Source organism: Saccharopolyspora sp. 7B, assembly GCF_020177435.1.
GTDB classification, from domain to species: domain Bacteria; phylum Actinomycetota; class Actinomycetes; order Mycobacteriales; family Pseudonocardiaceae; genus Saccharopolyspora_C; species Saccharopolyspora_C gregorii.
The window spans coordinates 1-50,672 of record NZ_JAIUKC010000087.1 but is presented as its reverse complement, the minus strand read 5'-3'; the positions used below and the strand labels follow the sequence as shown (position 1 = coordinate 50,672).

Here is a 50,672-nt window from a genome sequence, read left to right as displayed (position 1 = left end):
GCGACGGTGGGGGCGGTGGGGGGAACGGCTGAGCGCGGCGTTCCGGGCAGGTTTCCCGGAAACGGCCCCGCCGCCGGTGCGCGCTGGTAACTTCCGGTCGGTCCGCTCGAACCGGAGAAGCGGACCGGAGTGGGAACGAGGAGGCGGCGGTCGTGGCCGTGGCGTTGGTCGTGCTGGTCTCAGCGGTCGTGGTGGTCCTCGTGGTGGTCTCCACCAGGCGGGGTTCCGGCAGGCGGGTCTCCCGCGGACGCGGCACCGGCGGTGACGGTGGAAGCGGCGGGGACCAGGGCTGGGTGGTCCACAGCGCGGACGCGAGCGGGCACGGTGCGCACCACCACGACTCGGGGTCCGGCAGCGGTGACAGCGGCGGTGGCGACAGCGGCGGCGGTGGCGGCGACAGCGGTGGTGGCGGCGGCGACTGATCCGCGTCCGTCCTAACCGGACAGCAGCAGGAGTAGCCCGACGCCGGTCAGGAACACCATCGCCAGCACCACCGGCAGCTGGCCGACCCGCGCGCCGCGCGCGTCGAACAACCGCAGCGCCTGGTCGTGCGCGGCGGCGGTGCTCGCGATGTGGCCGAGCACGATCGCGTTGATCTGTACCATCGCCACCACTCCGGGTGAGAGCACCGAGTAGTCCGGCACGTTCCCGGCCGAGCCGAACAGGTCCAGCCCGGTCCCGAACGGATCACCGGCCAGGATGAACGGCTGCTGCCCCTCGATCACGAAGAACGAGAAGTAGTGCGCCACGCCGTAGCCCACGGCGATCGGCAGCAGCGTCGCGGCGAACCGGGCGGCCGGCGGCTCGGCGCTGCCGGACAGCCGCGCGCTCCACCGCATCGAACCGAAGTACAGCGCCGACACCCCGGTGACGCACACCAGCAGCCCACCGCTGCCCACCAGCACGTCCGGCAGCCCGGACGCGTTGCGCAGCGCCTGCCACCAGCTGGTGCGGGTGAACCCGTCGAACGCGGTGGAGCCGATCAGCACGCACGCCAGCCCGGCGAGCCCGGGGACCGGGTCGGCGCGCACCAGCCCGGCCAGCGGGTTGCGCAGCACCACCGTCCCGTCGGCCCGCCTGCCCAGCGGGGAGAACCGGGCCAGCAGCGTCGAGTACACCTCGAAGCCGTCGCCGCGCTCGAACCACACCGGACCGTAGCGGGCGGCCGCCGCCAGGTTCACCACCGCGTAGCCGACGATCAACGCGGTCACCAGCCGCGGATCGGCGCGGTCCGGCGCGACCAGCTCCAGCCACACGAACCCGAGCAGCCACGCGGCGGCGACCCGGTAACCGAGCCGCGGGGGCAGCGGGCGCGGCGCGCGTCCCAGCCGCAGCAGCCGCAGCAGGGTGCGCAGCGGGTTCACCGCCCGCCACACCGGCCCGAACAGCACGCTCACCGGGATGAGCCCCACCCAGAACGTCACGAACAGCACCCACGGGGCCAGGTTCCGGTTCGTCTCCGCCGGGCCGAAGGCGCCGACGGCGACCACGAACACCGCCAGCAGCAGCACGGCGATCCGCACGGTGCCGAGCAACCGGTCGTGGCGCACGGGCAACCGCACGGGCCGACCCGCCTCGGGGTCCAGCCACGGCTTCGACCACAGCGCGACGAGCGCGAGGAACGAGACGGCGACGGCGAGCGCGCCGCCGACGACGGCCGCAGCGCCGTTGAGCGGCAGGTCGGTGCGGCCGCCGAGGCCGTGCGCGAGGACCGCGGTGCTCACCGGACTGCCAGGCTGGGCAGCGACAACCCGGAGTGGTGCAGCTCGACCTCGAACACGCCGGGCATGTCGGCGGTGAACTCGATGACCCCGGCCCGCCCGGGGGTGAGCTGGACGGCCTCGTCGAAGCCGTGCACGTGCGCCTCGTCCGGCTGGTCGCTGCGCACCTGGTAGCGAACCTGCGAGCCCAGCGGCACCGGGACGCGCGCGGTGCCGGTGCGTACCTGCCCGCCCGCGACTTCGGCGTCGATCACGACGGGGGCGGCGTTCTCCGCGGCGGGCCGGTCCGCGGGCCGCGGGGCGGGCGCGCCGCAGCCGGAGAGCAGCAGGGCCGCCGCCGTCGACGCGCATCCGATGAGCCGCCAGGTCGTTGTCATGGCGTTGGTCCTTCCGAGGTCACTCCGGCCGTTGACAACAATCAATGTCACATTCGGGGATGACATTGTCCAGCTTCTGGTGTTCCATGACCCGCATGAACTCGACCCCGGCAGAGCAGCCCTGGACGACGCTGCTGGCGCAAGAGGTGCGGCCCGCGGGAGGTGCCGCGCTCGACCAGATCTTCATCGCCTCCGGCGGCGCCACCGCGCTCACCCTGCTGCTGCTCCTGCTCGGCTACGGGCACCGCACCGGGCGCACCGAGGTGCTCGCCCGGCTCGCCGAGCGCTCCCAGCGGGTGCTGCCCGGCGGGTTGCCCGGCTGGGTCGCGCTGCCACAGATCCTCGCGATGATCTCGCTGCTCACCGCGCTGCTCGGGATGTACTGGGACATCTCCCTGCACATCACCCACGGCCGCGACGAAGGCCCGCTCGCCAACGTCGCGCACTACCCGATCCTCATCGGGCTGTTCGGGCTGTTCGCCGCGGGCATGCTCGCCGTGGTGCTGCCCAAGGGCGAACCCGTCGGCCGCGCCGCCGTGCGCATCACCCGCGACTGGCACGCCCCGATCAGCGGCGTGCTGCTGGCCGGCGCCGGGTTCTACGCGCTGCTCGGCTTCCCCCTCGACGACGTGTGGCACCGCATCTTCGGCCAGGACGTGACCCTGTGGGGGCCGACGCACCTGATGCTCATCGGCGGCGCCGGGCTGTCCCTGGTCGCCGTGGTGCTGCTGGAGCGCGAAGGCAGGCTGGCCCGCGCCGACCTCGGCGAACCGCGTGCGCTGTCCCGGTTCGTGCACCGCGGCATGGCCGTCGGCGGGCTCCTGGTCGGGCTCTCCGTGTTCCAGGCGGAGTTCGACTACGGCGTGCAGCAGTTCCGCATGGTGCACCAGCCGTTCATGATCGCAGTCGCGACCGGGTGCGCGCTCGTCGTGGGGGGGCTGTGGGCCGGGCGCGGGGCGGCGTTGTTCGCCGTCGGGTTCTACGTGCTGGTGCGCGGCGGCGTCGCCGTGTTCGTCGGGCCGATCATCGGCGAGGAGTTCGCCGCGATCCCGCTGCACCTCGTCGAAGCGCTCTGCGTCGAACTGGCCGCGGTGTTCCTCGTCCGGCGCCCGCTGGTGCTCGGCGCGGTGGCCGGCCTGCTCATCGGCACCGTCGGCTACGCGTCCGAGTACGCCTGGACCCAGGTCGCTTTCCCGCTGCCGTGGAGCGCGGACATGGCCGTCGAAGGCGCCGTCATGGCCGTCGCGGGCGGCGTCCCCGGTGGCGTGCTCGGCGCGCTGCTGGCGCTGGCGCTGCGCGGCGCGCCGCCGAAGCCGAAGGTCTCGGCACCGCTGTTCGGCGGCGCCCTCGTGGTGATCGCGCTCGCCGTGACGAACGCGCTGATCGGCACCGCGCCGCCGGTGCGCGCCGACGTCACCCTCACCGACGTGCGCGGCGGACAGCAGGACCGCACCGCGCAGGCCGTGATCCGGATGAGCCCGCCAGGCACCGGGCAGGACGCCACCTGGCTCACCACCACCGGCTGGCAGGGCGGCGGCCTGCACGTTGACCGGCTGGTGCCGATCGGCCCGGACACCTACCGCACCACCCGGCCGATGCCGCTGCACGGCACCTGGAAGACCATGATCCGGTTCCACCAGGGCCGGGCGCAGGTCGCGATCCCCGTCTACATGCCCTCCGACACGGCCATCGGCCTGCCCGCCGTGCCCGCCGACGCGCAGTTCAGCCGCGACTCCCAGCCCGAGTGGCAGGTGCTGCAGCGCGAGACGAAGCAGGACGTGCCGTCCTGGCTGTGGGTGGTGGCCTCGCTGGTCGTGCTGGCCTGCTCGCTGGCCCTCGTGCTGTCGCTCGGCTGGGGCGCGCACCGCATCGGGCGCGTCGGCGCCGACCGGCCCGAGGCGATCGAGCCGGAAGCGGTCGAGCCCGGAGCGACCGAGAGCGGAGCCGCGGCGGAGAGGGCTGCGCGGTGATCCTCGCGGGCACGCAGATCCTGGCCAGCCATCCGATCATCACGGCCGTGCCGTTCTTCGTGCCCACCTTCGCGGTGCTCGCCGTCGTCGGCGTCATCGTCTACCGGGACCGCTGCCGGTCCGAGGACGGGGACGCGGTCGGCGGCGCGAGCGCGGACACCACCAGCGGCCCGGACATCGAGGACGGCGCCGACCCGGCCGGAGCCGGGGACGGCACCACCGCTCGGACCGGGGACGACGGCGCAGTCTGAGCCGGGGACGGCACCACGGCCCGAGCCGGTGCGGGCGCCGCGCGCGGAACCGCCGTCGCGGGCACCACCGGCCACCGCGACACCACCGCTCCCGGCGGCACCGCCACCACCCGCGACCCCGCCGACGGCTGAGGCCGTCCCGGTCACCGCGGGTTCCCCGCGGAGCCCGGATCCGGTCCGCCGCGGAGCTCGGTCGAGGGAAATCCCCGAAGTCGACCATGTGGCCCTTGTCACATTCGGCGCCCGAGGGCACTCTCGGAGACGTCGATGCGACGACCCGTACGAGAGGTGCTCGCCCATGGCTTCGACGACCGAACTGACCGATGTGCAGCGAGTGCTGGGGCAGCTGCGCAGCAGCGTGGGCATGCTCCGTTCGCGCTACGGCGACGCTGCGGCCGTGCGCCGCCTGAGCAACGATGTGGAACGACTCGAGATCGACCTTGCCGAGCTGTCCGCCCTGCCCGCCCCGCGCCGCGAGATGGCCGGCGGCGAAACGGTGATGGTGCCGGACACGCCCTACGACCCGGCGTTGTGGCGCGACGCGGACGACGAAGGGGTCGGCGGGCGCCAACCGCACTGAACCGGCCGCCCCGGGGCCCGCCCGGAACGACCCGGCACGACACGAGATCGAGGCGCACCAGGCCGCACCGGACACCGACGACGAGGTCAGCCATGTCCGCACTCCCCGGTATCGATCCGTTCGGCGCCGAACCCGCGCACCCGCCGGGGCCACCGGACCCGCGGACCCGGCGCACCGACCGGTGGTGGCTGGCCCCGCTGCTGACCGCCACCGGGCTGGGGCTGTTCCTGGTCTACGGCCTGATCCGCACCTTCATGAACACCGCCTACTGGGTGCCCGAGCACCACTACCTGGCGCCGTTCTACTCGCCGTGCCTGAGCGCGGCCTGCGTCCCCGGTTCGAGCCACTGGGGGCAGCCGTTCCCCGCGCTGGGCCCGCTGCTGCCGCCGCCGGTGTTCGTGCTGCCGTTCGTGTTCGGGTTCCGGCTGACCTGCTACTACTACCGCAAGGCCTACTACCGCTCGTTCTGGCTGTCGCCGCCCGCGTGCGCGGTCGCCGAACCGCACCGCACCTACACCGGGGAGACCCGGCTGCCGCTGGTGCTGCAGAACTTCCACCGGTACTTCTTCTACGCGGCGCTGCTCGTCGCGGGCGTGCTCACCTACGACACGGCCATCGCGTTCCGCGGTGCCGACGGCGGGTTCGGCGTCGGGCTCGGCACTCTGCTCATGGTGGTGAACGTGCTGCTGCTGTGGGCGTACACGCTGTCCTGCCACTCGTGCAGGCACCTCGTCGGCGGCCGCATCAACCACTTCTCCCAGCACCCGGTGCGGTACTGGCTGTGGACGAAGGTGACCGCGATGAACGCGCGGCACATGCAGCTGGCGTGGGCCTCGCTGATCTCGGTGGCGCTGGTGGACCTGTACGTGCTGCTGCTCGCCTCGGGAGCGTTCCCCGACCCCCGACTGTTCAACTGAAGGGCCCGCGATGCGGATCGAGCAGCACGACTACGACGTGATCGTGATCGGCGCGGGCGGCGCGGGGCTCCGCGCGGCCATCGAAACCCGGGAGCGCGGGCTGCGCACGGCGGTGGTGTGCAAATCGCTGTTCGGCAAGGCGCACACCGTGATGGCCGAAGGCGGCATCGCCGCGTCCATGGGCAACGCCAACCCGCACGACGACTGGCAGGTGCACTTCCGGGACACCATGCGAGGCGGGAAGTTCCTCAACAACTGGCGGATGGCGGAGCTGCACGCGCGGGAAGCGCCGGAACGCGTGTGGGAGCTGGAGACCTACGGCGCGCTGTTCGACCGCACCGCCGACGGCAAGATCAGCCAGCGCAACTTCGGCGGCCACCAGTACCCGCGGCTCGCCCACGTCGGCGACCGCACCGGGCTGGAACTCATCCGCACCCTGCAGCAGAAGGTCGTGTCCCTGCAGCAGGCCGACTTCGCCGAGCACGGCGACCACGAGGCGCGGCTGAAGGTGTTCCCCGAGTGCACCATCACCGACCTGCTCAAGGACGCCCCGGACGGGCGCATCGCCGGGGCGTTCGGCTACTGGCGGGAGAGCGGCCGGTACCTGCTGTTCCGGGCACCCGCCGTGGTGCTCGCGACCGGCGGGATCGGCAAGTCCTTCAAGGTCACCTCGAACTCCTGGGAGTACACCGGCGACGGCCACGCGCTGGCGCTGCGCGCCGGAGCCGCGCTGATCAACATGGAGTTCGTGCAGTTCCACCCCACCGGCATGGTGTGGCCGCCGAGCGTGAAGGGCATCCTCGTCACCGAATCCGTGCGCGGCGACGGGGGAGTGCTGCGCGACGCGGCGGGCCGCCGGTTCATGTTCGACCACGTCCCCGAGGTGTTCAAGGACGCCTACGCCGACACCGAGGACGAGGCCGACCGCTGGTACGAGGACCCCGAGAACAACCGCAGGCCGCCGGAACTGCTGCCGCGCGACGAGGTGGCGCGGGCCATCAACACCGAGATCGGAGAGGGGCGTGGCAGCGAGCACGGCGGGGTGTTCCTGGACATCGCGACCCGGCTGAGCCCCGACGAGATCCGGCGCAGGCTGCCGTCGATGCACCACCAGTTCCGCGAGCTCGCCGACGTCGACATCACCGCCGAGATGATGGAGGTCGGGCCCACCTGCCACTACGTGATGGGTGGCGTCGAGGTCGACCCGGACACCGCGGCTTCCGGGGTGCCGGGGCTGTTCGCGGCCGGTGAGGTCGCGGGCGGCATGCACGGCTCGAACCGGCTCGGCGGCAACTCGCTGTCCGACCTGCTGGTGTTCGGCAGACGCGCCGGCATCGGCGCCGCCGACTACCTGGCCGGCGCGGGACGGCCCGCACCGCGCGAGTCCGATGTGGACGATGCGGCGCGGCGGGCGGAGCGGCCCTTCGAACCCGCCGCGGGCGACGCGGAGAACCCGTACGCGCTGCACGCCGAACTCCAGCAGGTGATGAACGACCTCGTCGGCATCATCCGCACCGGCGAGCAGGTGCGGGACGCGCTGCGGCGGCTGCGCGAGCTCGACGGGCGGGCCCGGCACCTGGCCGTCGAGGGCAACCGGCAGTTCAACCCCGGCTGGCACCTCGCCCTCGACCTGCGGAACATGCTGCTGGTCAGCGAATGCGTGGCCCGCGCCGCCGTGCAGCGCACCGAGAGCCGCGGCGGGCACACCCGCGACGACCACCCCGGCATGGTCGCCGAATGGCGCCGCACCCTGCTGGCCTGCTCCCTCGGCAGGGACGGGGTGCGGGTCGACGAGCAGCGCCAGCCCCCGGTGCGCCCCGACCTGCTGGAGCTGTTCGCCGCCGACGAACTGCGCAAGTACTTCACCGACGAGGAACTCGCGGGCTGAGGAGGCCGAATGAGCTACCTGGCGCACCTTCGCGTGTGGCACGGCGACGCCGACGGCGGCGAGCTGCGCGACCACGTCGTCGAAGCCGAGGAGGGCGAAGTCGTGCTCGACCTCGTGCACCGGCTGCAAGCCACCGAATGCCCGGACCTGGCGGTGCGCTGGAACTGCAAGGCGGGCAAGTGCGGCTCCTGCTCCGCCGAGGTCAACGGCAAGCCGAAGCTGATGTGCATGACGCGGATGTCCACGTTCGCCACCGACGAGATCGTCACGGTGACGCCGCTGCACACCTTCCCGGTGATCAAGGACCTGGTGTGCGACGTCTCGTTCAACTACGTCAAGGCCCGCGAGGTCCCCGCGTTCGAACCGCCCCCCGGCCTCGCGCCCGGCGAGTACCGGATGCAGCAGGTGGACGTGCAGCGCTCGCAGGAGTTCCGCAAGTGCATCGAATGCTTCCTGTGCCAGGACGTCTGCCACGTGATCCGCGACCACGAGGACAACCAGGAGGCGTTCTCCGGGCCGCGGTTCCTGATGCGGCAGGCCGAGCTGGACATGCACCCGCTGGACGCCCGCAGCACCGACCGCGCCGGGGAGGCGCGCACCGAGCACGGGCTCGGCATGTGCAACATCACCCGCTGCTGCACCGACGTGTGCCCCGAGCACATCCAGATCACCGACAACGCGCTCATCCCGTTGAAGGAGCGCGCCGCGGACCGCTACTACGACCCGCTGCTGCGGCTGTTCCGCAAACGTCGTTGAAAGCCGCGCGCGCATTGCGCTCGGCGATGTGATCGGATGCAATGCGCGGGGGCGACGATCGGATGTCCGATCTGTTTCGCGGTGAACGACCTCGTTTCACCTGACGGGAATCGTGCACTTACGGTGGCTCGGATGAACGCGCACGGTGATCAGGCTCTTCGAATCGGTCTTTTCGGGCTCCGGATGGGCGCGCTGGGCGGGCTGCGCCTCGGCGGGCTCGAAATCGGCCGCGCGGGCGGTGTTTCAGCAGGCGAGGCAGCGGGGGCTGGCGGAAGTGGTCGCTGAGCTGCGGCATCGCCACCGTCCTCCACGTTTTTCCCGCGCTTTCCCAGCTTGAACAGTAAAGCCGCCGCACGCGGCGTGGGAATGATGGCAAAGTCCCGGTACGTGTCCCTCGGCACTTTCGCCCGAATCGCTCCCAGCATTCAGGAAAACGCCAGATGAGGACTGTCAAGATGGAGATCTTGAACGTCATCTCCGCACGTCGAGAAGGGGTGGCGGGTTCTAGCCACGTCTTTGTTCGAGCTCGATCCGCTGGTTACGTTCCTGGCATCCGAGTCAATTAGAGCAATCGACTCCAGTGCCTCGGGCGGTGCGTCCGCCGGGAAACTTGTCGGTTCGTGACGGAGGGAATCCCGTGAAGAAAATGCTGTTCGGTGCCGGAGCCGGTCTGTCGGCCGCGGCGCTCGTGGTCGCAGCGGTCCCCGCACTCGCCGCCGCCCCGCAGGAAGACCTGGCCCCGCTGACCATGCACACGGCCAACGCGGCCGGTGCCGGCGACTCCTTCGTCGTCAACCTCAAGGACGGCGCCAACGCCGCCGAGGTCGCCAAGGAGCTCGGCGTGCAGACCAAGCACGTCTACAACAACACCCTCAACGGGTTCTCGGCGACCCTGAGCCCGCAGCAGCTGCACGACGTCCGCGCCAACCCGGCCGTCGACGGCGTCTCGCAGTCCTTCCGCATCCAGGTGGAGAACCCGCACGCCGCGGCCACCGGGTCCTGGGGCCTCGACCGGATCGACCAGCCCGACCTGCCGCTGGACGACAGCTACACCCCGGCCCAGACCGGACAGGGCGTCACCGCCTACGTCATCGACACCGGCCTCGCCGTCGACCACCCCGACTTCGAAGGCCGCGCCTCCATCGGCTTCGACGCCACCGGTGGCGACGGTGCCGACGTCCAGGGCCACGGCACCCACACCGCGGGCACCATCGGCTCCAAGACCTACGGCGTCGCGCCCGGCACCGAGCTGGTCGGCGTGAAGGTCCTCGGCGACGACGGCAGCGGCACCACCGACGACATCATCGCCGGCCTCGACTGGGTCGCGGAGAACGCGAACGGCCCGTCCGTGGCGAACATGTCGCTCGGCGGCAGCAAGGACCCGGCGCTCGACGAGGCCGCCACCGGCCTGGTCGACAAGGGCGTGTTCCTCGCGGTCGCCGCGGGCAACGAGTCGCAGGACGCCGAGAACGTCTCCCCGGCCAGCGCCGAGGGCGTGTTCACCACGGCGGCCTCCGACGAGACCGACACCTCCGCCGAGTTCACCAACTTCGGCGCCACCGTCGAGGGCTACGCCCCCGGCGTCGACATCACCTCCACCGTCCCCGGCGGCGGCACCGAGGCGATGGACGGCACCTCGATGGCCAGCCCGCACGTGGCCGGCGCCGGTGCGCTGTTCCTCGAAGCCAACCAGGGTGCCGCCCCGGCCGACGTGATCAAGGGCCTGCAGAGCGGGGCCTCGACCGGCGTCATCCAGGGTGCGCCGCAGGGCACCATCGCCGACCTCCTGCAGGTCGAAGCGGGCTGACGCCCAGCACGATCCCGGTGTGGCCGGGCATCGACCCCAGCGGCGATGCCCGGCCACATTCTCGACCTCCTTCTTGATCGGTCAATGTCGACCGCCGACCCGCCGCGCCCCCGAGCGCGGCAGGCGGTCGTCACCCGCGGCGCGGGAACAGCGCCGCCCCGAGTGGCACCGCCTGATGCAGACGTTGGTTCGCGGTTCTGGCTTGACCAGAGGAAGAGCGGCTGAGATGTATCAACTCTTCATGGCGTTCGACGGGTTCGTCCCGGCGCTCACGGTCCTGTTCCCCCTCGCGGTGCTGGTCGCCGCCGTGTCCGGCACGGTGCGCAGCAACCGGCTCCGATCGGTGTCCCCGCTGCACGATCCGCTGATCGACGCGCTGCTCGTGTTCGCGGTGCTGTTCACCGGCTACCTCGTCTTCTACCCCCAGCCCGAGATCGCCGACCGGGTGGAGATGGAGCTCGGCAACGACCTCTACACCGCGTTGCGGGCCGCGCCCGGTGACATCCGCCCGTGGGTGCAGCTCGGCGGGAACCTGATGCTGCTGATCCCGATGGCGACGCTCGTGCCGCTGCGGGTCCGCTGGTTCGACGGCTTCGGCAAGATCGTGATCGGCGGACTGCTGACCGCGCTCACCATCGAGACCATTCAGTTCTTCTGCATTCCCGGCCGCGTCGCCTCCACCGACGACGTCGTGCTCAACACCCTCGGCGCCGCCGCCGGAGGAGTAGTCGTGTGCGCGAGCTGGCGACGCGCCGAAGCCCAGCTGCCCGGGCCGAACCACCGCAGCGCCGAACCGGACGACGCGCAGACCACCGTGTGGCGGATCATCGAGAAGATCGAGCAGGAGCGGCGGCCCGAGGCCGTCCCGGAGGGCGGCCCCTCGGACCGGTTCGCCGGCGCCGCCCGGCCCGCACGCGGCACCGGAGCGCCCGCGGCACCGGGCGGCCGGGCCCCGCATCAGCCGCGGTTGCCCGCGAACCCGGTGCCCGGCCCCGCCACCCCGGTCCGCGCGGCGGGCGCCGACCCTCGGGCGATGCGCGCCGAATCCCGGGCTCCGCGCCCCGCCGCCCGCCCGGTTTCGTCGCCCGGCCGCGCGGTCCCGGCCGCCGCGGGCCGGACGCCGACCCGCTCCCGCTGACGATTCCCGGAGTGAACGGACCGTTCGTCCGATCTAGTTGGTCGAACGGGCCGTTCACTCGGGGCTCGGCGCTTCGGGGCGGCGAACGGGAAGGGGTGAACGGACCGTCCGTCCGATCTGGTTGGTCGAACGGGCCGTTCACTCGAAGGTCGAAGGGCGCGGGGTGACCTCGGTGGGCGGGGGGCCCCCACCAGCTTCCGCCCGGCCACCGGGAACCATCCGGCGGCGCGCCACCGGATGGAGCTCTGGTCAGCTCTTGTCGGCCGGGTCCTTCGGCTTCCCCTGGAGCGCCTGGTTGCGGGCGCTGAACGAGCGGCCCAGCGCGGCGACCTCCGCCTCCATCTGCGGCATGATCTTGCGCAGCGACGGCGCCATCAGCCGGGCGACGAGCTTCGAGGACGGCAGGTTGCGCAGCCAGTGCATCAGCATGATCGAGCGCGGCACGTACACCCGGCGCGAGCGGCGCTCCACGGCGTTCGCGAACGCGGTGCCGCACTTCTCCACGGTGGTGGTGGCGTGCATCGGCCAGGGCAGCCGCTTGCGCATCTCGCTGTAGCTGCGCAGGTCGGTCTTCATGTCGCGCACCAGGTCGGTGTCGATCCACGACGGGTGCGCGGTGCCGACCGCGACGCCGAGGTGCTGGGTCTCGGAGTGCAGCGCGCTGGCCAGCGCGTCGGCGCCCGCCTTGCTCGCGGTGTAGGCGGCCATGCCACCGATCGGCGCGAACGCCGACAGCGAGGACACGATCAGGACGTAGCCGCGCTGCTCGATGATGTGCGGCAACGCGAGCCGCGCCGTGTGGAAGACGCCGTTGAGGTTCACGTCGACGGTCTTGGTGAACCCGTGCGGGTCCCCGTTGAGCACGGTGCCCAGCGGCGCGATGCCGGCGTTGGCGATCACCGCGTCGAGCCGGCCGTGGGCCGCGATGGTGCCGTCGATGGCGGTCTGCAGCGAGTCGGGGTCGGTGACGTCGGCCTCGAACCAGGTGTGGCCCTCGCCGAGTTCGGCGGCGACGGCCTTGAGCTCGTCGGGTTCGAGTCCGATCAGCGACAGCGTGGCGCCGCGTCGGGCGAGTTCCCGCGCGGTCTGCGCTCCGATGCCGCGGGCGGCACCGGTGATGAGGACGACTTTGCCGGGCGTCGTTGACGGCATGCGCGCTCCCGATTTCCTGGGCGGACCTTCACCTACTCCGAAGTAGCCTACCGCCAGTAGCTTACTTTCGGTAGGTCCAGCGACGCGCGCGGAACCGCACCGGAGCGAGGTGGAGTGAATGGACCGTTCGCCCAACCGGACCGGACGAACGGTCCGTTCACCGGGGCACCCGGAGATCGCCGAGACGCCGGCGCCGCCCCGCTGAATGCGGAGTGAACGGACCGTCTGACCAACGGGATGGGACGAACGGTCCGTTCACCCGAGAGACGTCCGGTGATCGAGTGGCCCCGCTGGATGCGGAGTGAACGGACCGTCTGACCAACGGGATGGGACGAACGGTCCGTTCACCCGGGATCCGGTGCGCGGGGAGCCGTCGGTGCCAGGAGCGGCGAGGGCATCGAGTGAACGGCCCGTTCGTCCAAGCGGATGGGACGAACAGGCCGTTCACCCGCGGTCATGGCGAGGCCGGCCTCGGGCGGAGGAGGGACGAGGAACGCGCAGCGAACGGCCCGTTCGTCCAACCGGACCGGACGAACGGTCCGTTCACCACGGGCTCAGAGCGCGGCCAGCTCGGCGCGCTCCCCGTCGTGCTCGTCGAGGACCCGCTCGGCCAGCGCGCGCATCTGCGCGGCGGAACCTTCCTGCATCTCGGCCTGGGCGAGCTGCTCGGAGCAGCCGTAGAGCTCGGAGACCGCCTGCTTGAACGGGGCGGTGAACTCGGTGCCGCGCGCCGTGCGCAACCGCTCCACCAAGTCGGGGTGCGGGAGCCCGGACTGCTCGTCGTCCTCGGTGACGAGGTCTTCGGGGGCGCTGCCGGACGGGGCGCCTTCGACGGCGGTGAGCCAAGCGGTCAGCTCGTCGGCCTCGGCCTGCCGCTCCGGTGCGATGCGCTCGGCGAACCGGGCGGCCCGCGGGTCGCCGGACTCGCGGGCCAGCGAACTGATCTCCAGCAGCAGCTGGTGGTGGGCGAGCAACCGGCGGGCGAACTCCTGGTCGGTGCCGGTGTGCGAGGCGTCCTCGGGTTCCTCGACGCCGGGGTCCTCGTCGTCCGACACCTCGTCCCCGTCGGTCGCGTCGTCCTCGACGGGACGCGGCGCGGCGGGCGCGGGCGGTGGGGGAGCGGGCTGTTCCGCGGGGCCGCAGCCGGTGAGCACGAGTCCGCAGGTCAGCGCGGCCCCGGCGAGCACCCGCAGCCGGGCTCGCGGCGCGGACGGCCCCGGCCGGTCGCGCGGCCGCGACCTGGGGGAACGATCGAACGAGGTTCGCTGCACGTCCGCCCTCTCCCGAGCTGGTGATCGTCTCCGGCCGGTCGGCGGCCGGGCTGTCGGGCTCCAGGCTAACGATCGGGGAGCCCCCTGCCGCCAGGGTGCGCCGACGTCGTGTCCGACGCGCGGTGTCGCCTGCCTCTCACCGCAGGTGACCTTGCGCGAAGCGATGACTAGGGTGGCTACGGCCCGGCCGCAGGAGCACGCGGCGGCCGGACTACTATCCGCAGACGGCAGCGATCGTGCCGGGCGCAGGCCACCTGATTCCTGGGCGCGTCGCAGCCGACGCGCCGACCCGACCGGGTCGGGCGGTCCCGCCAGCGGGTCCGCGCAATCACGAGGAACAGTGCAGGAGGCACCGTGACGGCCGTCGCGCCACAGCCGATAGCCACGCGCCCCTATCCGGCGCGCCAAACGGTCAAGGGGTCGTTCCTGGCGCGGATGTTCCGCACCACCGACCACAAGCAGATCGGCATCCTCTACCTCGTCACCTCGATCGCGTTCTTCATCGTGGGCGGGTTGATGGCGATGCTGATCCGCGGGGAGCTGGCCGTTCCCGGGATGCAGTTCCTGTCCCAGGAGCAGTACAACCAGCTGTTCACGATGCACGGCACGATCATGCTGCTGCTGTACGCGACGCCGATCCTGTTCGGCTTCGCGAACTACATCCTGCCGCTGCAGATCGGTTCGCCGGACGTCGCGTTCCCGCGGCTGAACGCGTTCGGCTACTGGCTCTACCTGTTCGGTGGGCTGGTCGTCGTCAGCGGGTTCCTGCTGCCGGGCGGTGCCGCGGACTTCGGCTGGTTCGCCTACACCCCGCTCTCGGACGCCCTGCACTCGCCGGGCCACGGCGCGGACTTCTGGGTCGCCGGGCTGGCCGTCTCCGGTCTGGGCACCATCCTCGGTGCGGTCAACATGATCACCACCGTGGTCTGCTTGCGCGCACCGGGCATGACGATGTGGCGGATGCCCATCTTCACCTGGAACATCCTGGTCACCAGCGTGCTGATCCTGATGGCGTTCCCGATCCTGACCGCGGCCCTGATGGGTCTGCTGGCGGACCGGCAGCTGGGCGCGCACGTGTTCGACCCCGCCAACGGCGGCGTCATCCTGTGGCAGCACCTGTTCTGGTTCTTCGGGCACCCGGAGGTCTACATCGTGGCGCTGCCGTTCTTCGGCATCGTCTCGGAGATCTTCCCGGTGTTCAGCCGCAAGCCGCTGTTCGGCTACACCGGCCTGGTGTACGCGACGCTGGGCATCGCGGCGCTGTCGGTCGTGGTGTGGGCGCACCACATGTACGCGACCGGCGCGGTGCTGCTGCCGTTCTTCTCGTTCACCACGTTCCTCATCGCCATCCCGACCGGCATGAAGTTCTTCAACTGGATCGGCACCATGTGGCGCGGCCAGCTGACCTTCGAAACGCCGATGATCTTCAGCGTCGGGTTCCTGGTGACGTTCCTGTTCGGCGGTCTGACCGGCGTGCTGCTGGCCGCCCCGCCGATCGACTTCCACGTCTCGGACACGTACTTCGTGGTGGCGCACTTCCACTACGTGCTCTACGGCACCATCGTGTTCGCGACCTTCGCCGGGATCTACTTCTGGTTCCCGAAGATGACCGGCCGCATGATGGACGAGCGCCTCGGCAAGCTGCACTTCTGGCTGACGTTCATCGGCTTCCACACCACGTTCCTGGTGCAGCACTGGCTGGGCAACGAGGGCATGGTCCGGCGGTACGCGGACTACCTGGAATCCGACGGCTTCACCGCGCTGAACACGCTGTCCACCGTGGGTGCGTTCATCCTCGGTGCCTCGATGCTGCCGTTCCTGTGGAACGTGTTCAAGAGCTACCGGTACGGCGAGATCGTCGACGTCGACGACCCGTGGGGCTACGGCAACTCCCTGGAGTGGGCCACGTCCTGCCCGCCGCCGCGGCACAACTTCACCGAGCTGCCCCGGATCCGGTCCGAGCGCCCGGCGTTCGAGCTGCACTACCCGCACGTCGCGGAGCGGATGCGCCTCGAAGCGCACGTCGGCCTCACCGGCAAGCCGCTGGCGCACGCCGCGCCCTCGGAGAAGGCCGCCCAGGCCGTCACGCCGCCCGAGCAGGGCGGGGACCGCGACGCCAGGGAGAAGTGACCGCACCCACCGGCGGCACCGCGGGAGCGCAACGTGACGTGCGCGCTACCGCCGCACCGCACCGCTGTGCCAAGGTGAGTCGGCTCTGAAGTACGAGCCCCGGCAGACCCCAGGTCTGCCGGGGTTTCTCGTGTTCCCGACCGGAAAGGAGTGCCGGCAGCCGTGAGCACGCCGAAACCCACCACCGTGCTGATCACCGTGACCGGGCAGGACAAGCCGGGGGTCACCTCCGTGCTGTTCGCCGCCCTCACCGCGCACGGGGTGGACATCGTCGACGTCGAACAGGTCGTCATCCACGACCGGCTGGTGCTCGGCGTGCTGGTCTCCACCGACGGCGACGCCGAACACCTCCAGGAAGCCGTCGAGCAGGCCATGGCCACCGTCGGCATGGCCGTGGACGTGCTGATCGGCGCGCCCGACGGCGACCCGGCGAAGCGGGCCGCCACGCACGTCGTCGTCGTGCTCGGGCACCCGGTGTCCGCCCGCAGCTTCACCGAGGTCGCGCGCCGACTCGCCGCGATGAACGTCAACATCGACTCCATCCGCCGCGTCGCCGACTACCCGGTCACCGGGCTCGAACTGCAGGTCACCGCCCCCGACTCCAGCGACGAGATGGGGGCGCTGCTCACCTCCGAGATGGGCGACCTGTCCGCCGGGCTCGGCGTGGACGTGGCCGTCGAGCGCGCCGGGCTGACCCGGCGGGCCAAGCGGCTCGTCGTGTTCGACGTGGACTCCACGCTCATCCAGGGCGAGGTCATCGAGATGCTCGCCGCCAAGGCCGGCTGCGAAGAAGCGGTCCGCGAGGTCACCGAGCGCGCCATGCGCGGCGAACTGGACTTCGCCGAGTCGCTGCGGGAGCGCGTCGCCGTGCTCGAAGGGCTGCCCGCCACCGTGCTCGACGAGGTCGCCGCCGACCTCGAACTCACCCCCGGCGCGCGCACCACCGTGCGCACCCTGCGCAGGCTCGGGTTCCACACCGGCGTCGTCTCCGGCGGGTTCACCCAGATCATCGACCACCTCGTCGCCGAGCTCGGGCTGGACTTCAGCGCCGCCAACGAGCTGGAGGTCGTCGACGGCAAGCTCACCGGCCGCGTCATCGGCGAGATCGTCGACCGGCCCGGCAAGGCCCGTGCGCTGCGCCGGTTCGCCGCCGAGTTCGGCGTGCCGTCCGGGCAGTGCGTCGCCGTCGGCGACGGCGCCAACGACATCGACATGCTCTCCGCCGCCGGGCTCGGCGTCGCGTTCAACGCGAAACCCGCGCTGCGCGAGGTGGCCGACACCGCGCTGTCCCACCCGTTCCTCGACGCGATCCTGTTCGTGCTCGGCGTGACCCGCGCCGAAGTGGAACTCGCCGACGCCGAGGACGGCGTGCTGCGGCGCGTTCCGCTCGAAGCGTGACCCGGAACCCCGTCCGCGTCGCGGTCGTTGACGGGTGGAGATCACGAGTCGAACGGAGATGACCGACGTGGACGAGGTGTCCTTGCGCATCGAGGCGGCCCCGGAGAAGGTCTGGGACCTGCTCGCCGACATCACCCGGATGCCGGAGTGGAGTCCGGACCTGTGGCGCTGCAGCTGGCGCGGGAAGGTGCGGGAACCCGTCGCCGGGGCCAGGTTCATCGGCTTCAACAAGACCGGTTTCCCGACGCCGAACGTCATCGAGAGCGCCGAACGCGGCCGCGAGTTCTCCTTCCGCACCACCGCGCACGACACCGTGTGGCGCTACCTGCTCACCCCGGACGGGGACGGCACCGTGGTGACCGAGCAGCGCGACACCTCGAAGAGCAAGAAGTTCGTGGTGAACACGCTCAACCGGCTGGCCGGGGGCGAGGAGAAGCTCGCCGCCTCGTTCCGGGGCGGGATGGAGAAGACGCTGCAACGGCTCAAGGCCACCGCGGAGGCGTGAGCCCGGAGCCGGTGGACCGTTCGCCCCGCACGAACGGTCCGCCCGCGCCGCCGGCCGCCGCGGAATGAGAGATCCGTCGCCACCGCCGCGGCCCGGGAGCAGGGGACAATCGGGGGGTGCCCGACGTGCTCGACCCCCTGCTCACCCGCTACGCCTCCTGGCTGGCGATGCCCACCGAAGCGACCGCGGACACCTCCGACGAGGACCCGGACGAGGTCGTGCTGATGCCGATGGTGCTGCGCATCGAACGCGGCACCCCGCCCGGCCGCACCGCGCTGCTGGAGGCGGCGGCCTCCGCCGCGCTCGCGGTGTGCCTGGACGAGCGGGCCGAGCCCGGCGGGGAGTGGCACGAGCAGCTGCACCGCTGGACCTCCGGCCGCATCCGCAAGGTGTCCCGGCGGGCCCGCGGCGCGCACTGGGCCGCCGTGCAGGACCTCCCCGGCCGCACCGTCGAGGTGGACGGCGCCGAGGTGCGGGCGTTCCTGCCCTCGCGCGTCGCCGACATGCCGAAGGAGCTCACCCGGCTGCAGATCTCCGGCAGCGAACTCGACGCCGACGAACCGGGCCCGCCGCGCCCGGACGCGCCGGTGCTGTGGCTGAACCCGCACGTGCCGATGAGCGCGGGCAAGTCCGCCGCGCAGGTCGGGCACGCCACCATGTTCCTCGCCGCGCTGCTGCACGGCGAAGGCCGCGCCCACGAGGTGGCACGCTGGTCGGCGGCCGGCCTGCCCTGCTCGGTGCGGACCGCGGACCCGGCGACCTGGGCGCGGCTGCTGCCCGGTGACGACGCGGAGACGGCGTGGCGCCGCGACGGCGTGGCCGCGGTCCGCGACGCCGGGTTCACCGAGGTCGACCCGGGCACCGTGACCGTCCTCGGGCAGTGGCGCTGACGGTTCCCGCGGCGCGGGTCCGCGCCGGTCACCGGGGCGCCGCGCCGAACGTAGTCCGCGTGCTCGACCTTCGGGATTCCCCTGTGCCGCAACGGTTCCGCTCCTGGTCCTTGGGCGCTCGACCGAACGCTTGCTAGGGTCGATACCCCACCAGGCTCCTTCCACGCGACGACGCGGGAGAGGGGAAGTCCGTTGCGCCACGGCATCGTGCTGTTCACCAGCGATCGCGGGATCACCCCGGGCCAGGCCGCGCAGGCGGCCGAGCAGGCCGGGTTCGACACCTTCTACGTCCCCGAGCACACCCACATCCCGATCAAGCGCACCGCCGCGCACCCCGGCACCGGCGGCGCCGACCTGCCCGACGACCGCTACCTGCGCACCCTGGACCCGTGGGTGAGCCTGAGCTCGGCCGCCGCGCTCACCACCCGGATCGAGCTGGCCACGGCGGTGGCGCTGCCCGTCGAATCCGACCCCATCGCGCTCGCCAAGACGATCGCCTCGCTCGACCTGCTCTCCGGCGGCCGGGTCGTGCTGGGAGCCGGGTTCGGCTGGAACACCGACGAGCTCGCCGACCACCAGGTGCCCGCGCACCGGCGCCGGACCGCGCTGCGCGAGCACCTGGAGGCGATGCGCGCGCTGTGGACCGAGGAGGAGGCCGAGTACTCCGGCGAGTTCGTGCGCTTCGGGCCGTCCTGGGCCTACCCGAAACCGTCCCGCATCCCGGTGCTGATCGGGGCGGGCGCCGGGCCGAAGACCTTCGCGTGGATCGCCGCGCACGCCGACGGCTGGATCACCACCCCCGCCGACACCGACGTGCCCGGCGGTGCGGACCGGTTGCGGACGGCCTGGGCCGAGGCGGGCCGGGCGGGCGCACCGGAGATCCGCGTGCTGGCCACCCGGAAGCCCACGCCGGACCTGCTCGCGGAATGGGCCGACTGCGGTGTCGCGGAAGCGATCTGGGGACTGCCCGACGCGCCCGCCGACGACGTGCGGAGCTACTTGGCGCGGCACGCCGAACGGCTCGGCATCGGGCGGTCCTGACCCGTTCGAGCAGCGCCCCGGCGCTTCGGTGAGGGTTCTCCCGTCGAACGCCGAGCGACGCGCCCGCGGACGCGCCGGAGGCGCTTCACTCGGTGCCCGGCGGCGGAGACCTGCGGAGACCGGCGCGAGGGGGCGGGTGGACCGCCCGCCGGCCGCGTCGATCGCCCCAGGGGGGCGACCGGGGCCGTGGAGCCCGCGGGGCGGGCCCCGCGACCACCGAGGGGAGTGCGGCGAAGCGCTGGGCCGGAATCACCCGGTCCAGCGCTTCGCGTCGCCCGATCAGCGGTGGTGCCGCCGGAACTCACGCCGCCGAACTCCGGGTCGTCGCCGAACATCCGCTCATCGCCGGACTCCCGGTCGCCGCCGATTTCCCGGTCGCCGCCGATTTCCCGGTTGTCGCCGATGTGCCGGTTGTCGCCGGGCTCCCGCTCGTCGCCGACCATCCGATCGCCGCCCGAACGCCCGATGGCCGCCCGATCGCCGCCGACGTCGCGAACGCCGCGCCCGGCTCGTGGCAGCAGCCGAGGGCCTGCCCGTTCCTCCTGCCCTTGGCGGAATCGCGCGCCGAGGGGTTCCCCGGTCCGTCGCCGCGCCTCGCCTCGCTCCCGATCACCTCGTCCGTAGCGTCCGGGGTGAACGTACGAAGCGACCCGAAAGGAACCCCGCATGCGCAAGACGCTGACCACCCTGGCCCTGTGCACCGCCGCCTTCTCCGCGCTCGGCGCGGGTACCGCGCTTGCCGAAGAAGTGGTGATCGGGCACTACGACACCTCCGCCGAGTGCTCCGACGTGCTCATGCAGCACGCCGCCGACGGTGACCCGGGCCCGCTGATGTGCGCGCCGACCACCGACGATCCGGAAGGTCCGACCGACCTCGTGCGCGGCTGAGAACCGGCGCCGGAACAGCCCGGCCTCGCGTCTCCGCACGAATTCCCCCGTCCACGCGGCGGGGGAATTCGTCGGTCAGCGGGCCGGCTCGTCGTCCCCGACTCCGCGCGCGGCGAGGGCTTCACCCAACTCGTCGGAGTGGCGCAGCGTGCGGACCAGGAACGGGACGGCGAACGCGCTCGGCGACCGGTCCGCGTTCCGGGCCCGCTGCGCCTCCCGCGTCTCCGCCGCGATGATCGACAGCGCGGTGACGGCCTGCAAGGTCAACCCCACCAGCAAGCCCACCCGCTCCGGGCGGACCCCGACGCGCCGCAGCGGCGACAACCCGCGCTCCACCGCCGACACCAGGTCGTCGACCCGGGTGGTCAACGTGAACAGGTTCGCCGCCGCGATCGCCGCCAGCAGCCGCAACGTCACCACGCCCGCCTGCTGCGCCCCCAGCGTCCACCACTGCAGGAGGAAGATCACCGCCAGCAGCGGCAGCAGCAGCCGGGACACCTGCCAGCAGCGCCGCGGCGGGATCCGCGCCACCGCGTAGCCCAGCAGCACCCCGGCCACCACCGCGCCCAGCGCCACCGGCGAACCCAGCAGGAAGATCAGCACCGCGAACGCCAGCAGCAGCACGAACTTGACCCCGGCCGGAGTCCGGTGCAGCACGCTCGACCCCGGCTCGTACAGGCCGATCGGGCTCATCCGGCCAGCTCCCGGTAGTGCGCCAGCGCCGCCGCCGGGGCGTCGTCCGCGGCCACCCGGCCCTCGTCGATCACCACCACCCGGTCGAAGCCGTCCAGCAGGTGCAGGTCGTGCGTCACCAGCACCACCTGCTGCGGCAGCTGCTGCAGCAGCTCCACGAAGTGCCGCTTGTTGCGCAGGTCCAGCAGCGTCGTCGGCTCGTCGCACACCAGCACGTCCGGCTCCAGCACCAGCATCGAGCACAGCGCCAGCAGCTGCTTCTGCCCACCGGAGAGCTGGTGCGCCGGGTGCTCCGCGTAGCCGTCGAGGCCGTGCCGGGCCAGCACCTCCGCCGCCCGCCGCTCCCGCTCCGCCTTCGGCACGCCGTGCCTGCGCAGCGAGAACGCGACGTCCTCCCCGGCCGTCGGCATCACGATCTGGCTGTCCGGGTTGGTGAACACGAACCCGACCCGGCGGCGCACCGCCCGGCCCTCCCGCGCCGGATCCAACCCGTCCACCAGCACCCGCCCGCGCGTCGGCGACACCAGCCCGTTGATCATGCGGGCGAGGGTGGACTTGCCGGACCCGTTCGCCCCCACGAACGCGACCCGCTTCTCCGGCAGCCGCAGGTCCACGCCGTCCAGCACCGCGTGCTCGCCGTAGGCGTGCCCGACGCCCTCGAACTCGATCACTCCACTCGCTCCCACACCGTCGCCACGCCCAGCCCGCCACCGGAGGACAGGGCCGCCACCCCGGTGCGCGGCCCGTCCTCGCGCACCATGCGGCTGAACAATCGCACCACCAGGACCGCGCCGGACGCGCCCCAGGGGTGCCCGAGCGCGATGGCGCCGCCGTCCGGGGACACCGCGCGCTCGTCGATCCCGGCCGCATCGGTGCAGGCCAGCACCTGACCGGCGAACGCCTCGGTGAACTCCACCAGCTCCGGAGCGGGCCGGTCGCGCAGCACGTGCCGCAACGCGGGCACCGCGCCCAGGCCCAACCGGTTCGGATCGACCCCGCAGGTGCGCTCGGCCACCAGCCGCAGCCCCGGCACCCCGAGCCGCCGGCGCTCCCGCTCGCTGGTGACCAGCACCGCCGCGGCGCCGTCGCTGATCCCGCACGAGTTCGCCGCCGTCGCGGTGCCGTCCGCCGTGAACGCCGGGCGGAACCGGGCCAGCCGCTCCGGGGTGAAACCGCGCCGCGGCCGCTCGTCCCGCAGCCCGCTGACATCGACCAGCTCCGCATCGAACCGGCCCGCGTCCTGCGCGGCGACCGCGCGCGCGTGGCTGCGCGCCGCGAACTCGTCCTGCCGCCGCCGCGACACGCCCGCCTCCGCCGCCACCAGGTCCGCGGCCGGACCCATGTCCGGATCGCCCAGGTCGGCGGGCGCGAACGGGGCACGCGAGTAGAACCGCGGCGGCTCCCCCGCCGACCGGGGCCGGTGCGCCCGCCACGGCGCCGTCGACGCGCTCTCCACCCCACCGGCCAGGTAGCGCTCCCCGGCGCCGCCGCGCACCAGCGCCGCCGCCGCCACGATCGCGCTCAACCCGCTCGCGCACTGCCGATCCACCGACATGCCCGGCACCTCCAGGCCGAGCCCGGCGCGCAACGCCGCCACCCGCGCCGGATTCCCGCCCGGGCCCAGCACGTTGCCCAGCAGCACGTCGTCCACCGAATCCAAGCCCGAATCCCGCAGCACCGCCGCCAGCACCGGGGCGGCCAGCCGATCCACCTCCCAGTGCTTCAACGCGCCGCCGACCTCGCCGACGGGGCTGCGGCGGGCGGCGATCACCACCGGTTCGCGATCGCTCACGCGGGCACCTCCGCGTCGAGCGCACCGTCCCGCAGCAGCCGCGCCACCTCGGCCCGCGCCGGTTTCCCCGCCGGAGTGCGGGGCAGCTCGGGCAGCACCAGCCACCGCCGCGGGCGCTTCGCCGGCTCCAGACGCCGGGTCGCGTCCCGCAGCCGCGCCCGCGTCGGCGGTGATCCCGGATCGACCTCCAGCACCGCGGTCACCAGCGCGCCCAGCCGCCGATGCGGCGTCCCCGCCACCACCACGTCCAGCACCCCGCCGACCGCGCGCAGCACCGCCTCCACCTCTTCCGCGGCGACCAGGTGCCCGCCCGTGCCGATCACCGACCCGGCGCGACCCAGCACCGTCACCGTGCCGTCCTCGTGGCGCACCGCCCGATCACCCACCCCGCGCCAGCCGGGGGCGGCGGGCACGAGGACACCGCCGCGCAGGTGGCCGTCGCAGACGAGCTCGGACCGCGCCCACAACGCACCCGGCACCTCCGGCGGGAGGGACGCGCCGGACTCGTCGCGCACGTCCACCTCCACCACCGGGCGCAGCCGCGGCTCACCGCGCCGCACCGCCACCAGCGACAGCTCCGCCGCCCCGTAGTACTCCAGCAGCTCGCACCCCGGCAGCACCCGGTGCAGCCGGGCCTCCAGCTCCGCGTCCACCGCCGCACCACCGCACACCACCAGCCGCAGCCGGGGGCGCGGTTCCGGCTCGCGCTCCCACACCGACAGCAGCGCCGCCAGCATCGCGGGCACCACGTGCACCACCGTCGCGTCCCGGCACGCCGCGGCCGCCGCCGTCGCCGACCAGCGGCGCAGCAACCGCAGCGACGCGCCCCCGTGCAGCGCGTGCACGGCGCCGAACAGGAACAGCGAGGAGCTCAACGGGCCCGGCACCAGCACCGCGTCGTCCGGGCCGAGCGGCACGTCCAGCGCCCGGAAGCTCTCCGACCAGGAACGCCGCGACCGCACCAGCACCTTCGGCACCCCGCTGCTGCCCGACGTCGTCGGCAGGTAGAACCAGGTGCGCTCGTCACCCCGCCGCGCGACCGGATCGCCCGGCTCCGGCGCGCCCGAGACCACGACCTCCGGCGCCGCGTCCGCCAGCACCTCGTCCCGCCGCGACCAGTCCGGATCCACCACCAGCGCCGCCGCGCCCGCCAGCTCGGCCCCCAGCAGCCAGCACAACCGGTGCACCGGATCCGGTTCGTCCACCGCGACCCGCCGCACGCCCGCCAGCGCCCGCGCCGCACCGTGCGCGCGACGCCGCAGCTCCGCGCCGTCCGAGGCCACGTCGCCGCAGGTCACCCGCGAGATCAGTGCCGGGAGCATTCAGCGCCGCGCCCCGGCCGGCGACGACGGCAGCGCCCGGTGCACCGCCGCCGCCACCAGCGACACCAGCACCAGCTTCACCGCGTCGCCAGGCACGAACACCAGCGACTGCACGGCCGCCGCACCCAGATCACCCGTGAACGCCGCCCAGTACGGGATGCCGATCAGGTAGTCCGCGGCGATGCCCGCCAGGTTCGCGGCCAGCAGCAGCGGCAACCCGGGCCGCGGCAGTCCGCGCTGCACGATCAGCCCCACCACGACCGCCGAGAGCAACCAGCCGATCACGAACCCGCCGCTCGGGCCCGCGAACGGGGCGATGCCGCCCCGACCACCGGACAGCAGCGGCAGCCCGATCGCCACCAGCGCCAGGAACAGCAGCACCGAGGCGCCCGCCCGGCGCGCCCCCAGGATGCTGCCCGCCAGCAGCGGCCCCATGTTCTGCAGCACCACCGGCACCGCCGCGCCCGCCAGGTACAGGCCGGGGAACAACCCGAGCACGGCGATGAACGCCGCGAACACCACGGTCCTGGCCAGGTCCGCGGCCGGTTCGGTGCGCTGCGCGGGCACGACGCCTCCTCATGAGGATCAGGGGATCGGCGTCAACGTACCCGCAGGCGGGGCCGGGGCGGAAAGACCTGCGCCACATCGTGGACACCCGGCGACCCGTGCACGAGCTCAGCCCGCCGCCGCGTTCAGCCGCGTCAGCGCACCCCGCACCACCTGCGGATCGTGCGTCGTCCAGAACGGGGGCAGCGAAGCCCGTAGGAACCCTCCGTAGCGGGCGGTGGCCAGCCGCGGGTCGAGCACCGCGATGACCCCCCGGTCGTGCGAGGACCGCAGCAGCCGCCCAGCACCCTGCGCCAGCAGCAGCGCCGCGTGCGTGCCCGCCACGGTCAGGAAACCGTTGCCGCCGTGCGCGGAGACCGCCTTCTGCCGCGCCGAGGCCAACGGGTCGTCCGGTCTGGGGAACGGGATCCGGTCCATCACCACGAGCTGCAGCGAATCCCCGGGCACGTCCACCCCCTGCCACAGCGACAAGGTCCCGAACAGGGACGTCGCCGGGTCGGCGGCGAACTTGGCGACGAGCTGCGCCGTGTTGTCCTCGCCCTGGCACAGCACCGGCGTGCCGAGCCGCCCCCGCAGTTCCTCGGACGCCTGCCGCGCGGCCCGCATCGAGGAGAACAACCCGAGGGTGCGGCCCCCGGCGGCCTCGACGAGTTCGGTGAGCTCGTCGAGGTATTCCGGCGGCAACCCGTCCCGCCCGGGCTGCGGCAGGTGCCGGGCGACGTAGAGGATCCCGCTGCGCTGGTGCTCGAACGGCGAGCCGACGTCCAGCCCCGTCCACTTCGGGCCACCGGAGTCGGACGGCACCTCCTTGCCGCTGGCCATGCCCGCGGCGGGGGAGGCCGTGCGCTCGGGCGGCAGCCCCCACTGCCGGGCGAGGGTGTCGAAGGACCCGCCGAGCGCCAGCGTCGCCGAGGTGAGCACCGTCGTGCGCTGCCCGAACAGCCGTTCCCGCAGCAGCCCGCCGACGCCGAGCGGCGCGACCTTCACCGCGGGCACCCGGTTCGGTTCGGCGGCGACCCACACCACGTCGCGGCGCTGCCCCTCCGGCTCGTCGAAGGCGTCGAGCAGCCGCACCGCGTTGTCGTGCACCTCTTCGGTGACGGCGAGCGCGAGCTTGCGGGCGCTGCTGCCGTCCGGGTCCTCCTTGCGCTCCGGCCCGAGCGCGGTGGTGCAGGCGGCCGCGGCGTCGCGCAACGCGGTGAGCGCACCGCCGAGCGCTTCGGGCATCTCCTCCAGCCGCTGCGGCCGGGCGTCGGCGAGGACGATCTCCAGCCCTTCGGCGGCCTCGTCGAGCCGGTCGGCGATGCCCTGGTCGATGGCACGCCCGCAGCGCCGCGCGGCGAGCTTCGCCTGGTTCGCCGACAGCTCGCCGGTCGCGGCGGAGGTGACCCGGTCGACGAGGTCGTGCGCCTCGTCGCCCACGACGACGTCGTGCTCGGGCAGCACCGGCCGGTCGTCGAGGGCGTCGATGGCCAGCAGCGCGTGGTTGGTGACGACGACGTCGGCGCGGCCCGCCTCACCGCGGGCGCGTTCGGCGAAGCAGTCGGTGCCGATGGGGCAGCGGTGCACGCCGAGGCATTCCTTCGCGGTCACCGACAGCTGCCGCCACGCCTGGTCGGTGACGCCGGGCACCAGCTCGTCGCGGTCCCCGGTCTCGGTCTCGGTGGCCCATTCGCGGACCCGTTTGACCTGGCGTTCCAGCGCGGAGGCGGCGAACGGGTCGAACAGCGCGCCCTCCTCCGGTTCGGCTGGAGCGCCGCCCTCGACCCGGTTCAGGCACAGGTAGTTGCGGCGGCCCTTCAAGATCGCGAAGGTCGGCGGTCTGCCGAGCGCGTCGGCGAGCGCCTTCGACAGCCGGGGCAGGTCGCGGTCGACGAGCTGGCGCTGCAGGGCGATCGTGGCCGTCGAGATCACCACGGTGGTGGCGGCGGCGACGGCGTGCCGGATAGCGGGCACCAGGTAGGCCAGCGACTTCCCGGTGCCGGTCCCGGCCTGCACGGCGAGGTGCTCGCCGGAGGCGATGGAGTGCTCGACGGCCGCCGCCATCCGCGACTGGCCCTCGCGTTCGGAGCCGCCGACGGAGCTCACCGCCAGGCCCAGCAGCGTCGCCAGGTCCGGGATCCGCTCCGGTGGTTTCGCCGTGATCGGTTCGTCCCGGCGCTGCTTGCGGCGTTCGGGCGGTCCCTGCGACGCCAGGTCGGCGGCGATCTCGGGTGGGAGCTCGTCATCGTCGTCGAGCGCGAACACGTCCGGATCGGACCACTGCGGAACAGAACCTGGCACGCCCGGCAACGCTACCGGCCACCTCCGACGCCCCGAGCGGGTGCATCGGGCCGTGCACCCGACGTCACGCCACCACCGGGGTCCCCGTGGCGCGCACCCCCGCCGCGCGCAGCTCGTCCAGCGCCGCGTCGACCGTGGCCCGCGCGACGCCCGCCGTCAGGTCCAGCAGCACGGTCGTCGCGAACCCGGCCGCCGCCGCGTCCAACGCCGTCGCCCGCACGCAGTGATCGGTCGCGATGCCCACCACGTCCACCTCGGTGACCCCGCGCTCGGCCAGCCACTCGGCGAGGCCGCGGCCGTCGCCGTCGACGCCCTCGAAACCCGAGTAGCCGTCGTCGAAACGTCCCTTCGAGAACACGGCCCGCACCGGACCCACCTCCAGCTCCGGGTGGAACGCCGCGCCCGCCGTGCCCGCCACGCAGTGCACCGGCCAGGACCGCACGTAGTCCGGCTCCGAGCTGAAGTGGCCGCCCGGGTCCACGTGGTAGTCGCGGGTGGCGACCACGTGCGCGTACTCGGACTCCGCCACGTGCCGGGAGATCGCCGCCGCCACCCCGGCCCCACCGGCCACGGCCAGCGCGCCGCCCTCGCAGAAGTCGAGCTGCACGTCCACGACCAGCAGCGCGCGCACCGCAGCGCTCATGCCGTCTCCTCCGCCTGGAACACCGTCGGGATCGCGGGCTCCCCGCTGGACAACTTCAAGCCCTCCCACGGCAGGCTCACCAAGGCGTGCCGCAGGCGCTCCCGATTGTCCTCCAGCGTCGGCAGGTCCTCGACCCGCTCGCCACCGCGGACCAGCGGGATCGGCACCACCCGGTCGTGCGGGCCCGCCTTCGGGTCCTCGAAACCGCGACCGGTGCGGAACACGACCTCCTCCAGCGCGGTGCCCGTGTCCTTGTGCCTGCGCAGCGCCGACTTCGTGCCGCCGCGGGACTCCTTGTGCGTGCTGCGCTTCGCGACCGGCCGGCCCTCCACGTCGGTCAGCTTGTAGACCATGCCCGCCGTCGGCGCCCCCGAACCGGTGACCAGCGATGTGCCCACCCCGTAGCCGTCCACCGGTTCCGCGCGCAGCGAGGCGATCGCGTACTCGTCCAGATCGCCGGACACGACGATCCGGGTGCCCGTCGCGCCCAGCGAATCCAGCTGCTCCCGCGCCTGCCGCGCCAGCACGCCGACATCACCCGAGTCGATGCGCACCGCGCCCAGCCCCGGACCCGCCACCTCCACCGCCGTCGCGATGCCGCGCGAGATGTCGTAGGTGTCCACCAGGAGTGTCGTGTCCGCGCCAAGTGCGGCGATCTGCGACTCGAACGCGGCACGCTCGGAGTCGTGCAGCAACGTGAACGAATGCGCCGAGGTGCCCGCCGTCGGGATCCGGTAGCGGCGGCCCGCCTCCAGGTTCGAGGTCGCGGTGAACCCGGCCAGGTAGGCGGCGCGGGCCGCGGCCACCGCCGACTCCTCGTGGGTGCGGCGCGACCCCATCTCGATGATCCGCCTGCCGTTGGCCGCCGACACCATCCGCGCGGCCGCCGCGGCGATCGCGCTGTCGTGGTTCATGATCGACAGGATGACGGTCTCCAGGATGACCGCCTCGGCGAACGTGCCGCGCACCGTCAGCAGCGGCGAACCCGGGAAGTACAGCTCCCCTTCCGGGTAACCGTCCACGTCGCCGCGGAACCGGTAGTCGCGCAACCACGAGAGGGTGGTCTCATCGACCACATGATCCTCGGCAAGGCGCTCCAGCTCGGCTTCGTCGAAGCGGAAGTTCTCGATCGCCTCCAGCACCCGCTCCGTGCCGCCGACCACGCCGTAGCGGCGACCGTCCGGCAACCGCCGGGTGAACGCCTCGAACACGCACCGGCGCTCCGCGGTCCCATCCCGCAAGGCGCTGGCCAGCATGGTCAGCTCGTAATGATCTGTGCGCAACGCGGTACTGGCAGCGGCCGTCATGGATCAGAGGTTACGTGGCCGCGACCGCCCGCCCCCTCCGCAGGTCGTGCCCGAATTGACCGTGCGGTCGACATGCGCTCCGTGCCCGCGTGCGAACATGGGGACATGACCTCGCCCGCTGAACTGGAGCGCGCGCAACTGGAACCGGCTGAACTCGGAGACGAGGACAAGCCGTGGGTCACCGTGGTCTGGAACGACCCGGTGAACCTGATGTCCTACGTGACCTACGTTCTGCAGAAGATCTTCGGTTACAGCCGGGACCACGCGACCAAGCTCATGCTCGACGTCCACAACAAGGGCCGGGCCGCCGTGTCCTCGGGCGCCAAGGAGAAGGTCGAGGGCGACGTCGCGAAACTGCACGCCGCAGGCCTGTGGGCCACGATGCAGAAAGACTCGTGATCACGTGAACGGCTGGACTCGCAAGAACGGGCACGTCGTCGCCGAGCTCTCCCAGCAGGAAGCGGCCGTGATCCGGGGGCTCGTCGGCCAGATCAAGGACATGCTCACCGCGCGCGCCGAGGAGACGCCGCAGGACGAGCTCGCCGAACTCACCGGCATCCGCACCGGTCCCTCCACCCCGCCCGAGGACCGGGTCCTCGGACGGCTGCTGCCCGACTTCTACCGCCGCGACCCCGAAACCGGGGAGACGGACGAGGAGCAGCCCGAAGCCGCGGGCGCCATGCGCTCCCTCTACGAACCCGAACTGCTCGACGTCAAGACCGGCGTCGCCGCCGTCGTCCTCGACACCTGCCCCCGCGAAGGCGGCCGGGTCGTGCTCAGCGGCGAGCAGGCCGACAACTGGATGGCCGCGCTCAACGACGTGCGGCTCGCGCTCGGCACCGCACTCGACGTGCAGGACGACATGCCGGAGGAACCGCCGGAGGACGACCTGCGGCGGGAGCACCTCGGGGTGTACCAGTGGCTCACCTGGGTCCAGGACAGCCTGGTCGACGCGGTCTCTTCTTGAGGGAATTCTTCGTTCCCCAGCCTGATTTTCGGGTGGGGTGGCGGAACCCGCGGGTGGTCCTTTTGCTTTGGTGGTCGCTGCTCAGCGGCTTTGCCGCTGACAAGAGGTAGATCGGGCGGCGGGTTGCTCGGTCTCGGTTTCCGAGTCTCTCCCTGCGGCAGGATGGGGGGATGGCTGCCGGGACGCGGGATTCGATCGTGGACGTGGGCGGGGTGCTCGTCGGGCACCACCAGCGGCTGGACGAGCGGTGGGCCACCGGGACGAGCGTGGTGCTCACCCCCGGCGGCGCGACCGCCGCGGTGGACGTGCGCGGCGGCGGCCCCGGCACCCGCGAGACCGACGTGCTCGAACCGACCCACCTCGTCGCGCAGGCGCACGGCGTGGTGCTCACCGGCGGGAGCGCCTACGGGCTCGCCTCCGCCGACGGCGCGATGAGCTGGCTCGCCGACCGCGGCTACGGCTTCCGGGTCGGCCCCCACGCCCACGAAGTGGTGCCGGTGGTGCCCGCCGCCGTGCTGTTCGACCTGCCGATGGGGGACTGGGGCAACCGGCCCGGCGCCGAGTTCGGCCGCCTCGCCTGCGACGCCGCCACCGCCGAGGAGTCCCGCGAGGGCAACGTTGGCGCGGGCGCCGGCGCCGTCGCCGGCTCGCTCAAGGGCGGCATCGGCACCGCGGGCGAGGTGTTCCACAGCGCGGCGCTCGGCATCGATGTCACCGTCGGCGCGCTGTTCGCGGTCAACTCCCTCGGCTCCGTGATCGACCCGGAGACCGGACTGCCCTGGGACGGCCACCCCGGGCTGCGCGCCCCCGCCGAAGCCGAGGTCGTCGCCGGCCGCGCCCGCACCGGGCCCACCGCGGGCCGCCCCTCCCGGCACGGCACCGCGTCCCGCCCCTTGAACACCACCATCGGCGTCGTCGCCGTCGACCTCGCGCTCACCAAAGCGCACTGCAAGCGGATCGCCGTCGCCGCCCACGACGGGCTCGCCCGGGCCATCCGGCCCGCGCACTCCCTCGCCGACGGTGACACGGTGTTCGCGCTCGCCACCGGGGAACGCGAGCCCGGTGCGCAGTGGGTTCCGGTGCTCGACGAGGTGTGCGCCGTCGCCGCCGGCGTGGTGCGCCGGGCGATCGTGCGGGCCGTGCTCGCCGCCGAACCCGTCGGCGAGGTGACGTCGTACACGAGCCTCTACCCCTCGGCGCGGGAATGAACCAAGGTGGGCGGACGTTGATCCCGCAAACGGCACCGGACCGCGGGAGTTCCGCATGCTGGACACCGGTGCCCCACATAGTAGGATGGTGCCTGTGCTGGTGATTCGACGTGACCTCGTGGACGCGATGGTCGCGCACGCTCGACGGGACCACCCGGACGAGGCGTGCGGCGTCATCGCCGGTCCCGACGGGTCGGACCGCCCCGAGCGGCTCATCGAGATGATCAACGCGGAGCGCTCGCCGACGTTCTACCGGTTCGACTCCGGCGAGCAGCTCAAGGTGTGGCGGGGGATGGACGAGGCCGACGAGGAGCCCGTCGTCATCTACCACTCGCACACCGCCACCGAGGCGTACCCGTCGCGCACCGACGTCTCCTACGCCTCGGAGCCCAACGCGCACTACGTCCTCGTGTCCACCAGGGACCCGGAGACCCACGAACTGCGCTCCTACCGGATCCTCGACGGCGTGGTGACCGAGGAGCCGGTGCAGATCGTGGAGTCGTACATGTTCGCCCACACCGGCGCCGACGAGGTGCCCGACCAGGGCTGAGCCGCTCCCGCCGCCCCGCCGCGGCGGGTTGCGGCGTGCGCAAGTTCCGTTCAGTAGTCCTCGTGGACAGGGAGGTTCCCATCATGGCAATCAAGGTCTCGATCCCCACCATCCTGCGCAGCCACACCGACGGGCAGAAGTCCGTCGAAGCCAGCGGCAGCACCGTCGCCGAGGTCATCAACGACCTCGACAGCAAGCACGGCGGCCTCAAGGACCGCCTGGTCAAGGAAGGCTCGCTGCACCGCTTCGTCAACGTCTACGTCAACGACGAGGACGTGCGCTTCGCCGGTGGCCTGGAGGCCAGCGTGGCCGACGGGGACAACGTGACGATCCTGCCCGCCGTCGCCGGCGGCATGCGCTGATCTCCCACCGCCGCTGAGACAGGAGGCTCGTCGTGGCCCGCTACGACTCGCTGCTCGACGCGCTCGGTGACACCCCGCTGGTGGGCTTGCCGAACCTCTCGCCCGCCGCTGACGTGCGGCTCTGGGCGAAGCTGGAAGACCGGAACCCGACCGGTTCGATCAAGGACCGCGCGGCGCTGTCCATGATCGAAGCGGCGGAGAAGGAAGGCAGGCTCACCACCGGCTGCACCATCCTGGAGCCCACCTCCGGCAACACCGGCATCTCGCTGGCGATGGCCGCGAAGCTCAAGGGCTACGGCCTGGTGTGCGTGATGCCGGAGAACACCTCCGAGGAGCGCAGGCAGATCCTGCAGGCCTTCGGCGCGCGCATCGTGTCCTCGCCCGCGGCGGGCGGCTCCAACCAGGCCGTCGCGGTCGCCAAGGAACTGGCCGAGCAGAACCCGGACTGGGTGATGCTCTACCAGTACGGCAACTCCGCGAACGCCGACGCGCACTACCGGGGGACCGGGCCGGAGATCCTGCGGGACATGCCGGGCATCACGCACTTCGTCGCGGGGCTGGGCACCACCGGCACCCTCGTCGGCGTGGGCCGGTACCTGCGGGAGCAGAAGCCGGGCGTGCAGATCGTCGCCGCCGAACCGCGCTACGGCGAACTCGTGTACGGGCTGCGCAACCTCGACGAGGGCTTCGTGCCGGAGCTCTACGACCCGGACGTGCTGTCCCGGCGGTTCTCCGTCGGCTCCTACGACGCGTTGCGGCGCACTCGGCAGCTGCTGGAATCGGAGGGGATCTTCGCCGGGATCTCCACCGGGGGCGTGGTGCACGCGGCGCTCACCATCGGCGAGAAGATCGCCGCCGCCGGGGAGTCGGCGGACATCGTGTTCGTGGTCGCCGACGCCGGGTGGAAGTACCTGTCCACCGGTGCCTACGGCGGTACCCTCGACGAGGCCGCGCAGCGCCTCGACGGACAGCTCTGGGCCTGAGCCCGGCGAGCGGAAGGCCCATCCGAGCACGCCTCGGGTGGGCCTTCCGCCGTTCCCGGGGGCGTGCGTTGCGGATCGGCGGTCAGCGTTCGGTCAGGCCCGCTTCGTGGGCGATCAACCCGGCCTGCACCCGGTTCGCGCACTCCAGCTTCACCAAGGTCCGGGACACGTAGCCCTTCACCGTCGCCTCCGACAGGAAGAGCCGTTCGCCGATCTGCGCGTTGGACAGGCCGTCGCCGATCCCCGCCAGCACCTCCCGCTCCCGGTCGGTGAGTTCGCGGACCGCCTCCTGCGCGCGCTGCCTCCCGGTCCCGTCCGACGCGGCCACCAGGCGCTTCGCCGCCTGCGGGGACAGCACGGTGTGCCCGTCCGCCGCCACCCGCACCAGGCCGATCAGATCCTCCGGCGGAGTCGACTTCACCAGGAAACCGGACGCCCCGGCCCGCAGCGCCCGCAGCACGTGCTGGTCCGCGTCGAACGTCGTCAGCACCACCACCGCGGGCGCCTCGGGCAGCCGCGCGATGCGTTCCGTCGCGGTCAACCCGTCCACGCCCGGCATCCGCAGGTCCATCAGCACCACGTGCGGCCGGTGCCGCACCACGGCCTCGACCGCCGCGGCCCCGTCCTGCGCGTCGCCCACGACCTCGACGTCCGGTGCCGAGCCGAGGATCGTGCGCAGGTGCGCGCACACCATCGGCTCGTCGTCGACCACGACGACGCGGACCGTCTCGCTCACCACGGAAACCCCGTTCACCGCGGGCCTAGCCCGATCCGGCTTCGGCCGTGGGCACGTACCCGGGGAGTATGGCACCGACCTCGAACCCCCCGTCCCCGGTTCGACCGGACCGGAAGGTCCCGCCGACCAGCTCCACCCGCTGCCGCAGGCCCAGCAACCCGGCCCCCGAACCGCTGGCGGCGAGCTCGCCCCCGCCCGCGGGATCGGGGCGCGTGTTGCGCACCGCCAGCCGCACCCGGTCCGCGTCGTACTCCACGTGCACCAGCACCTCGCTGCCCGGCGCGTGCTTGTGCACGTTCGTCAGCGCCTCCTGCACCACGCGGTAGGCGGTCCTGCCCACCGCCGGGGACACCGCGGTCGACTCGCCGAGCTCGGTGAGCCGCACCGGGACGCCCACCGACTCCGACTCGGCGACCAGCTCGGACAGGTCGGGCAGCGCCGACTCGGCGACCACGTCCGGCCGCTGCTCGCCGGAGCGCAGCACGCCGAGGAAGTCCCGCAGCTCGTCCAGCGCCTGGCAGCCGCCGGCCCGCAGCTCCTCGGCGGCCCGCCGGGTCGCCCCGTCCTGCGCGGTCACCCCCAACGCGCCCGCCTGCAGCACCATCAGGCTCACCCGGTGCGTGACCACGTCGTGCATCTCCGAGGCCAGCTTCGCCCGCTCCTCGGTGCGCACCTGCTCGGCCAGCAGGTGCTGCTCGCGTTCGGCTCGCTCCGCCCGGTCCCGCAGCGCCGCCACCAGCCGCCGCCGCGCGCCGGTCCACAGTCCGAGCAGCGCCGGGAACGCCGTCACCCAGACCGCGTTGTTCAACGTCTCGCCGTCCGGGTTCGTCCACGGCCGCAGCGCCGTGAACACCACCGCGGCGACCAGCACCCAGCCGGCGGCGCGCCACCGGGCCCGCGTCTCGAACGCGGCGAACGCGTAGGTGAGGAACGGCAGTTCCCCGGGCATCCACGGATCGGAGTGCTGGTTGATCGAGAACAGCGCCCCGGTCCCCGTGCTCACCGCGACGAGGTGCACCAGCATCATCACCAGCGCGACGGCCAGCAGCACCACCGGGTAGCGGCGCCGCACCAGCAGGCCCAGCGTGAACAGGTTCAGCACCACCTGCGCGACCCATTCCCCGCCGAGCCACCGGAAGTCCTGCGGCGGCACGTCCGGCGGGAAGAACACGGCCAGGATCGGGCCGAGCGGGAACAGGACGGCGACCAGCACCACGTCGAACACCGCATCGCGCGGGGTGTCCCAGAGGTGTCGCCACAGCGGGCGTTGCACAGCCACACCGTAGCCGCGGAACCGGGGCGAACCGCCGGAATCCACACCGCCGTCGGCCGCGAACCTACGAAAGTCGTACCAGCGCACGACTTCCGTCACAGCGAGAACCGACCGAAAACCGTCGCGCCGGGTGCCCCGGGTGGAGTGGAATGGTCCTCGATCGCGAATCCTCCTGGGGGAGACCATGCATACCGAAGTGCGCGCCACCGCGGCGCGGCCACCGTCCACCACCGCGGGGCCGCCCGCGTTCGCCCGCCGTCCGCTGCTGCTCGTCGCGGCCGCGTTCGCGGTGGTCCACCTCGTGGTGGGGGCGTTCGGCGGGTACTGGATCGACGAGGTGTACATGCTGGCCGCGGGCCGGTACCACCCGGACTGGGGCTACGTCGACCAGCCGCCGCTCGCGCCGCTGCTGGCCGGTGCGATGGGCTGGCTCGCTCCCGGCTCCATGATCGTGCTGCGCCTGCCCGCCGTGCTGATCTCGGCAGGCGGCGTGCTGCTCGCCGGGTCGCTGGCGCGGGAGTTCGGCGGCGACCGGCGCAGCCAGGTGCTCGCGGGGCTGGGGTTCGCGACGGGGCTGTGGACCTCGCTGGTCGCGCACTGGATCACCCCGTACACGCTGGAAGCGCCGCTGTGGATGCTGCTGTGCCTGTTGCTGGTGCGCTGGTGCCGGCAGCACGCGGAAGGGCGGGCCGACGATCGGCTGCTGCTCGGCCTCGGCGGCGTCATCGGGGTCACGATGCAGGTGAAGGTGCACGTCGCGGTGCTCTGCGCGGCGCTGCTGCTCTGCCTGCTGGTGTTCGGTCCGCGGGACCTGCTGCGCCGCCCGAAGTTCTGGGGGTGCATCGGGATCGCACTGGTCATCGCGGCACCGACGTTGATCTGGCAGGCGGCGCACGGGTGGCCGCAGCTGGCGATGAGCGAAGTGGTCCAGGCGGAGACGCCGATCCTCAGCGGCGGCCGGAGCGGCGCGGCCCTTTCGATGATGCTGTACATGGGAGTTCTCGGCGTCCCGCTCTGCCTCTACGGCGTGGCGCGGATGCTCACCGCCGCCGAGTTCCGCCCCTACCGGTTCATCGCGGCCGCCGCCCTCGCGCAGTACGCCTTCTACATCGCCACCAGCGGGCGGCCCTACTACGTCGTCGGCATGTACGGCGTGCTGCTCGCGGCCGGCGCGGTCGCCTTCCAGCGCAGGCGGGAAGCGCGGGCCGCGGCCGGGCGGCGCGGCGCCGCGTGGCTCGCGTGGCCGGCCGGCGCTCTGGCGGTGCTCGCCGCGGGCGCCGTCGTGGTGATGTCCTCGATGCTGGCCACCGCGTTCGGGGTGCCCGCGGACCGGGCCCTGGCCGGAGAGGTCGCCACCGCGTACCGGCAGCTGCCCGCGCAGCAGCGGGAGCACACGGCGGTGGTGGGGGAGAGCTACATCCTTGCTGCGATGCTCGACGCGCACACCCACGAGTACGGACTGCCACCGGCGCACAGCGCGCATCGCGGCTACGGCTACTTCGGGACGCCGGACGACGGTGCGCGGGACGTGCTGTTCGTCGGCGAGGACCCGGAACCGTGGCGGCCGCACTTCGCGGCGGTGCGCCGCATCGACGGCGGCGGCACCCCGCTGTGGCTGCTCACCGACCGCCAGGAGCCGTGGCCGCAGCTGTGGGAGCAGGTCCGGAGCTTGAAGTAGGCCCGCCGCGACCAGGGCCGCACCACCGAATCGGAGACCACGACGTGTCCACAGAAGACAGACAACCCGCAGCGCAGGTGCGCCTGCGGCCACCCCGGCACCGGGTGGAGCGCCGAGCCGTCGGCTGGTGGTCCGCCCAAGCCGCGATCCTCGTCGTCCCACCGGCCGTGGTGCTCGCCGTGCTCGCCGCACTGATCGCCCCCGCCCGCCCCTGGCTGCTGCTCGGGCTCGCCGTCGTGGCCGTGCTCGGCATCCCCTACCTGGTCGTGATGCCGCAGTGGCGCTACCGGGTGCACCGCTGGGAGAACACCGACGACGCCGTGTACACCGCGGCCGGCTGGTTGCGCCAGGAGTGGCGCGTGGCCCCGATGTCCCGGATCCAGACCGTGGACACGGTGCGCGGCCCGCTGCAACGCGCGTTCGGGCTCGCCAGCGTCACCGTCACCACCGCATCGGCCGCCGGGCCGCTGCGCATCGACGGGCTGGACCACCGGGTCGCCGCCGAACTCGTCGAGCGGCTCACCGCCACCACCCAGGCGGCGCCCGGGGACGCGACATGAGCGGGCCGGCGGGCTGGCGGCGGCTCGACGGCCGGGTCGTGCTGGTGCCGGTGGTCCTGGCGCTGCTGCCGCTGGTGCCCACCGCCGCGGTGATGCTCGTGGCCGGGACGAAACCGGCCGGAGTCGCCGTCATGGCGGGGATCTGGGCCGCCTGCGCGGCGCTGCTGGCGGTGGCCACCGGGCTGGACTGGTGGTTCGGCTCCTACCGGATCGGCGAGGAGCGGGTGGAGCTGCGCAAGGGCGTGCTGTCCCGCAGCCACCGCTCGCTACCGCGGGACCGCATCCGCAGCGTCGACCTCACCGCCGACCCGATGCACCGGGTGCTCGGGTTGTCCGTGGTGAAGATCGGCACCGGGGCGCAGGGCGACGGCGAGCTGAAGCTGGACGCGCTGGCCCGGTCCGACGCGGAGCGGATCCGGGCGGCGCTGCTGCTCCGGGAGTCCACTGCGGACGGTGCCGCGGACGACGCGTCGGACGGGCCGCGGGACGGGGAGCTGGCCCGGCTGCGTCCGGTGTGGCTGCTGTACTCCGGCGCCACGATGTCGTTGATCCTCGCCGTGTGGGGCGCGATCGCCTCGGCGTTCGGCTCGTTCTCCGAACTGCTGGCGAAGTTCGGGGTGTACCGGCTCGTCGGGGAGGAGATCCGGGCGGTCCCGCTCTGGCTGGCCATCGGCGCCCCCGTGGTGGCGGTCGTGCTGGTCGGGGTGCTCGGCTCGCTGCTGCTGTCGGTGGAGCTGTGGTGGGGGTTCACGCTCACCCGCGAAAGCACCGGGACGCTCCGGGTGCGCCGCGGGCTGCTCACCCAGCGGTCGATCTCCCTGGAGGAGAGCCGGTTGCGCGGGGTGGAGCTCGCCGAGCCGCTGCTGCTGCGCTGGGTCGGCGGGGCCCGCACCAACGCGATCGCCACCGGGCTCAGCGACGCCGAGGGCGGGAAGCAGCCGGATGCGAAGACCTTGCTGCCGCCCGCGCCGCGCGCTGAAGCCCGCCGGGTCGCCGCCGAGGTGCTGCGGGAGGAGAACTTCCCCGCTGACGGCTTCACCGCGCACCCGCGGGCCGCGCTGCGGCGGCGGATCACGTGGGGGCTGCTGGTGGCGCTGCCGTTCGCCGCGGCCGCGGTGGTGGCGGCGGTGCTCGGCTGGATCCCCCTCGCCCCGGCGGCGGCCGTGGTGCCCTCGGTGGCGTTGCTCGCGACCGCGTTCGGCATCGACGCCTACCGCAACCTCGGACACCGGCTGCACGGCGCCTACCTGGTGGGCAGGCGCGGCACCGGGCTGCGCCGGACCGTCGCGCTGCGCCGGGACGGGATCATCGGCTGGCGCTTCGAGCAGTCGGTGTTCCAGCGCCGCTCCGGGCTGCTGGACGTCGTGGCCACCACGGCGGCCGGGTCCGGCCGGTGCACGATCCCCGACGTGCGCGCGGGGAACGGCCTGCTGCTGGCCGAAGAGGCGGTACCGGGCCTGCTCACCCCATTCCTCGAACCCGCGCCACCGATTAATACCCGCGAGGAGTAGGACCGTTCGGGTGAGATGCGTTTCGCAGCGATCGGAGGAATAGCAGGAAGGCGCCTCGGTCTGCGGAAACGGGGCGATCGACGGTCGGATTAATCCGACTTCGAGAATCGGAGCCGAGCGGGCGCGGATCCGGCGACCCGCTCGGTTCTTCGGTTCGTTCTCACGTCCGGGACGGCGCGGTCACCGGACGCGGTGGTGCGAGGGTCAGCGGTCGAAAGTGCCGCGCTTGAGACCTCCGAGGAAGTCCGCCCACCGCGCGGGATCGACGACGAAGTAGCCACCCGGCCGGTCCTTCGTGTCACGCACGCCGACGCGCGCGGCACCGAAGCCGACCTCCACGCATTGTCCCTGGTGCGTGCTCCGGGTGCTGGTCCGCCAACCCGTGAGGTATTCCATCTACAGCTCTCCTATGCGCTCGTGAATCACTTGAATGGACCCTTCCGGGTCGATCGCGTGTGCGCGTAGATGGTCCATCATCGTCACGTATTTGGACAGCTCGTTATCCCGTTCGAGATAAAGTCCTCCCACGTGGGTTTCCAGATAGACGACATCCGGATCCACGTGATTGGAGTAGCGGAGGATGACGAATGGCCCTGCCTGCGCCGGATGCGCGCCCGCGTCCAACGGCATGACCTGCAACGTCACGTTCGGGAGTTCCGCCAAAGCGAGCAAGTGCTCCAATTGGCGGCGCAATACCGCCGAACCGCCCACGCCGCGGCGCAGCGCCGTCTCGCCGATCACCGCCCACAGGTCCAGGGGCTGCGATCCGGTGATCCGGTCCTGGCGCTGCATCCGGAGCTCCACGCGGCGGCTGATCTCCGGCTCGTCCGCGCGGATCAAGGTGGACTTGGTGATGGCGTACGCGTACTCGGCGGTCTGGAGCAGGCCGGGGATCGCTTCCGACTCCCAGGTGTGCATGGACGAGGCCTCGGCCTCCAGCCCGACGTAGGTCTCGTACCACTCGGGAAGCACATCGCTGTAGGAATGCCACCAGCCGCGCTTCCGGGCGTCCCGAGCCAGGTTGATCAACTGTTCGCGTTCGGCACCGTTGACGGCGTAGAAGTCCAGCAACGCGCTGACGTCGCCGATCGACGGAGAACGCTTCGCCGTCTCGAATCTGCCTATCTTCGCCTGGGTGCAACCGAGGTGGGTGGCCGCCTGCTGCTGGGTGACCTCCGCCAGTCCTCGGAGCCTGCGCAGCTCCGCGGCGAGGCGGCGGCGGCGCACCGTGGGACTCACTGTCATGGCGATCAGTGTCCACCCTGCGAACCGAGCGTCACCATCGCGTCACCCAACCGACATCCTTTTCCCGGCGCCGGCGGCACGAACCGAGTCCGGGGGCGGCGGTGCGGGACCGGCCGGAACACCTGGCGGAGCGTGCTTTTCCCCGCTGCGGAGCTGGTCCCGACCTCGGCGTGCTGGTCCGAGGATCGGGACCGCGGCACCGTCCCGGGCGGATGCGGCGGCAACCGGCTCGCCGCGCCGCGCCTCTCGATCCCGCCGCGACGCGGGAAAACTCACGCAGAGCGACCGATTTCCCGGAAACCCGGCTGGCCCCTCCCGGGACGAGTGACGCGTGCTCAGGGACGGGGGATGTTGCGCAGGTTGCTCCGCGCCAGCTGCACCATCTTCCCCACCCCGCCGGAGAGCACGGTGCGGCTCACCGCCAGCGCGAAGCCCTTCACCTGCGTACCGGTGATCTTCGGCGGGATCGACAGCGCGTTCGGGTCGGTCACCACGTCGATGAGCGCCGGCCCCGGCCGGGCCAACGTCCCCTCCAGCGCCTCCCGCACCTCACCGGGCCGCTCCACCCGCACCGAGTGAATGCCCGCCGCCGCGGCGATCCCGGCGTAGTCGATCGAATCGTGGTCGGTGCCGAAGTCCGGCAGCCCGTCCACCAGCATCTCCAGCTTCACCATGCCCAGTGAGGAGTTGTTGAACACGACCACCTTCACCGGCAGCTGGAGCGTCCGCAGCGTCAACAGCTCGCCCATCAGCATGGACAGCCCACCGTCGCCGGCCATCGCGATCACCTGCCTGCGCCGGTCGACGAGCTGGGCGCCGATGGCCTGCGGCAACGCGTTCGCCATCGACCCGTGCACGAACGAGCCCAGCACCCGGCGGTGCGCGTTCGGCGTCACGTAGCGCGCCGCCCACACGTTGCACATCCCGGTGTCCACGGTGAACACCGCGTCCTCGGCCGCCAGGTCGTCCAGCGCGTCGGCCACGTACTCCGGGTGGATCGGCACCTGGTTGCCGACGTTCGTGGTGTACGAGTCGACGACCTGCTCCAGCTGGTCGGCGTGCTCGCGCAGCATCCGGTCCAGGAACGAGCGGTCCGTCTTCTGCCGCAGCTTCGGCAGCACCGCGCGGATCGTCTCGCGCACGTCGCCGTGCACCGCCAGGTCGAGCACGGTGCGCCTGCCCAGGTGCGTCGGGTCGATGTCCACCTGCACCGTGTTGGCCTGCGGCAGGAAGTTGTCGTACGGGAAGTCGGTGCCCAGCAGCACCACCCGGTCCGCCTTCTGCATCGCCTGCTGGCAGGCGCCGTAGCCGAGCAGCCCGCTCATGCCCACGTCGTACGGGTTGTCGTACTGGATCCACTCCTTGCCGCGCAGCGCGTGACCCACCGGGGCCTGCAAGGTGCTCGCCAGCTGCATCACGTCCTGGTGCGCGCCACGGGTCCCGGCACCGCAGAACAACATCACCCGCTCCGCCGAGTTCAGCGATTCGGCGAGCTGGTCGACCTGCGTCGGGGAGGGCACCACCGTCGGCGGCTCCGAATCGACCGCGCCGGTGCCCGTCGACCGCGCCGCCGACTTGTGCGCGACGTCCCCCGGCAGCACCAGCACCGAAACACCGCGCCGCCCCGCCGCGGTCTGCATGGCGCTGCGCAGCAGCCGCGGCATCTGCTCCGGCTGGGAGAGCAGCTCGCAGAAGTGGCTGCACTCGTTGAACAACTCCTCCGGATGCGTCTCCTGGAAGAAGCCGGTGCCGATCTGCTCCGACGGGATGTGCGAGGCCAGGGCGAGCACCGGGGCGCCGCTGCGGTGCGCGTCGTACAGCCCGTTGATCAGGTGCAGGTTTCCCGGCCCGCAACTGCCCGCGCACACCGCGAGCCGCCCGGTCAGCTGAGCCTCGGCGCTGGCGGCGAACGCCGCCGCCTCCTCGTGCCGCACGTGCACCCATTCGATGCCGTCGGTGCGCCGAACCGCGTCCACCACCGGGTTGAGGCTGTCGCCGACGATCCCGTAGATCCGTCGCACGCCTGCTTGCACGAGCACTTCGATGAACTGGTCGGCCACGGTCGGCATGAGCTCTCCCGATAGGTGGGGTGCTGGTGTCTCCCGTCTACGCGGGGCGGTGCAGCCCCGCAACTCCAGGAGGTAGCGCCGCGTTCACCCCCCGTTCGGGGGAACCCGGTAACGTCTCCACCCCGACCGGCGATCACTTGGTAGTCGATGTCGACGTGTTCCTCGAAAACTCCTGCAGGAAAGGGAAAACGGTGAGCCTGCGCCTTTACACCGTTTGCGCGCTGTCCGTGACCGCTTCGGCTCTGGCCGGGCTGTTCTTCGGTGGGTTCATCGCCGCTGATGATCAGGAGGAGGCGGTGTCGGTGAACACCGTCTCGCAGACGGTGTCGGAGACCGCGCCGCAACTGCCCTGAGTCGAGGGTTCCGCCCGAGGTGATCTCGCCCGCGGTGGCCTGGGCGGTCGGTGGCCGCCCAGGCGAGCGGGGCGTTCGGCGTGGACTAGCGTCGAGGCATGAGCGAACAGCAGCGACTCGCACCGGGTGACGCCGCACCCGAATTCTCCCTGCCGGACGCCGACGGCAAGACCGTGGCGCTCGCCGACTACCGGGGCCGCTCCCTGGTGGTCTACTTCTACCCGGCGGCCAGCACGCCCGGCTGCACCAAGGAAGCGTGCGACTTCCGGGACAGCTTGGCGGTGCTCGACGACGCCGGGTTCGACGTGGTCGGCATCTCGCCGGACAAGCCGGAGAAGCTGGCGAAGTTCCGCGACGCCGAGGGCCTCACCTTCCCGTTGCTGTCCGATGTGGACAAGTCGGTGATGGCCGCGTGGGGCGCGTTCGGGGAGAAGAAGAACTACGGCAAGGTCGTGCAGGGCGTGATCCGCTCGACCTTCGTCGTCGACCCCGACGGCAAGATCGACAAGGCGCTCTACAACGTCAAGGCCACGGGCCACGTCGACCGGCTCCGCAAGGACCTCGGCGTCTGACGACCCGCACCACCGGGAGGGGCGGTTCCGGCTCGGACCCGCCCCTCCCGCACGTCCACCGTCGATGGGTGAACGGACCGTTCGTCCCATCTGGTTGGTCGAACGGTCCGTTCGCCCCGGATCAGTTCGGGGTGGTGAACGGACTGTTGGTCCGGTCTGGTCGGTCGAAGGGTCCGTTCACCCCGGGAAGAGGCGACCGGCTCGGCGACCCGCGGATGGAGTGAACGGACCGTTCGTCCCGTCCGGTTGGTCGAAGGGTCCGTTCACCCCGGATCAGTCGAAGGCCATGTAGAGGGCGACTCCGGCCGCGATGACGACCACCAGGTAGCGCAGCAGCGTCGCCGGGATCCGCTGGGCGATCTTGCCCCCGAGGTAGCCGCCGAGCACCGTCGTGGGTGCGACGAGCAGCACCGCCGCCCAGTCGACCGGCGCGATCAGCGAGTACACGACCAGCGTGACGGCGCTGCCGATGAGCCCGAGCCAGTTCTTCAGCGCGTTGAGCCGCCGCATCGTGTCGTTGACCGCGAACATGAGGATCGCGATGAGGATGACGCTGCGCGCCCCGCCGAAGTAGCCGCCGTAGATGGAGGCGAGGAAGAGCCCGAACGACAGCCAGCCGAGGCGTTCCGCGCCACCCTCGGTCCGGCCGAACCAGCGCTTGATCGTGTTCTGGAACGCCATGAGCACTGCGGACAGCCCGATCAGCACGGGCACCACGGCGTCGAACACCTCGCCGGGCAGCACCATGAGCAGCACGCACCCGATGGAGGAGCCGACGGCCGCGGCGATCGACGTCCACAGCAGTCGCCGCGGCGCGCCCGTGAGGTCGTCGCGCTGCCCGACGGCGGCGCCGACGAAGCCGGGGCCTTGCACCACCGAGTTCGTCACGTTCGCGACGAGCGGTGGCATGCCGGTGGCCAGCAGCGCCGGGAACACCAGCAGCGATCCGCCGCCCGCTACGGCGTTGATCGCCCCGGACAGGAATCCGACGACGAGCAGCAGCACCGGTTCGATCCATTCGCTGAACACCAGCGGAACCTAACCGCCATCACCGCCGGACCGGGATCTGGGGCGACCGTCGTCACAGCGGCATTCCGACTGGTGAACGTTCCGCGGGGTGTCGCCGGACGTGATGACCGGAATGCGCCGGTCGGTTCAGCGCGCGGGAACGGGCACGCGCACCGGCTCCGGCCCCCCCCACCCCGCCGACAGCGACCCCGCTGACGCCGACCGGCCGGAACCGGTGCGGCGGCGCGGCGGGGGAGCGGCGAGCGAGTTCGCGGCGTGCAACGCGGCGAGGACGCTGAAGGTGACGGCGGCGGAGGTGACACCGACGGACACGCACACGAGCAACGGCTTCATCGAGGTTCTCCTTCGGCGGGAACTGCGCGGCGGAAACCGGGACGCCGATCGGTGCGGAGGCTCCGGACGGCCGCCGCGTCGCGGGGTCCGGAGAGCGAAGGGCCGGCGCTCGGTGCATCCCTGCACCGCGCCGCGCGGCGATGTCCGCCTGATGGCGAGAAGTTGCGGAGCCCGCCCCGATTCGCGGACCCACTCGACACTTCGCCGGATCGTGGCCGGTCGTTACGCGGCGTCCGGGGAACACCCCGCGCGGGTGGTGCGGCGCACACCCGGCATTCGGGCGGCGTCGCGTCCGGTTTCCGCTCCGCTTGCGCCGATCGGCCGCCTCCGGGCTGAGCCACCCCGCCGCCTCGGGTCCGCGAACTCGCCGATCGGGTCCGCCGTCCGCGTGAAACCCGGCTAGGTGTCCGCCATGCGCGCACTTCCCGCCGGTCCGGAACCGCGCCGGAGCTGGGCAGCGGGGGCGACCGCCGGAGTCCGGGGTCCAGCTCGCCGAGGGAGCGGCGCCTCAGCGCGGTCCGCGCCGGCACCGATCAGGCGGGCCCGATGAACAGGCCCGATGAGCGGTCCCGATCGTCGCGAACGGGCCCGCTGACGTCGGCGGGCCGCGCAGCGCCCGACCCGATGCCTCCTGCGGCGCGGCCGCGCCAGGCGCGGCGCAGCTTCCGACGATGAGCCCGACTTTCAGACGGTCCCGCGGAAACCGCCGCCTGCCACTACCGAGCCGCCAGCTCCCGCAGCATGGGCAGCAGCGACCGCAGCGCCCGCCCGCGGTGCGAGTCCGCGTCCTTCTCCTCGGCGGAGAGCTCCGCCGCGGTCCGCGTCTCGCCCTCGGGCACGAAGATCGGGTCGTAGCCGAACCCGTTGGTGCCGCGTTCGGCGCGCACCACGGTTCCCGGCCACTCGCCGCGCACCACGGTCTCGGTGCCGTCCGGCAGCACCAGCGCGGCGGCCGAGACGAACGCCGCCCCGCGCCGCTCGTCCGGCACGTCCCCGATCTGGCCGAGCAGCAGGTCCAGGTTCGCCTGGTCGTCGCCGTGCGCGCCGGACCAGCGGGCGGACAGCACCCCGGGCATGCCGTTGAGCGCGTCCACGGCGAGCCCGGAATCGTCGGCGACGGCGGGGAGACCGGTCGCGCGGGCCGCGTCGGCGGCCTTCGCGAGCGCGTTCTCCTCGAACGTGGCCCCGGTCTCGGGGGCTTCCGGGAACTCGGGCACCGCGTCCAGGCCGACGACCTCGACGCCGGTGACGCCTTCGGCTTCGAGGATGCGCCGCAGCTCCACGAGCTTCTTCGCGTTGCGGGTGGCCAGCAGCAGCCGCGTCACCGGGCACCGCCGGGGAGTTCGCCGGGGTACGGCGCGGTCAGCGCCTCGGCCTGCTTGCGGGACAGCTCGGCGCAGCCGTTCAGCGCGAAGTCCACCATCGTGTCCAAAGTGGACCGGGGGAAGGTGGCGCCCTCCCCGGTGCCCTGCACCTCGACGAGGGTGCCGTGGTCGGTGGCGACCACGTTCATGTCCACCTCGGCGCGCGAGTCCTCCTCGTACGGCAGGTCCAGCCGCACCCGGCCGTCCACCACGCCGACGCTCACCGCGGAGATCGAGCAGGACAGCGGCTTCGGATCGGACAACCGGCCCGCCGAGCTCAGCCAGGTGACGGCGTCCGCGAGCGCCACGTACGCGCCGGTGATCGCCGCCGTGCGGGTGCCGCCGTCGGCCTGGATCACGTCGCAGTCCAGCGCGATCGTGTTCTCGCCCAGCGCCGCCAGGTCGATGCAGGCGCGCAGCGAACGGCCGATGAGCCTGCTGATCTCGTGGGTGCGGCCGCCGATGCGGCCCTTCACCGATTCGCGCACCCCGCGGGTGTTCGTCGCCGACGGCAGCATCGCGTACTCGGCGGTCACCCAGCCGAGGCCGGAACCGGTGCGCCAGCGCGGCACCCCGTCCTGCACGCTCGCCGCGCACAGCACGCGGGTCTTCCCGAACTCGACCAGGACCGAACCGGCGGGCCAGTCCTGGTATCCGCGGGTGATTCGCACGTCCCGGAGCTGGTCGTCGCTCCGCCCATCCGCTCTCGCCACGCGCCCACCCTAACTGCCCGTGCCGCGCCCGTTCTGGGTGGCGGTGACCGGACCGCTACCAGTCGAGGGTGCGCCACTCCACGGCCTTCGGCCGCCGTCCCGTCTCCAGGAAGTCCCGCAGCGCCGCCGCCAGCACCGCCGGGTCCACGCCGCTGCCCGCGGGGAACTCGGCGTCCTCGCTGATCAGCGCGGGTGATTCCGGGTCGCCGTCGAGGACGGCGTAGTCGTGGTCGGTGTCGATGTGGCTCAGGTAGCCGTAGCCGCCGGACACCGCGGCGATCACGTCGTGGTCGAGCATGCCGGTGGCGGAGTCCGCGGGCTCCCGCCCCTCGTGCCAGATCGTCGCGGGGCCCGCGTTCGGCTCCGCCAGCCGGCGCACCAGGTCGTCGACCTCGCCCGGTTCGGTGACGCTGAGCCCGTCGCCCGCGTTCGCGTCCGCCGTCGACGCGATCGACCACACCGCCGTGATCGTCATCCTCGTCCTTCCCACCGACTCAGATCGGGTAGTCGCGACCGGCCTCGACGACCTCCACCGGGCCGTCGAACTCCTCGGTCGCCTCCCGCAGGATCTCCTGCGGGTCGGTCCACGGTTGCAGGTGGGTCAGCAGCAGCTGCCGCACCCCGGCCCGCTTCGCCACCCGCGCCGCCTGCCGCCCGGACAGGTGCACCCCGTCGGGGCGGTCCGGCGAATCCGACCAGGACGCCTCGGCCAGCAGCGCGTCCGCACCCCGCGCCAGCTCCTCCAGCGCAGCGCACGGGCCCGTGTCACCGGTGTAGGCCAGCACCCGGCCACCAGCCGACACCCGGAAACCCCACGCCGGGCACAGGTGGTCCACCGGGAACGCCGCCACCCGGAACGGGCCGATCTCCGCGGGTGAGCCGAAACCGGCGAAGTCGTACACGTCGGCCAGGTCCGTCTCCGCCAGCTCCGCGGTGTTCGGCGCGTACAGCCTGGTCAACCGGTCCTGCGTCTCCGGCGGCCCGAACACCGGCAGCTTGCGGCGCGTCGTGTCGTGCGGGGGATCGGGGTGGTAGCGGCGCAGCACCGTCAACGCCCCGAAGTCCGAGCAGTGGTCCGGGTGCAGGTGGCTCAGGAACAACCCGTCCAGCGAGAACGGGTCCGAATGGCGTTGCAGCGCACCGACGGTGCCGTTCCCCAGGTCGAGCGCGATCCGCGCCCCACCGGCCTCGACGAGGTAGCCGGAGGCGGGTGAGTCCGGCCGGGGCAGGCTGCCGGAACATCCGAGAATCGTCAGCTTCACGCCGACGAGCCTGACATGGCGACCTGCCGCACGGACCCGAAAGCCGCGATCGGACCCAAGAAGCGGCCTGCCAAGCGGGTGAACCTCGCCGGATCGCCGGTGGTGCGGAACTCGTGATCGGGTTCCTGCGGCCCCGCCAGCATGTCCTGCTCGGTGAGCACCCGCACCACGTCCTTCGCGGTCTCCTCCGCGCTCGACACCAGCGTCACCTGATCACCCATCGCCAGCTGCAGCACGCCCGTGAGCATCGGGTAGTGCGTGCAGCCCAGCACCAGCGTGTCCACATCGGCCCGCTGCAGCGGATCCAGGTAGCCCTGCGCCAACCCCAGCACCTGGCGGCCGCTGGTGATGCCGCGCTCCACGAAGTCCGCGAACCGGGGGCACGCCGCCGTCGTGAGCCGCACCTGCGGAGCCGCCGTGAACGCGTCGTCGTAGGCGCGCGAGCGGATCGTCGCCTCGGTACCGATCACCCCGACCCGGCCGTTGCGGGTCGTGGCCACCGCCCGGCGCACCGCGGGCAGCACCACCTCCACCACCGGCACGTCGTAGCGCTCCCGCGCATCCCGCAGGCACGCGGCCGACGCCGTGTTGCAGGCGATGACCAGGGCCTTCACCCCGCCCTCCACTAGCGAATCGGTGATCGCCAAGGTGCGTTCGCGGATGTCGGCCAGCGGGCGCGGCCCGTACGGGGCGTTCGCGGTGTCGCCCACGTAGCGGATCGCCTCGCCCGGCAACTGGTCCAGCACGGCGCGGGCGACGGTCAGCCCGCCGACTCCGGAGTCGAAGATCCCGATCGGCGCGTTCGTCACGCCGACAGTGTGCCAGGCTGCGGCGTTCCCGAACCGCGACGAGTGCTGCGCGCCACCAGCCACGCCGCCAGCAATCCGCCGAGCGCCCCGCACAGGTGACCCTCCCACGAGATCAACGGCTGGCCGGGCAGCACGCCCCACAACATGCCGCCCCAGTAGAAGAACAGCACCACCGCCACCACGATCTGCCCCAGGCTGCGGTTGAAGAAGCCGCGCACCAGCAGGAACACCATCCAGCCGAACGCCACTCCCGACGCGCCCACGTGCACCCCGCCGGTCGCGATCAGCCAGGTGCCGAGGCCGCCGACGACCCACACGATCGCCGTCACCGCCACGAACTGCCCCACCCCGTTCGCCAGCAGCAACCAGCCCAGCACCAGCAGCGGCACCGTGTTCGACATCAGGTGGCCCCAGCCCGCGTGCAGCAGCGGAGCCCACAGGACCCCGTCCAAGCCGCTGATCCGGTGGGGCACGATGCCGTTCTGGTCCAAGTTCCCCGGCGTCGCCTGGTCCCAGAACTCGACGGCGTAGAGCACCGCCACCATGAACGCCATCTGCACCGCCGCGCGCAGCGGGTTCCGCGGGAGGACGCGCGGCCGCTCTGGCTGATTCGTCACCTTTCCGAGGTTACGCGGATCGGGGGAGCGGTGACTCGGGGGAACGTTCTGCCGCGCCCGCTAAGCTCCCGCACCGTTCGCCGAACCCGGAAACCCCAGGAGGTAACAGCGGTGCCCACCACCGCCGAGCAGGCCGTGCCTGCCGCAGCGCACCACGGGCACGGCCCCACCTGGGACGCGGGAACCGCGAGCCTGCTGTGGACCGACCTGCGCGCCCGCACCGTGCACCGCTACGCGCCCGACGACACCGACCACGCCATGCAGGTCCCGCAGCAGGTCAGCGCCGCCAAACCGCGCACCCGCGGCGGACTGCTGCTGCACTTCGACGAGGGCGTCGCGCTGTACGACGCCGACGGGGAACGCCGCACCTGGCTCACCTTCTGGGCCCGCGACGGGGTCCGCGCCGGCGAGACCACCGTCGACGTGGGCGGACGGGTCTGGGCGACCACCGTGCGCGAGGACGAGAGCGGCGGCGGATGGCTCGTCCGCGTCGACCCGAACGGCGCCGCGCACGTGGTCGTCGACGGGATCGCCGCGGGCAACGGGCTCGCCTGGAGCCCCGACGACACCCGGCTCCACCTCGCCGACAGCGCCGCCCGCCGCATCGACGTGCTGACCGTCGACCAGGTGACCGGCGCCGCCACCGAGCGCCGCACCGCGTTCGACGTCGACGGGGAACCCGCCGGGATGTGCGCCGACGCCGACGGATTCCTGTGGGTCGCGGTGCGGGACCGCGGGGAAGTGCGCCGCTACGCGCCCGACGGGCGGGTCGACCGGACCGTGCCGCTGCCGTCCCGGCGCCCGACGAGCTGCTGCTTCGGCGGCGAAGACCTCACCGACCTCTACATCACGACCGCCCGCGACGGCCTCGCCGAACCGGAGCCGGCGGACGGTGCGGTGCTCGTCGTGCCCGGGGCAGGGGAAGGGTTGCGGTCGCACACCTTCCCCGGCTGACGCCCTCCTCGCGGAGTGAACGGACCGTTCGTCCCATCTGGTTGGTCGAACGGACCGTTCACTCCATTTCGTCGGAGGTGTGCGGATGCGGTGATCGGTCGGCCTCCCCGCGGGCTGTGGCGGGGGGGGGGGGGCCCGACGAGGACAGAAAGGTTTTGGGGGGGGGGGGGGGGGGGGGGGGGGGGGGGGGGTGGGGGGGGGGGGGGCGGGGCGCCCGCCGGTGGGGTGGTTTAGAAA

At 72.6% G+C, this 50,672-nt stretch carries 52 protein-coding genes; 27 read left to right on the top strand and 25 right to left on the bottom strand.

The genetic code is table 11. From position 1 onward, the window contains the following. Positions 1-152: 152 nt before the first annotated feature. Positions 153-422, top strand: coding sequence for a hypothetical protein (locus tag LCD33_RS28925; protein ID WP_255615167.1), 270 nt, complete (start codon positions 153-155; stop codon positions 420-422). A 12-nt stretch (positions 423-434) separates the two neighbouring features. Here the strand turns inward: LCD33_RS28925 and LCD33_RS14965 are convergent, their stop codons facing one another. Both LCD33_RS14965 and LCD33_RS14960 read right to left on the bottom strand, forming a co-directional pair. Further along, entirely contained in the window at positions 435-1,724 is a 1,290-nt protein-coding gene (locus LCD33_RS14965; protein ID WP_224968710.1) for a hypothetical protein, read from the bottom strand. After that, the gene (locus LCD33_RS14960) at positions 1,721-2,098 is read right to left on the bottom strand and encodes a hypothetical protein (protein WP_224977960.1); all 378 of its coding nucleotides are present in this window, start codon (positions 2,096-2,098) and stop codon (positions 1,721-1,723) included. Before LCD33_RS14960 ends, LCD33_RS14965 begins: the two co-directional genes overlap by 4 nt. 95 nt (positions 2,099-2,193) lie before the next feature. On the opposite strand from LCD33_RS14960, the gene LCD33_RS14955 reads away from it, so the two are divergent. From LCD33_RS14955 to LCD33_RS14920, 8 genes are all read left to right on the top strand, one after another. Further along, the gene (locus LCD33_RS14955) at positions 2,194-4,068 is read left to right on the top strand and encodes a hypothetical protein (protein WP_224977959.1); all 1,875 of its coding nucleotides are present in this window, start codon (positions 2,194-2,196) and stop codon (positions 4,066-4,068) included. Continuing rightward, the gene (locus tag LCD33_RS14950; RefSeq protein ID WP_224959001.1) at positions 4,065-4,319 is read left to right on the top strand and encodes a hypothetical protein; all 255 of its coding nucleotides are present in this window, start codon (positions 4,065-4,067) and stop codon (positions 4,317-4,319) included. The genes LCD33_RS14955 and LCD33_RS14950 overlap by 4 nt, the downstream gene beginning before the upstream one ends. 298 nt (positions 4,320-4,617) lie before the next feature. Continuing rightward, on the top strand, positions 4,618-4,899 hold the full coding sequence (locus LCD33_RS14945; protein ID WP_224959004.1) for a hypothetical protein: 282 nt from the start codon (positions 4,618-4,620) through the stop codon (positions 4,897-4,899). Between the two features lie 92 nt (positions 4,900-4,991). Continuing rightward, the gene (locus LCD33_RS14940) at positions 4,992-5,816 is read left to right on the top strand and encodes a hypothetical protein (RefSeq protein ID WP_224959006.1); all 825 of its coding nucleotides are present in this window, start codon (positions 4,992-4,994) and stop codon (positions 5,814-5,816) included. Between the two features lie 10 nt (positions 5,817-5,826). After that, complete coding sequence (locus tag LCD33_RS14935) at positions 5,827-7,704, top strand: fumarate reductase/succinate dehydrogenase flavoprotein subunit (RefSeq protein WP_224959007.1); 1,878 nt, start codon at positions 5,827-5,829, stop codon at positions 7,702-7,704. Positions 7,705-7,713: 9 nt separating this feature from the next. After that, complete coding sequence (locus LCD33_RS14930; RefSeq protein WP_224959008.1) at positions 7,714-8,460, top strand: succinate dehydrogenase/fumarate reductase iron-sulfur subunit; 747 nt, start codon at positions 7,714-7,716, stop codon at positions 8,458-8,460. A 646-nt stretch (positions 8,461-9,106) separates the two neighbouring features. Next, positions 9,107-10,267, top strand: coding sequence for a S8 family peptidase (locus LCD33_RS14925; RefSeq protein WP_224959010.1), 1,161 nt, complete (start codon positions 9,107-9,109; stop codon positions 10,265-10,267). 226 nt (positions 10,268-10,493) lie between these two features. After that, on the top strand, positions 10,494-11,405 hold the full coding sequence (locus tag LCD33_RS14920) for a VanZ family protein (RefSeq protein WP_224977958.1): 912 nt from the start codon (positions 10,494-10,496) through the stop codon (positions 11,403-11,405). Between the two features lie 249 nt (positions 11,406-11,654). Here LCD33_RS14920 and LCD33_RS14915 read toward each other — a convergent pair whose 3' ends face one another. Together LCD33_RS14915 and LCD33_RS29405 are read right to left on the bottom strand one after the other, a co-directional pair. Next, on the bottom strand, positions 11,655-12,557 hold the full coding sequence (locus tag LCD33_RS14915) for an SDR family oxidoreductase (RefSeq protein ID WP_224968812.1): 903 nt from the start codon (positions 12,555-12,557) through the stop codon (positions 11,655-11,657). Between the two features lie 554 nt (positions 12,558-13,111). Beyond that, positions 13,112-13,828, bottom strand: a complete 717-nt coding sequence (locus LCD33_RS29405; protein ID WP_224977957.1) for a DUF305 domain-containing protein — start codon at positions 13,826-13,828, stop codon at positions 13,112-13,114. A gap of 354 nt (positions 13,829-14,182) precedes the next feature. Here LCD33_RS29405 and ctaD point away from each other — a divergent pair, with 354 nt between their 5' ends. The 6 genes from ctaD (at position 14,183) to LCD33_RS14880 (ending at position 20,680) form a co-directional block, all read left to right on the top strand. Next, entirely contained in the window at positions 14,183-15,958 is a 1,776-nt protein-coding gene (gene ctaD, locus LCD33_RS14905) for a cytochrome c oxidase subunit I (protein WP_224959013.1), read from the top strand. Positions 15,959-16,120: 162 nt separating this feature from the next. Continuing rightward, positions 16,121-17,356, top strand: coding sequence for a phosphoserine phosphatase SerB (serB, locus tag LCD33_RS14900; protein WP_224959014.1), 1,236 nt, complete (start codon positions 16,121-16,123; stop codon positions 17,354-17,356). 58 nt (positions 17,357-17,414) lie between these two features. After that, positions 17,415-17,861 (top strand): SRPBCC family protein, encoded by a 447-nt coding sequence (locus LCD33_RS14895; RefSeq protein ID WP_224959016.1) that lies wholly within the window; start codon positions 17,415-17,417, stop codon positions 17,859-17,861. Positions 17,862-17,977: 116 nt separating this feature from the next. Then, positions 17,978-18,751, top strand: a complete 774-nt coding sequence (locus LCD33_RS14890) for a peptidyl-tRNA hydrolase (protein WP_224959017.1) — start codon at positions 17,978-17,980, stop codon at positions 18,749-18,751. A 192-nt stretch (positions 18,752-18,943) separates the two neighbouring features. Beyond that, a complete protein-coding gene (locus LCD33_RS14885; protein ID WP_224959018.1) occupies positions 18,944-19,792 on the top strand; it encodes a TIGR03619 family F420-dependent LLM class oxidoreductase in 849 nt (282 codons plus the stop codon). Between the two features lie 666 nt (positions 19,793-20,458). After that, positions 20,459-20,680, top strand: coding sequence for a hypothetical protein (locus LCD33_RS14880; RefSeq protein ID WP_224959020.1), 222 nt, complete (start codon positions 20,459-20,461; stop codon positions 20,678-20,680). Positions 20,681-20,755: 75 nt separating this feature from the next. Here the strand turns inward: LCD33_RS14880 and LCD33_RS14875 are convergent, their stop codons facing one another. From LCD33_RS14875 to LCD33_RS14840, 8 genes are all read right to left on the bottom strand, one after another. After that, positions 20,756-21,373 (bottom strand): energy-coupling factor transporter transmembrane protein EcfT, encoded by a 618-nt coding sequence (locus LCD33_RS14875; protein ID WP_224959021.1) that lies wholly within the window; start codon positions 21,371-21,373, stop codon positions 20,756-20,758. Beyond that, complete coding sequence (locus tag LCD33_RS14870) at positions 21,370-22,044, bottom strand: energy-coupling factor ABC transporter ATP-binding protein (protein WP_224959022.1); 675 nt, start codon at positions 22,042-22,044, stop codon at positions 21,370-21,372. The genes LCD33_RS14875 and LCD33_RS14870 overlap by 4 nt, the downstream gene beginning before the upstream one ends. After that, positions 22,041-23,165: a thiolase family protein gene (locus tag LCD33_RS14865; RefSeq protein WP_224959023.1), complete on the bottom strand. Its 1,125-nt coding sequence runs from the start codon at positions 23,163-23,165 to the stop codon at positions 22,041-22,043. The genes LCD33_RS14870 and LCD33_RS14865 overlap by 4 nt, the downstream gene beginning before the upstream one ends. After that, positions 23,162-24,487, bottom strand: a complete 1,326-nt coding sequence (locus LCD33_RS14860; protein ID WP_224977956.1) for a class I adenylate-forming enzyme family protein — start codon at positions 24,485-24,487, stop codon at positions 23,162-23,164. Before LCD33_RS14860 ends, LCD33_RS14865 begins: the two co-directional genes overlap by 4 nt. Then, positions 24,488-25,054, bottom strand: a complete 567-nt coding sequence (locus LCD33_RS14855; protein WP_224959024.1) for a biotin transporter BioY — start codon at positions 25,052-25,054, stop codon at positions 24,488-24,490. A 108-nt stretch (positions 25,055-25,162) separates the two neighbouring features. Next, positions 25,163-27,199, bottom strand: coding sequence for an ATP-dependent DNA helicase (locus LCD33_RS14850; protein WP_374228486.1), 2,037 nt, complete (start codon positions 27,197-27,199; stop codon positions 25,163-25,165). A gap of 202 nt (positions 27,200-27,401) precedes the next feature. Continuing rightward, positions 27,402-27,980 carry an isochorismatase family protein gene (locus tag LCD33_RS14845; RefSeq protein ID WP_255615171.1) on the bottom strand — a complete coding sequence of 193 codons (579 nt, stop codon included), beginning with the start codon at positions 27,978-27,980 and terminating at the stop codon, positions 27,402-27,404. Next, positions 27,977-29,287, bottom strand: a complete 1,311-nt coding sequence (locus LCD33_RS14840) for a nicotinate phosphoribosyltransferase (RefSeq protein ID WP_224959025.1) — start codon at positions 29,285-29,287, stop codon at positions 27,977-27,979. Before LCD33_RS14840 ends, LCD33_RS14845 begins: the two co-directional genes overlap by 4 nt. Before the next feature lie 105 nt (positions 29,288-29,392). Between LCD33_RS14840 and clpS the strand changes: the two genes are divergently transcribed. From clpS to LCD33_RS14810, 6 genes are all read left to right on the top strand, one after another. Next, positions 29,393-29,686 carry an ATP-dependent Clp protease adapter ClpS gene (gene clpS, locus LCD33_RS14835; protein WP_184477241.1) on the top strand — a complete coding sequence of 98 codons (294 nt, stop codon included), beginning with the start codon at positions 29,393-29,395 and terminating at the stop codon, positions 29,684-29,686. Positions 29,687-29,690: 4 nt separating this feature from the next. Continuing rightward, positions 29,691-30,254, top strand: a complete 564-nt coding sequence (locus tag LCD33_RS14830; RefSeq protein ID WP_224959026.1) for a DUF2017 domain-containing protein — start codon at positions 29,691-29,693, stop codon at positions 30,252-30,254. Between the two features lie 170 nt (positions 30,255-30,424). Continuing rightward, complete coding sequence (locus LCD33_RS14825; protein ID WP_224977955.1) at positions 30,425-31,462, top strand: P1 family peptidase; 1,038 nt, start codon at positions 30,425-30,427, stop codon at positions 31,460-31,462. A 94-nt stretch (positions 31,463-31,556) separates the two neighbouring features. Further along, positions 31,557-32,012: a M67 family metallopeptidase gene (locus tag LCD33_RS14820; RefSeq protein ID WP_308011279.1), complete on the top strand. Its 456-nt coding sequence runs from the start codon at positions 31,557-31,559 to the stop codon at positions 32,010-32,012. A gap of 83 nt (positions 32,013-32,095) precedes the next feature. After that, positions 32,096-32,374, top strand: a complete 279-nt coding sequence (locus LCD33_RS14815; RefSeq protein WP_224959028.1) for a MoaD/ThiS family protein — start codon at positions 32,096-32,098, stop codon at positions 32,372-32,374. A 32-nt stretch (positions 32,375-32,406) separates the two neighbouring features. Further along, on the top strand, positions 32,407-33,357 hold the full coding sequence (locus LCD33_RS14810; protein WP_224959029.1) for a PLP-dependent cysteine synthase family protein: 951 nt from the start codon (positions 32,407-32,409) through the stop codon (positions 33,355-33,357). An 82-nt stretch (positions 33,358-33,439) separates the two neighbouring features. Here LCD33_RS14810 and LCD33_RS14805 read toward each other — a convergent pair whose 3' ends face one another. After that, positions 33,440-34,093, bottom strand: a complete 654-nt coding sequence (locus LCD33_RS14805) for a response regulator transcription factor (RefSeq protein ID WP_224959030.1) — start codon at positions 34,091-34,093, stop codon at positions 33,440-33,442. A 25-nt stretch (positions 34,094-34,118) separates the two neighbouring features. Then, entirely contained in the window at positions 34,119-35,366 is a 1,248-nt protein-coding gene (locus LCD33_RS14800; RefSeq protein WP_224959031.1) for a histidine kinase, read from the bottom strand. Positions 35,367-35,550: 184 nt separating this feature from the next. On the opposite strand from LCD33_RS14800, the gene LCD33_RS14795 reads away from it, so the two are divergent. From LCD33_RS14795 to LCD33_RS14785, 3 genes are read left to right on the top strand one after another with little or no spacing between them, the layout of a single operon-like run. Then, positions 35,551-37,044 (top strand): glycosyltransferase family 39 protein, encoded by a 1,494-nt coding sequence (locus LCD33_RS14795; protein WP_224968050.1) that lies wholly within the window; start codon positions 35,551-35,553, stop codon positions 37,042-37,044. A 44-nt stretch (positions 37,045-37,088) separates the two neighbouring features. Next, entirely contained in the window at positions 37,089-37,604 is a 516-nt protein-coding gene (locus tag LCD33_RS14790; RefSeq protein WP_224968052.1) for a PH domain-containing protein, read from the top strand. Beyond that, entirely contained in the window at positions 37,601-39,115 is a 1,515-nt protein-coding gene (locus tag LCD33_RS14785) for a PH domain-containing protein (protein WP_224959034.1), read from the top strand. Before LCD33_RS14790 ends, LCD33_RS14785 begins: the two co-directional genes overlap by 4 nt. A gap of 204 nt (positions 39,116-39,319) precedes the next feature. Here the strand turns inward: LCD33_RS14785 and LCD33_RS14780 are convergent, their stop codons facing one another. The 3 genes from LCD33_RS14780 to LCD33_RS14770 all read right to left on the bottom strand — a co-directional run bounded on the left by LCD33_RS14780 (position 39,320) and on the right by LCD33_RS14770 (position 42,429). Further along, the gene (locus LCD33_RS14780) at positions 39,320-39,511 is read right to left on the bottom strand and encodes a DUF397 domain-containing protein (RefSeq protein WP_224959035.1); all 192 of its coding nucleotides are present in this window, start codon (positions 39,509-39,511) and stop codon (positions 39,320-39,322) included. Beyond that, positions 39,512-40,360, bottom strand: coding sequence for a helix-turn-helix transcriptional regulator (locus LCD33_RS14775; protein ID WP_224959036.1), 849 nt, complete (start codon positions 40,358-40,360; stop codon positions 39,512-39,514). A gap of 335 nt (positions 40,361-40,695) precedes the next feature. Continuing rightward, positions 40,696-42,429 (bottom strand): pyruvate dehydrogenase, encoded by a 1,734-nt coding sequence (locus LCD33_RS14770; RefSeq protein WP_224977954.1) that lies wholly within the window; start codon positions 42,427-42,429, stop codon positions 40,696-40,698. Between the two features lie 155 nt (positions 42,430-42,584). Here LCD33_RS14770 and LCD33_RS14765 point away from each other — a divergent pair, with 155 nt between their 5' ends. Together LCD33_RS14765 and bcp are read left to right on the top strand one after the other, a co-directional pair. Further along, the gene (locus tag LCD33_RS14765; RefSeq protein ID WP_224959038.1) at positions 42,585-42,782 is read left to right on the top strand and encodes a hypothetical protein; all 198 of its coding nucleotides are present in this window, start codon (positions 42,585-42,587) and stop codon (positions 42,780-42,782) included. A gap of 98 nt (positions 42,783-42,880) precedes the next feature. Continuing rightward, positions 42,881-43,354, top strand: a complete 474-nt coding sequence (gene bcp, locus LCD33_RS14760; protein WP_224977953.1) for a thioredoxin-dependent thiol peroxidase — start codon at positions 42,881-42,883, stop codon at positions 43,352-43,354. 273 nt (positions 43,355-43,627) lie between these two features. Here the strand turns inward: bcp and LCD33_RS14755 are convergent, their stop codons facing one another. From LCD33_RS14755 to LCD33_RS14720, 8 genes are all read right to left on the bottom strand, one after another. Next, positions 43,628-44,383: a sulfite exporter TauE/SafE family protein gene (locus tag LCD33_RS14755; RefSeq protein ID WP_224977952.1), complete on the bottom strand. Its 756-nt coding sequence runs from the start codon at positions 44,381-44,383 to the stop codon at positions 43,628-43,630. A 126-nt stretch (positions 44,384-44,509) separates the two neighbouring features. Next, positions 44,510-44,716 carry a hypothetical protein gene (locus tag LCD33_RS14750; RefSeq protein WP_224977951.1) on the bottom strand — a complete coding sequence of 69 codons (207 nt, stop codon included), beginning with the start codon at positions 44,714-44,716 and terminating at the stop codon, positions 44,510-44,512. A gap of 716 nt (positions 44,717-45,432) precedes the next feature. Then, on the bottom strand, positions 45,433-46,041 hold the full coding sequence (rdgB, locus tag LCD33_RS14745) for an RdgB/HAM1 family non-canonical purine NTP pyrophosphatase (RefSeq protein WP_224977950.1): 609 nt from the start codon (positions 46,039-46,041) through the stop codon (positions 45,433-45,435). Beyond that, complete coding sequence (rph, locus tag LCD33_RS14740; protein WP_224977949.1) at positions 46,038-46,793, bottom strand: ribonuclease PH; 756 nt, start codon at positions 46,791-46,793, stop codon at positions 46,038-46,040. The genes rdgB and rph overlap by 4 nt, the downstream gene beginning before the upstream one ends. Before the next feature lie 55 nt (positions 46,794-46,848). Next, entirely contained in the window at positions 46,849-47,268 is a 420-nt protein-coding gene (locus LCD33_RS14735; RefSeq protein WP_224956105.1) for an Imm1 family immunity protein, read from the bottom strand. 19 nt (positions 47,269-47,287) lie between these two features. Next, positions 47,288-48,055: an MBL fold metallo-hydrolase gene (locus LCD33_RS14730; protein ID WP_224956104.1), complete on the bottom strand. Its 768-nt coding sequence runs from the start codon at positions 48,053-48,055 to the stop codon at positions 47,288-47,290. Continuing rightward, positions 48,052-48,864, bottom strand: coding sequence for a glutamate racemase (murI, locus tag LCD33_RS14725; RefSeq protein WP_224956103.1), 813 nt, complete (start codon positions 48,862-48,864; stop codon positions 48,052-48,054). Before murI ends, LCD33_RS14730 begins: the two co-directional genes overlap by 4 nt. Beyond that, complete coding sequence (locus tag LCD33_RS14720; RefSeq protein ID WP_373689980.1) at positions 48,861-49,481, bottom strand: rhomboid family intramembrane serine protease; 621 nt, start codon at positions 49,479-49,481, stop codon at positions 48,861-48,863. Before LCD33_RS14720 ends, murI begins: the two co-directional genes overlap by 4 nt. A gap of 111 nt (positions 49,482-49,592) precedes the next feature. Between LCD33_RS14720 and LCD33_RS14715 the strand changes: the two genes are divergently transcribed. Further along, positions 49,593-50,435, top strand: a complete 843-nt coding sequence (locus LCD33_RS14715; protein WP_224977948.1) for an SMP-30/gluconolactonase/LRE family protein — start codon at positions 49,593-49,595, stop codon at positions 50,433-50,435. Positions 50,436-50,672: the final 237 nt, after the last annotated feature.

Coding starts and splice junctions, on each gene's coding strand:
- LCD33_RS14960 (WP_224977960.1), bottom strand. CDS start 2,098: ATGACAACGACCTGGCGGCTCATCGGATGCGCGTCGACGGCGGCGGCC.
- LCD33_RS14955 (WP_224977959.1), top strand. CDS start 2,194: ATGAACTCGACCCCGGCAGAGCAGCCCTGGACGACGCTGCTGGCGCAA.
- LCD33_RS14945 (WP_224959004.1), top strand. CDS start 4,618: ATGGCTTCGACGACCGAACTGACCGATGTGCAGCGAGTGCTGGGGCAG.
- LCD33_RS14940 (WP_224959006.1), top strand. CDS start 4,992: ATGTCCGCACTCCCCGGTATCGATCCGTTCGGCGCCGAACCCGCGCAC.
- LCD33_RS14935 (WP_224959007.1), top strand. CDS start 5,827: ATGCGGATCGAGCAGCACGACTACGACGTGATCGTGATCGGCGCGGGC.
- LCD33_RS14930 (WP_224959008.1), top strand. CDS start 7,714: ATGAGCTACCTGGCGCACCTTCGCGTGTGGCACGGCGACGCCGACGGC.
- LCD33_RS14925 (WP_224959010.1), top strand. CDS start 9,107: ATGCTGTTCGGTGCCGGAGCCGGTCTGTCGGCCGCGGCGCTCGTGGTC.
- LCD33_RS14920 (WP_224977958.1), top strand. CDS start 10,494: ATGTATCAACTCTTCATGGCGTTCGACGGGTTCGTCCCGGCGCTCACG.
- LCD33_RS14915 (WP_224968812.1), bottom strand. CDS start 12,557: ATGCCGTCAACGACGCCCGGCAAAGTCGTCCTCATCACCGGTGCCGCC.
- LCD33_RS14895 (WP_224959016.1), top strand. CDS start 17,415: ATGACCGACGTGGACGAGGTGTCCTTGCGCATCGAGGCGGCCCCGGAG.
- LCD33_RS14880 (WP_224959020.1), top strand. CDS start 20,459: ATGCGCAAGACGCTGACCACCCTGGCCCTGTGCACCGCCGCCTTCTCC.
- LCD33_RS14875 (WP_224959021.1), bottom strand. CDS start 21,373: ATGAGCCCGATCGGCCTGTACGAGCCGGGGTCGAGCGTGCTGCACCGG.
- LCD33_RS14860 (WP_224977956.1), bottom strand. CDS start 24,487: ATGCTCCCGGCACTGATCTCGCGGGTGACCTGCGGCGACGTGGCCTCG.
- LCD33_RS14845 (WP_255615171.1), bottom strand. CDS start 27,980: ATGAGCGCTGCGGTGCGCGCGCTGCTGGTCGTGGACGTGCAGCTCGAC.
- LCD33_RS14840 (WP_224959025.1), bottom strand. CDS start 29,287: ATGACGGCCGCTGCCAGTACCGCGTTGCGCACAGATCATTACGAGCTG.
- clpS (WP_184477241.1), top strand. CDS start 29,393: ATGACCTCGCCCGCTGAACTGGAGCGCGCGCAACTGGAACCGGCTGAA.
- LCD33_RS14825 (WP_224977955.1), top strand. CDS start 30,425: ATGGCTGCCGGGACGCGGGATTCGATCGTGGACGTGGGCGGGGTGCTC.
- LCD33_RS14815 (WP_224959028.1), top strand. CDS start 32,096: ATGGCAATCAAGGTCTCGATCCCCACCATCCTGCGCAGCCACACCGAC.
- LCD33_RS14795 (WP_224968050.1), top strand. CDS start 35,551: ATGCATACCGAAGTGCGCGCCACCGCGGCGCGGCCACCGTCCACCACC.
- LCD33_RS14785 (WP_224959034.1), top strand. CDS start 37,601: ATGAGCGGGCCGGCGGGCTGGCGGCGGCTCGACGGCCGGGTCGTGCTG.
- LCD33_RS14780 (WP_224959035.1), bottom strand. CDS start 39,511: ATGGAATACCTCACGGGTTGGCGGACCAGCACCCGGAGCACGCACCAG.
- LCD33_RS14775 (WP_224959036.1), bottom strand. CDS start 40,360: ATGACAGTGAGTCCCACGGTGCGCCGCCGCCGCCTCGCCGCGGAGCTG.
- LCD33_RS14770 (WP_224977954.1), bottom strand. CDS start 42,429: ATGCCGACCGTGGCCGACCAGTTCATCGAAGTGCTCGTGCAAGCAGGC.
- bcp (WP_224977953.1), top strand. CDS start 42,881: ATGAGCGAACAGCAGCGACTCGCACCGGGTGACGCCGCACCCGAATTC.
- LCD33_RS14750 (WP_224977951.1), bottom strand. CDS start 44,716: ATGAAGCCGTTGCTCGTGTGCGTGTCCGTCGGTGTCACCTCCGCCGCC.
- LCD33_RS14735 (WP_224956105.1), bottom strand. CDS start 47,268: ATGACGATCACGGCGGTGTGGTCGATCGCGTCGACGGCGGACGCGAAC.